General features: G+C 65.1%; 50 protein-coding genes, 2 tRNA genes and 1 pseudogene (1 of these 53 running past the window's edge). 36 read left to right on the plus strand and 17 right to left on the minus strand.

What is annotated here, in order from left to right; translation table 11 throughout:
* Positions 1-279 precede the first annotated feature (279 nt).
* Together DID98_RS27400 and DID98_RS27405 are read left to right on the plus strand one after the other, a co-directional pair.
* Positions 280-1,056 (plus strand): SDR family oxidoreductase, encoded by a 777-nt coding sequence (locus DID98_RS27400; protein WP_044846058.1) that lies wholly within the window; start codon positions 280-282, stop codon positions 1,054-1,056.
* Positions 1,057-1,088: 32 nt separating this feature from the next.
* Positions 1,089-1,520: a thioesterase family protein gene (locus DID98_RS27405; RefSeq protein ID WP_044846057.1), complete on the plus strand. Its 432-nt coding sequence runs from the start codon at positions 1,089-1,091 to the stop codon at positions 1,518-1,520.
* Positions 1,521-1,619: 99 nt separating this feature from the next.
* Here the strand turns inward: DID98_RS27405 and DID98_RS27410 are convergent, their stop codons facing one another.
* Positions 1,620-2,165 (minus strand): LuxR C-terminal-related transcriptional regulator, encoded by a 546-nt coding sequence (locus DID98_RS27410; protein WP_044846056.1) that lies wholly within the window; start codon positions 2,163-2,165, stop codon positions 1,620-1,622.
* Between the two features lie 223 nt (positions 2,166-2,388).
* Here DID98_RS27410 and DID98_RS27415 point away from each other — a divergent pair, with 223 nt between their 5' ends.
* Together DID98_RS27415 and DID98_RS27420 are read left to right on the plus strand one after the other, a co-directional pair.
* Positions 2,389-3,093, plus strand: a complete 705-nt coding sequence (locus tag DID98_RS27415) for a CoA transferase subunit A (RefSeq protein WP_044846055.1) — start codon at positions 2,389-2,391, stop codon at positions 3,091-3,093.
* 1 nt (position 3,094) lies between these two features.
* Positions 3,095-3,736 (plus strand): CoA transferase subunit B, encoded by a 642-nt coding sequence (locus DID98_RS27420; RefSeq protein WP_124488883.1) that lies wholly within the window; start codon positions 3,095-3,097, stop codon positions 3,734-3,736.
* A gap of 96 nt (positions 3,737-3,832) precedes the next feature.
* On the opposite strand, the gene DID98_RS27425 is transcribed toward DID98_RS27420, so the two are convergent.
* From DID98_RS27425 to DID98_RS27435, 3 genes are read right to left on the minus strand one after another with little or no spacing between them, the layout of a single operon-like run.
* Positions 3,833-4,546, minus strand: coding sequence for an SDR family oxidoreductase (locus tag DID98_RS27425; protein WP_124571730.1), 714 nt, complete (start codon positions 4,544-4,546; stop codon positions 3,833-3,835).
* Positions 4,547-4,592: 46 nt separating this feature from the next.
* Positions 4,593-5,606 carry a polysaccharide deacetylase family protein gene (locus DID98_RS27430; protein WP_124522523.1) on the minus strand — a complete coding sequence of 338 codons (1,014 nt, stop codon included), beginning with the start codon at positions 5,604-5,606 and terminating at the stop codon, positions 4,593-4,595.
* Between the two features lie 11 nt (positions 5,607-5,617).
* Positions 5,618-6,172 (minus strand): ester cyclase, encoded by a 555-nt coding sequence (locus DID98_RS27435; RefSeq protein WP_124571731.1) that lies wholly within the window; start codon positions 6,170-6,172, stop codon positions 5,618-5,620.
* Between the two features lie 138 nt (positions 6,173-6,310).
* Here DID98_RS27435 and DID98_RS27440 point away from each other — a divergent pair, with 138 nt between their 5' ends.
* The 13 genes from DID98_RS27440 to DID98_RS27505 all read left to right on the plus strand — a co-directional run bounded on the left by DID98_RS27440 (position 6,311) and on the right by DID98_RS27505 (position 19,282).
* Positions 6,311-7,216, plus strand: coding sequence for a LysR family transcriptional regulator (locus tag DID98_RS27440; protein ID WP_124488887.1), 906 nt, complete (start codon positions 6,311-6,313; stop codon positions 7,214-7,216).
* 132 nt (positions 7,217-7,348) lie between these two features.
* Complete coding sequence (locus DID98_RS27445; RefSeq protein ID WP_124488888.1) at positions 7,349-8,245, plus strand: alpha/beta fold hydrolase; 897 nt, start codon at positions 7,349-7,351, stop codon at positions 8,243-8,245.
* 81 nt (positions 8,246-8,326) lie between these two features.
* Complete coding sequence (locus DID98_RS27450; protein ID WP_006758848.1) at positions 8,327-8,680, plus strand: RidA family protein; 354 nt, start codon at positions 8,327-8,329, stop codon at positions 8,678-8,680.
* 39 nt (positions 8,681-8,719) lie between these two features.
* A complete protein-coding gene (locus tag DID98_RS27455) occupies positions 8,720-10,954 on the plus strand; it encodes a bifunctional (p)ppGpp synthetase/guanosine-3',5'-bis(diphosphate) 3'-pyrophosphohydrolase (protein WP_044846048.1) in 2,235 nt (744 codons plus the stop codon).
* A gap of 96 nt (positions 10,955-11,050) precedes the next feature.
* A tRNA-Val gene (locus DID98_RS27460) sits at positions 11,051-11,127 on the plus strand.
* Positions 11,128-11,399: 272 nt separating this feature from the next.
* Complete coding sequence (gene thrS / locus DID98_RS27470) at positions 11,400-13,307, plus strand: threonine--tRNA ligase (protein ID WP_124522527.1); 1,908 nt, start codon at positions 11,400-11,402, stop codon at positions 13,305-13,307.
* A 49-nt stretch (positions 13,308-13,356) separates the two neighbouring features.
* Positions 13,357-13,881, plus strand: coding sequence for a translation initiation factor IF-3 (infC, locus tag DID98_RS27475; RefSeq protein ID WP_071734130.1), 525 nt, complete (start codon positions 13,357-13,359; stop codon positions 13,879-13,881).
* Between the two features lie 190 nt (positions 13,882-14,071).
* Positions 14,072-14,269: a 50S ribosomal protein L35 gene (gene rpmI, locus DID98_RS27480; protein WP_004191477.1), complete on the plus strand. Its 198-nt coding sequence runs from the start codon at positions 14,072-14,074 to the stop codon at positions 14,267-14,269.
* A 30-nt stretch (positions 14,270-14,299) separates the two neighbouring features.
* Complete coding sequence (rplT, locus tag DID98_RS27485; protein WP_004192938.1) at positions 14,300-14,659, plus strand: 50S ribosomal protein L20; 360 nt, start codon at positions 14,300-14,302, stop codon at positions 14,657-14,659.
* Between the two features lie 149 nt (positions 14,660-14,808).
* On the plus strand, positions 14,809-15,822 hold the full coding sequence (gene pheS, locus DID98_RS27490; RefSeq protein WP_006753318.1) for a phenylalanine--tRNA ligase subunit alpha: 1,014 nt from the start codon (positions 14,809-14,811) through the stop codon (positions 15,820-15,822).
* 96 nt (positions 15,823-15,918) lie between these two features.
* The gene (gene pheT / locus DID98_RS27495) at positions 15,919-18,348 is read left to right on the plus strand and encodes a phenylalanine--tRNA ligase subunit beta (protein WP_124571732.1); all 2,430 of its coding nucleotides are present in this window, start codon (positions 15,919-15,921) and stop codon (positions 18,346-18,348) included.
* Between the two features lie 72 nt (positions 18,349-18,420).
* A complete protein-coding gene (locus DID98_RS27500) occupies positions 18,421-18,807 on the plus strand; it encodes an integration host factor subunit alpha (protein ID WP_006486093.1) in 387 nt (128 codons plus the stop codon).
* A gap of 61 nt (positions 18,808-18,868) precedes the next feature.
* Positions 18,869-19,282, plus strand: a complete 414-nt coding sequence (locus DID98_RS27505; protein WP_124488891.1) for a MerR family transcriptional regulator — start codon at positions 18,869-18,871, stop codon at positions 19,280-19,282.
* An 82-nt stretch (positions 19,283-19,364) separates the two neighbouring features.
* Here DID98_RS27505 and DID98_RS27510 read toward each other — a convergent pair whose 3' ends face one another.
* Entirely contained in the window at positions 19,365-21,575 is a 2,211-nt protein-coding gene (locus DID98_RS27510; protein ID WP_124571733.1) for a hypothetical protein, read from the minus strand.
* Between the two features lie 351 nt (positions 21,576-21,926).
* Entirely contained in the window at positions 21,927-22,787 is an 861-nt protein-coding gene (locus tag DID98_RS27515; protein WP_311767943.1) for a tyrosine-protein phosphatase, read from the minus strand.
* Between the two features lie 347 nt (positions 22,788-23,134).
* Here DID98_RS27515 and DID98_RS27520 point away from each other — a divergent pair, with 347 nt between their 5' ends.
* The 3 genes from DID98_RS27520 (at position 23,135) to bamC (ending at position 25,445) form a co-directional block, all read left to right on the plus strand.
* Positions 23,135-23,848, plus strand: coding sequence for a methyltransferase domain-containing protein (locus tag DID98_RS27520; RefSeq protein WP_124488894.1), 714 nt, complete (start codon positions 23,135-23,137; stop codon positions 23,846-23,848).
* 171 nt (positions 23,849-24,019) lie between these two features.
* Positions 24,020-24,096 (plus strand) — tRNA-Pro (locus DID98_RS27525).
* Between the two features lie 140 nt (positions 24,097-24,236).
* Positions 24,237-25,445, plus strand: coding sequence for an outer membrane protein assembly factor BamC (gene bamC / locus DID98_RS27530; protein ID WP_044846042.1), 1,209 nt, complete (start codon positions 24,237-24,239; stop codon positions 25,443-25,445).
* Positions 25,446-26,156: 711 nt separating this feature from the next.
* On the opposite strand, the gene DID98_RS27535 is transcribed toward bamC, so the two are convergent.
* The 3 genes from DID98_RS27535 to DID98_RS27545 all read right to left on the minus strand — a co-directional run bounded on the left by DID98_RS27535 (position 26,157) and on the right by DID98_RS27545 (position 27,769).
* Positions 26,157-26,414, minus strand: coding sequence for a hypothetical protein (locus DID98_RS27535; RefSeq protein ID WP_006486090.1), 258 nt, complete (start codon positions 26,412-26,414; stop codon positions 26,157-26,159).
* A gap of 136 nt (positions 26,415-26,550) precedes the next feature.
* Complete coding sequence (locus tag DID98_RS27540) at positions 26,551-26,829, minus strand: hypothetical protein (protein ID WP_059608570.1); 279 nt, start codon at positions 26,827-26,829, stop codon at positions 26,551-26,553.
* Between the two features lie 223 nt (positions 26,830-27,052).
* The gene (locus DID98_RS27545; protein WP_124571735.1) at positions 27,053-27,769 is read right to left on the minus strand and encodes a YdcF family protein; all 717 of its coding nucleotides are present in this window, start codon (positions 27,767-27,769) and stop codon (positions 27,053-27,055) included.
* Positions 27,770-27,926: 157 nt separating this feature from the next.
* On the opposite strand from DID98_RS27545, the gene DID98_RS27550 reads away from it, so the two are divergent.
* A complete protein-coding gene (locus DID98_RS27550; RefSeq protein WP_044846039.1) occupies positions 27,927-28,244 on the plus strand; it encodes a hypothetical protein in 318 nt (105 codons plus the stop codon).
* Positions 28,245-28,424: 180 nt separating this feature from the next.
* On the opposite strand, the gene DID98_RS27555 is transcribed toward DID98_RS27550, so the two are convergent.
* Together DID98_RS27555 and DID98_RS27560 are read right to left on the minus strand one after the other, a co-directional pair.
* Positions 28,425-28,676 carry a hypothetical protein gene (locus DID98_RS27555; RefSeq protein WP_124488897.1) on the minus strand — a complete coding sequence of 84 codons (252 nt, stop codon included), beginning with the start codon at positions 28,674-28,676 and terminating at the stop codon, positions 28,425-28,427.
* A gap of 202 nt (positions 28,677-28,878) precedes the next feature.
* Positions 28,879-29,274: pseudogene (locus DID98_RS27560) on the minus strand (transposase); the annotation flags it as partial.
* Positions 29,275-29,704: 430 nt separating this feature from the next.
* On the opposite strand from DID98_RS27560, the gene DID98_RS27565 reads away from it, so the two are divergent.
* The 9 genes from DID98_RS27565 (at position 29,705) to truB (ending at position 41,764) form a co-directional block, all read left to right on the plus strand.
* Positions 29,705-30,607 carry a LysR family transcriptional regulator gene (locus DID98_RS27565; RefSeq protein ID WP_124488898.1) on the plus strand — a complete coding sequence of 301 codons (903 nt, stop codon included), beginning with the start codon at positions 29,705-29,707 and terminating at the stop codon, positions 30,605-30,607.
* Between the two features lie 66 nt (positions 30,608-30,673).
* Positions 30,674-31,876 carry a pyridoxal phosphate-dependent aminotransferase gene (locus DID98_RS27570; protein ID WP_124571736.1) on the plus strand — a complete coding sequence of 401 codons (1,203 nt, stop codon included), beginning with the start codon at positions 30,674-30,676 and terminating at the stop codon, positions 31,874-31,876.
* Positions 31,877-32,148: 272 nt separating this feature from the next.
* Positions 32,149-33,171 (plus strand): SMC-Scp complex subunit ScpB, encoded by a 1,023-nt coding sequence (scpB, locus tag DID98_RS27575; protein WP_124571737.1) that lies wholly within the window; start codon positions 32,149-32,151, stop codon positions 33,169-33,171.
* Positions 33,172-33,231: 60 nt separating this feature from the next.
* Positions 33,232-34,941, plus strand: a complete 1,710-nt coding sequence (rluB, locus tag DID98_RS27580; RefSeq protein ID WP_124522554.1) for a 23S rRNA pseudouridine(2605) synthase RluB — start codon at positions 33,232-33,234, stop codon at positions 34,939-34,941.
* A gap of 418 nt (positions 34,942-35,359) precedes the next feature.
* Positions 35,360-35,818 (plus strand): ribosome maturation factor RimP, encoded by a 459-nt coding sequence (rimP, locus tag DID98_RS27585; RefSeq protein WP_014897219.1) that lies wholly within the window; start codon positions 35,360-35,362, stop codon positions 35,816-35,818.
* The gene (nusA, locus tag DID98_RS27590; RefSeq protein WP_044846033.1) at positions 35,818-37,293 is read left to right on the plus strand and encodes a transcription termination factor NusA; all 1,476 of its coding nucleotides are present in this window, start codon (positions 35,818-35,820) and stop codon (positions 37,291-37,293) included. The genes rimP and nusA overlap by 1 nt, the downstream gene beginning before the upstream one ends.
* A gap of 91 nt (positions 37,294-37,384) precedes the next feature.
* Positions 37,385-40,306: a translation initiation factor IF-2 gene (gene infB / locus DID98_RS27595; RefSeq protein WP_124488901.1), complete on the plus strand. Its 2,922-nt coding sequence runs from the start codon at positions 37,385-37,387 to the stop codon at positions 40,304-40,306.
* A 113-nt stretch (positions 40,307-40,419) separates the two neighbouring features.
* Entirely contained in the window at positions 40,420-40,818 is a 399-nt protein-coding gene (gene rbfA / locus DID98_RS27600; protein WP_006495346.1) for a 30S ribosome-binding factor RbfA, read from the plus strand.
* A 13-nt stretch (positions 40,819-40,831) separates the two neighbouring features.
* Positions 40,832-41,764, plus strand: a complete 933-nt coding sequence (truB, locus tag DID98_RS27605; protein WP_124571738.1) for a tRNA pseudouridine(55) synthase TruB — start codon at positions 40,832-40,834, stop codon at positions 41,762-41,764.
* Positions 41,765-41,856: 92 nt separating this feature from the next.
* On the opposite strand, the gene DID98_RS27610 is transcribed toward truB, so the two are convergent.
* The 4 genes from DID98_RS27610 to DID98_RS27625 form a co-directional block, all read right to left on the minus strand.
* Entirely contained in the window at positions 41,857-43,416 is a 1,560-nt protein-coding gene (locus tag DID98_RS27610; RefSeq protein ID WP_044846030.1) for a DHA2 family efflux MFS transporter permease subunit, read from the minus strand.
* A 27-nt stretch (positions 43,417-43,443) separates the two neighbouring features.
* On the minus strand, positions 43,444-44,661 hold the full coding sequence (locus DID98_RS27615; RefSeq protein ID WP_124571739.1) for an efflux RND transporter periplasmic adaptor subunit: 1,218 nt from the start codon (positions 44,659-44,661) through the stop codon (positions 43,444-43,446).
* 52 nt (positions 44,662-44,713) lie between these two features.
* Positions 44,714-46,210 (minus strand): efflux transporter outer membrane subunit, encoded by a 1,497-nt coding sequence (locus tag DID98_RS27620; protein ID WP_124488904.1) that lies wholly within the window; start codon positions 46,208-46,210, stop codon positions 44,714-44,716.
* An 87-nt stretch (positions 46,211-46,297) separates the two neighbouring features.
* The gene (locus DID98_RS27625) at positions 46,298-46,789 is read right to left on the minus strand and encodes a MarR family winged helix-turn-helix transcriptional regulator (RefSeq protein WP_014897211.1); all 492 of its coding nucleotides are present in this window, start codon (positions 46,787-46,789) and stop codon (positions 46,298-46,300) included.
* Between the two features lie 334 nt (positions 46,790-47,123).
* Between DID98_RS27625 and typA the strand changes: the two genes are divergently transcribed.
* From typA to DID98_RS27655, 6 genes are all read left to right on the plus strand, one after another.
* Entirely contained in the window at positions 47,124-48,950 is a 1,827-nt protein-coding gene (typA, locus tag DID98_RS27630) for a translational GTPase TypA (protein WP_044846027.1), read from the plus strand.
* Between the two features lie 316 nt (positions 48,951-49,266).
* On the plus strand, positions 49,267-52,131 hold the full coding sequence (locus DID98_RS27635; RefSeq protein WP_044846026.1) for a 2-oxoglutarate dehydrogenase E1 component: 2,865 nt from the start codon (positions 49,267-49,269) through the stop codon (positions 52,129-52,131).
* Positions 52,132-52,267: 136 nt separating this feature from the next.
* Positions 52,268-53,545 carry a 2-oxoglutarate dehydrogenase complex dihydrolipoyllysine-residue succinyltransferase gene (odhB, locus tag DID98_RS27640; RefSeq protein ID WP_044846025.1) on the plus strand — a complete coding sequence of 426 codons (1,278 nt, stop codon included), beginning with the start codon at positions 52,268-52,270 and terminating at the stop codon, positions 53,543-53,545.
* 81 nt (positions 53,546-53,626) lie between these two features.
* Positions 53,627-55,057 carry a dihydrolipoyl dehydrogenase gene (lpdA, locus tag DID98_RS27645; RefSeq protein WP_044846024.1) on the plus strand — a complete coding sequence of 477 codons (1,431 nt, stop codon included), beginning with the start codon at positions 53,627-53,629 and terminating at the stop codon, positions 55,055-55,057.
* 98 nt (positions 55,058-55,155) lie between these two features.
* Complete coding sequence (gene zapE / locus DID98_RS27650) at positions 55,156-56,253, plus strand: cell division protein ZapE (protein ID WP_124488906.1); 1,098 nt, start codon at positions 55,156-55,158, stop codon at positions 56,251-56,253.
* A 114-nt stretch (positions 56,254-56,367) separates the two neighbouring features.
* On the plus strand, positions 56,368-56,808 hold the full coding sequence (locus tag DID98_RS27655) for a transposase (protein ID WP_124540745.1): 441 nt from the start codon (positions 56,368-56,370) through the stop codon (positions 56,806-56,808).
* 103 nt (positions 56,809-56,911) lie between these two features.
* Here the strand turns inward: DID98_RS27655 and DID98_RS27660 are convergent, their stop codons facing one another.
* Positions 56,912-57,373: a DUF2147 domain-containing protein gene (locus tag DID98_RS27660; protein WP_124488928.1), complete on the minus strand. Its 462-nt coding sequence runs from the start codon at positions 57,371-57,373 to the stop codon at positions 56,912-56,914.
* 166 nt (positions 57,374-57,539) lie between these two features.
* On the minus strand, positions 57,540-57,671 hold the final stretch of the coding sequence (locus DID98_RS27665) for a ShlB/FhaC/HecB family hemolysin secretion/activation protein (RefSeq protein ID WP_124571740.1). Its footprint extends 1,554 nt past the window's final position; the window shows 132 of its 1,686 coding nt (coding positions 1,555-1,686); its start codon lies off the right edge, out of view; the stop codon is at positions 57,540-57,542.

Genomic DNA, 57,671 nt, shown 5'->3' on the forward strand with positions numbered 1-57,671 from the left:
ATCGCGGCCGACAGCCCGGCCGGGCCGCCGCCGACGATCACGACGTCGTATTCCATCGATTCGCGCGGGCCGTATTGCTCGATGAGGCTTGCGGGGGTCATTGGCGTTCCTCTAACCGTTAGAATGCTTTTATTCGGGAGCGTATTGTCTGCGAAACGAAACGCTTGCCGCAACAGCATGCGGATACATTAGCACGATCGTTCTATTTTATGTGCTAGGGTTATGCTGCGTGGGACAGGGCGCCCGCGGCGGCGAAACGACATCGAAAGGGGATGTGCAATGGGTCGATCGATCAATCTGGAAGGCAAGGTCGCGTTGGTCACGGGCGCATCAAGCGGCCTCGGGCAACGCTTTGCGCAGGTGCTGTCGCAGGCCGGCGCGAAGGTCGTGCTCGCGAGCCGCCGCGTCGAGCGCCTGAAGGAACTGCGCGCGGAGATCGAGGCGGCGGGCGGTGCCGCGCACGTGGTGTCGCTCGACGTCACCGACGTGCAGAGCATCAAGGCGGCCATCGCGCACGCGGAGACGGAAGCCGGCACGATCGACATCCTCGTGAACAATTCGGGCGTCTCGACGATGCAGAAGCTCGTCGACGTCACGCCGTCCGATTTCGAGTTCGTGTTCGACACCAATACGCGCGGCGCGTTTTTCGTCGCGCAGGAAGTCGCGAAGCGGATGATCATGCGCGCGAACGGCAACGGCAAACCGCCTTACCGGATCATCAACATCGCGTCGGTGGCGGGGCTGCGCGTGTTTCCGCAGATCGGGCTGTATGCGATGAGCAAGTCGGCGGTCGTGCAGATGACGCGCGCGATGGCGCTCGAATGGGGCCGCCACGGGATCAACGTCAACGCGATCTGTCCGGGCTATATCGATACCGAAATCAATCATTACCTGTGGGAAACCGAGCAGGGCCAGAAGCTGCAGTCGATGCTGCCGCGCCGGCGCGTCGGCAAGCCGCAGGATCTCGACGGGCTGTTGTTGTTGCTCGCGGCCGACGAGTCGCAGTTCATCAATGGCTCGATTATCTCCGCCGACGATGGCTTCGGCCTCGCCTGAGTGGATGACATTCAGCAACAAAGAAGACTGCAATGAGCGAATATTCCCCCGTATTTGAAATGTCGATGCCGATCCGCTGGGGCGACATGGATGCGTTCGGCCACGTAAACAACACGGTCTATTTCCGCTACATGGAACAGGCGCGGATCTCGTGGTTCGAGGAACTCGGCATCGCGGGCGGCAACGGCGAGGGGCAGGGGCCCGTGATCGTCACGGCGTCGATGGAGTTCCTGAAGCAACTGCACTATCCGGGCGACGTGATCGCGAAGATGTCGGCCGCGAAGCCGGGCCGCAGCAGCTTCGACACCGGTTTCGAGCTGACGCGCGCGGACGATCCGCAGCACGTGTATGCGCGCGGCAACGCGCGCTGCGTGTGGGTCGACTACGCGCTCGGCAAGTCGGTGCCGCTGCCGCAACTGCTGCGCGATACGATCGAGCGCGCGCTCGCGGCGCAGGTCGGCTGAGCGCGGCGGCGCCGAAGCCGGCGCCCGGTGTGTCGCCATTTCCCGATGATCTCCCGAATCGGCCGCTTCACGCGGCCGATTGCCATTCCGGGGCGCGTCTTACTGGCCGAGCAGGCGCTGCAGCAGCTCCGGCGTATTGTTCGTGCCGTACTTGCGCATCAGCCGCGCCCGATAGATGTCGACCGTGCGCGAACTGATGTCGAGCACGCGCCCGATCTGCTTGCTGGTCTTGCCGGTCGCGAGCTGCGCGGCGATCTCGCGTTCGCGCGGCGTCAGCTCGACGGCGACCCGGCGCGTCGCGCTCAGGTCCTCGAAGGTCCAGACGCCCGCCGCGAGCGGCGCGGTGCGGTCGAGCGCGCGGCCCGTCACGTGGCACCAGAACAGCTCGCCGTCGGCCCGTTTCATGATTCTGTCATCGGCGTAGGTGCCGTTCGCGATCATCACGCGCGAGATGCGCTCGCCGATGCGCTGGAATTCGTCCGGCGACGGATACAGCACCTCGTACGACTTGCCGATCAGATCGGCCCGCGCGCAGCGGAAGATCGCCGCGAGCGCGTCGTTGCAGTCCTCGATCACGCGGTCGCGCGACATCACGAGGCCGAGCGGCGCGAGGTGAAAGGCAGTCTGGTAATCGAGAGCGGGCATGGCGCGGGCAAGCGGAGGCAAATGCTTATGTATTTTTGCGTATTGTGCCGTATCGGCGTCACATCGTACCCTTTCAGGCATCTCGCGGCGGTGTGCCGCGATATAAAAACAGCGCGCCTCGACGCAGGTATCGCCGTGCATGCATAGAATGATGCGGCGGGCTTGCGGCCCAGTGGGCGCGTGAACCGGTTTTGCTGGTTTCCATAGAGGAAGGGACATACAGATGAACAAAGTCTATCCAAGCGCGGCCGCCGCGCTGGAAGGGATCGTCCGCGACGGACAGACCTTCGCGGTGGGCGGCTTCGGCCTGTGCGGGATTCCCGAGGCGCTGATCGCGGCGCTGCGCGATTCCGGCGTCAAGGGCATCACCTGCATCAGCAACAACGCAGGCGTCGACGGCTTCGGTCTCGGCCTGTTGCTGGAAACGCGCCAGATCCGGAAGATGATCTCGTCGTACGTCGGCGAGAACAAGGAGTTCGAGCGCCAGTACCTGGCCGGCGAACTCGAGCTCGAATTCACGCCGCAGGGCACGCTCGCCGAGAAGCTGCGCGCGGGCGGCGCCGGCATCCCCGCCTTTTTCACGAACACCGGCTACGGCACCGTGATCGCGGAAGGCAAGGAAACGCGCCAGTTCGGCGATCGCCACTACGTGCTCGAGCCGTCGCTGACGGCCGACGTCGCGCTGGTGAAGGCATGGAAGGCCGACAAGTCCGGCAACCTGATCTATCGCCGCACCGCGCGCAACTTCAACCCGATGTGCGCGATGGCGGGCAAGATCACCGTGGCGGAAGTCGAGGAGATCGTCGAGAACGGCGAACTCGATCCGGACCATGTCCACACGCCGGGGATCTTCGTGCAGCGCATCGTGCTGAACGCGACGCCCGAAAAACGCATCGAACAACGCGTCGTACGCGCGAAAGGAGACTGACATGGCCTGGAATCGTGACCAGATGGCCGCGCGCGCGGCGAAGGAACTGCAGGACGGCTTCTATGTGAACCTCGGCATCGGCCTGCCGACGCTCGTCGCGAACCACGTGCCGGAAGGCGTCGAAGTGTGGCTGCAGTCGGAGAACGGGCTGCTCGGCATCGGCCCGTCGCCGACCGAGGACGAGGTCGACGCCGACCTGATCAACGCCGGCAAGCAGACCGTCACGACGTTGCCGGGCTCGTCGATCTTCTCGTCGGCCGATTCGTTCGCGATGATTCGCGGCGGCCACATCAACCTCGCGATCCTCGGCGCGATGCAGGTCAGCAAGAAGGGCGACCTCGCGAACTGGATGATCCCGGGCAAGATGATCAAGGGGATGGGCGGCGCGATGGACCTCGTCGCGGGCGTGAAGCGCGTCGTCGTGCTGATGGAGCATGTCGCGAAGGGCGACCAGCACAAGATCCTCGACGAATGCAACCTGCCGCTGACGGGTGTCGGCGTGGTCGACCTGATCATCACCGATCTCGGCGTGATCGAAGTGACGCCGGCCGGCCTGAAGGTGCTCGAACTCGCCGACGGCGTAAGCGCGGAAGAGATCCAGGCAAAGACGGGCGCGCCGCTCGACGTGAGCGCGGTCGCGTAAGCGCCGGCCTTTCGTCTCGACGCTCGACGCCCCGCGTTCCCCTGTGGAACGCGGGGCGTTTTGTCATGACCGCATACGTCACCCGAATCACGCTAATCACGCGATCGCGCCGCCGCCGTCGATCAGCACCGTCGAGCCGGTTGCATAAGGTGTTGCCGCCAGATACACGATCGCATTCGCGACGTCCTCCGGCTGGCCCACGCGGCGTGCCGGGAGGCGCTGCGCGGCGCCCGCGTACATCGCGTCGCGCGCATCGGGGGCGAGCTTGTCCCACAGCGGCGTCGCGATCAGGCCCGGTGATACGGTATTCACCCGCACGGGCGACAGCTCGAGCGCAAGGCCGCGGGCGAGCGCCTCGAGTGCCGCGTTGATGGCCCCCTGCAGTACCGACGACGCGTTCGGTCGCACGCTTAGGTAGCCCGACACGAACGTCAGCGAACCGCCGGGTGCGATATCGATCGAGCGTGCGACGCGGTATGCGCCCCAGAACTTGCTGTCCATCGCGGCCTGCGCGTCGGCAAGCGGCAGTGCGCGGACCGGGCCCGTCGCTGTCTTCGCGGCCGAAATCACGACGTGGTCGAACTGGCCGGCACGCGCGCAGAACGCATCGACGGCCGCCGTATCCGTGATGTCGAGCGCTTCGGTGCGTACTTGCGCGCCCGGCGCGGCATCTGCATTGACCCTGGCAGGGTCGCGCGATGCGATCGTCACGACAGCGCCGAGTCGTGCGAATGCGGTCGCGGCGGCGGCACCGATGCCGGAGCTGCCGCCGACGACGAGTACCTTCTTTCCGTGGAGTGAGTCGTTCATGGTGGTCCTTCCGAGGTGAGGGGGTGAGCAGGTGAGCGCAATCCGGTTAGATCGTTTCGGCTTCGCGCAACGTCGACGGGCTGCGCAGCGCAAAGCGGGCGATGTCGTCCTTGCGCATGAAGGCAACGCCCGGATGCGATCGAGCGTAGTGCAGGAACGCGTCCCAGGCGCGGACCATCTGCGGCGTGCCGCTGATCCGGTCGTGCGCGCTGATCGACATCAATCGTCGCCGCTGGCCGGCTTCCGCGTACAACTGGTCGAAATCGAGCTTGATCTGCTCGAGAAACATCGTCGGCGAGTAATTGCGGCCTTCGATCAGCAGGATGTCGTTGTTGCGCAACGTGTATGGAACGACCGCGAAATCGCGGCCGTCGACGGTTTCGATGAAGGGCTCGTCGCGGCTGACGTCGTCGATGTGATACACGTAGCCGAGTTCCTGCAGCAGCGGCAGCGTGTGCGGTCCGCGCCGCAGCCAGTTGCAGTTGTAGCCGATCGGGCGCCGTCCCGTCGCCGCTTCGACCATGTCGCGGGCTTCGGTGAGGAAGCGGCGCTCGTCGTCGCGGCTCATTGCGAATTGCGACCGCCAGGTCGGGCCGTGCGCGGCCGCTTCGTGGCCGCGCGACACGATCTCGCGTGCCAGTTCGGGATGCCGGCGCACGGCTTCCCCGATCATGTGCGACGTGACCTTCACGCCATGCCGGTCCCACAGGTCGAGAAGACGCGGGATCCCTTCACGGTAGCCATATGCGAACCACGTGGCCGACGCGAGGTCGACCGGGACCGACGGTGGAAACTCGACGGACGGGAACGGGCTGTCCGCGCCCTTGGGCGGTTGTCCGCCGGCCTCGAACTGCATCGAGATCGAGATGGCGAGCCGCGTGTTGTCCGGCCAGAACCCGCTGGCGTTCGTCCCGGCAGCATCCGATATTGGCGCGGCAGTTGCCGACCGGGAGGCGCCCGCGGCCATCGCGATGCCGGCGGCCGCCCCGGCGCCTGCTTGTGCAAGAAACTTGCGGCGCGCCGGACGCATCGCCGAAGAATCGTAGTCGCTGTCAGTCATCGTCCCCTCCGTCAGCCGACGAGCCCGAGCTGACGCATCAGCGTCAGGTTGTCCTCGATGTGCCAGTTTTCCGCTATCCGACCTTGGACGATGCGGTAGATGTCGGTCGCGATGAAGTCGATCGCCTGTCCGCTTCCGGTCGTTCCGTTGAACGTGCCGGTGAAATGGCCGCGAAAGTGCAGGTGCACGACGACACGGTCGCCCGCCACGATCATCTGTTCGATGTCGCAATGCAGGTCCGGGATGGCCGTGCGCATCGTCCTGGACGCCGCGAGTGGCCCCGCTACGCCTTGTTGACGGCCGGCCGGCAACGTCCGGTCGACGAAATCGGCCGCGAGTGCAGCGCGGGCGAGGGTCGCATCACCGGTATCCCAGAACGTGCCGTAGCGACGCGCGGCGAGGATCTGCGCGCGCGCCTGCGTAGCCGGCACGTCGGTCGCGACGGTCAGGCCGTGTGGGTCGAGAAGGTCGGCGGCGCGGGCCGCGACAGGCGACAGCGCAGCGACGCAGGCCGCCGCGGCGATGACGCGGGTGAGCGGGCGCACGTTCGAAGGAAGGATCGACATGGTTTCGGATGTCCTGTGAATGGCGTCGCGGGACGACGCGGAACAGGTATGGTAGGTTTCCGTTCTGAACACAAATACGGTCTAAAAGCGAATGGATTATTCGAAAAAAAGAAAGGGCGAGGCGAAGCGGGTGCCGCGATGCTGATCGACGATCTCCCGGCGCTCGATACCTTCGCGAGAATCGTGTCGGCCGGTAGCCTGTCCGCGGCGGCGCGCGAGCTGGACTTGTCGCTGTCCGTCGTCAGCAAGCGGCTCGCGCATCTCGAGTCGCAGCTCGGCGTGCGTCTGCTGCACCGGACGACGCGACAGCAGACGCTGACCGACGACGGTGCGCAGTTCCATGCGCAGGTGCTGCGCATCCTGGCCGAGGTCGATCGCGCCGAAACGCTGATGAGCGATCGTCGCGGCACGGTCAGCGGCGTGCTGCGCCTGACGGCGCCCGGCGAACTCGGCCGGCTGCGGATCGCGCCGCTCGTCGCCGCGTTTCAACGGCAACATCCGGAGTTGACCGTGCACCTGATGCTGACCGACGCGATCGTGGATCTGCTCGCGCAGGACATCGACGTTGCCGTGCGGATCGGCAGCCTCGCCGATTCGACGATGATCGCGCGCGAGCTGGCGCCGAATCATCGCGTGCTGTGCGCGTCGTCGAGCTATCTCGCCGTGCACGGGCTGCCGGCCCATCCCGCCGAGCTTCGCATGCACCGATGCATCGTGATGGGCGACCAGCCGCGTGCGGAGTGGCGGTTCGACGGTGTACAGGGCGCGGTTGCGGTCGAAGTGACGGCCGCGCTGCTGACGAACGACGGCGGTGCGGCTCGTACGTTGGCGCTGGAGGGCGCGGGCATCGCGCTGAAGTCGATCTGGGACGTCGGTGCCGACCTCGACGCGGGCCGGCTCGTCCGCGTGCTGCCGGCATTCGCCGCACCCGCGGCACCGCTTCATGCGGTCTATCCCGGCGGGCGTCACGTGCCGTTGCGCGTACGGGCATTCATCGACTTCCTGCGCGAGCAGTTGCGCGCCTCGTGGCGCCGCGGCGCGTGAGCCGGTGCGAACGATGCGCCGGATGACCGCAGGCGCGTGACGACCCGCCGTTAAGAAGCGGTTTACAATCGTTTGCATCGGGTGGTGCAAGCATTGCCCGCCGCACCGTCCACGTTCGACAGGATGCCAACGATGCCAACAACCTCAGCGAATCCTCCGGTTCCCCGTCAGCGACGGGTGCAGTGTGCGAGCGCCGCAGGCCTTCACCACGTCGCCTATACCGAATGGGGCGACCCCGCCAATCCGCGCGTGCTGCTCTGCGTGCACGGCCTGACCCGTTCGGGGCGCGACTTCGACCGGCTCGCCGCCGCGCTGTCCGATACGTATCGCGTCGTCTGCCCCGACGTCGTCGGGCGCGGGCGCTCCGACTGGCTCGCCGATCCGCGGCTTTATGCGATTCCGCAATACGTGGCCGACATGGTGACGCTGATCGCGCGGCTCGACGTCGAGTCGGTCGACTGGTTCGGCACGTCGATGGGCGGGCTGATCGGCATGGCGCTCGCGGGGCTGCCCGGTTCGCCGCTGCGCCGGATGATCGTCAACGACGTCGGCCCGCGCATCGAGCCCGATTCGCTGACGCGCATCGGCGAATACCTCGGCGTGCAGCCGCGCTTCGCGACGGAGCAGGAGGGCATCGACTATCTGACGTCGCTGTCGCTGCCGTTCGGCGCATTGAGCGGCGACGAGTGGCGCGAGATCAACGGGCCGTTGCTGCGCGAGTTGCCCGACGGCGGCTGGACGATGCGCTACGATCCGCGCATCGCGGAGCCGTTCAAGGCGACGACGCCCGAACTGGCCGCGCTCGGCGAGGCCGCGCTGTGGCGCGCGATCGAGACCACCGATGCGTCGCTGCTGGTCGTGCGCGGCGAGCGTTCCGACCTGCTGTCGCGCGACACGGCGGCCGAGATGGTGCGGCGCGGCCGGCACGTGACGCAAGCCGAGATCCAGGACGCGGGCCATGCGCCGGCGTTCATCAGTGCCGACCAGATTGCGCTCGCCCGCCGGTTTTTCGTCGAAGGCGGCGCATAAACGCGTCATAATATGCGGTTCGGCGGCACGCGGGCCGTGTCGTCGCCGATACTTCACCTACTCACACGACCGGAACATTCCATGGCAGTCATTCGTCACCACGTCGGGGCCCGTCTCTCCGAAACCGCGATCCACAACGGTACCGTGTATCTGGCCGGCCAGATTGCCGAAGACACCACCCAGGACATCAAGGGCCAGACGCGCGAAGTGCTCGGCCACATCGACCGCCTGCTCGCCGAAGCGAACAGCGACAAGGCGCATCTGCTGTCGGTGCAGATCTACATTTCGGATCTCGCGAACTTCGAAGGCATGAATGCGGAGTGGGACGCGTGGGTCGCGCCCGGCAATACGCCGCCGCGCGCGACCGTCGAGGCGAAGCTCGCGGATCCGGCGCTGCTCGTCGAGATCGTCGTCGTCGCCGCGCAGCGGAGCTGAGCGAAGCATCACGATGACCGCAATACGCCAGGCCGTGCAATGACCGAGTCCGTTTCCGCTTCTTCCGTCGCGGCGCCGTCGTTCGACGACGTGCTCGCGTTCGTGCGCGAGCGGGCCGGCGACGCGCGCCTGTCGACGGGCGAGTTGCTCGCCGATCATTCGGCGGGCACGGCGTCGATCATGCGCACGCTGAACGTCGACCCGCACGCGATGCAGGCGGCTGCGCTGTTCGTGCTGACGCCGCACCTGAACGACCCGGAGCGGGAGTTGACCGAACGCTTCGGCGAAGAGGTTGCGCGGCTCGTATCCGACGTGCGCAAGCTGCTGCGGCTCGGCACCGTGAGCCTGCGCGCCGCGCAGAACGCGATGCCCGACGCCGGGCGCGACGCCGCGGAAGAGCGGCGCACGCAGATCGAGGCGCTGCGCAAGATGCTGCTCGCGTTCGCGCAGGACATCCGCGTGGTGCTGATCCGGCTGGCGTCGCGGCTGCAGTCGCTGCGCTACTACGCGGCGGCGAAGATCGACCCGCCCCCCGACGTCGCGCGCGAGACGCTCGAGATCTATGCGCCGCTCGCGAACCGTCTCGGTATCTGGCAACTGAAGTGGGAGCTCGAGGACCTCGCGTTCCGCTTCGAGGATCCGGTCACCTACAAGCGCATCGCCAAGCTGCTCGACGAAAAGCGCATCGAACGCGAGGCGTACGTCGCGCAGGCGATCGAGCGGCTGCAGCACGAACTGGCGGAAGCGCACATCCCGGCCGACGTGAGCGGTCGGCCGAAGCACATCTACAGCATCTGGCGCAAGATGCGCGGCAAGGAGCTCGACTTCTCCGAGCTGTACGACGTGCGTGCATTCCGCGTGATCGTGCCGGACATCAAGGATTGCTACGCGGTGCTCGGCATCGTGCATCACCTGTGGCAGCCGGTGCCGAAGGAATTCGACGATTACATCTCGCGCCCCAAGCCGAACGGCTACAAGTCGCTGCATACGGTCGTGATCGGCGACGACGGTCGCGCGTTCGAAGTACAGATCCGCACGCAGGAAATGCACCGCTTCGCGGAGTACGGCGTCGCCGCGCACTGGCGCTACAAGGAAGCGGGCGCGCGCGGCTATGGCGGCCAGTTCTCGGCGAGCGACAAGTACGACGAGAAGATCGCGTGGCTGCGCCAGCTGCTCGCATGGAAGGACGACGTCGAGGACGGCACCGAAGTCTCGGGCGACAAGGCGTGGGCACAGCTGCGCGAGACGTCGCTCGACGACGACCATATCTACGTGCTGACGCCGCAGGCGCGCGTGATCGCGCTGCCGCAGGGCGCGACGCCGGTCGATTTCGCGTATCACCTGCACAGCGAGCTTGGCCATCGCTGCCGCGGCGCGCGCGTCGACGGCGTGATGGTGCCGCTGAACACGTCGCTCGCCAACGGCCAGACGGTCGAGATCGTCGCGGTGAAGGAGGGCGGGCCGTCGCGCGACTGGCTGAACCTGCAGCTCGGCTACCTGAAGAGCCCGCGCGCGCGACAGAAGGTGCGTGCGTGGTTCAACTCGATCGAGCAGGAAGAGAACATCGCGCATGGTCGCGCGCTCGTCGAAAAGACGCTGCAGCGCGAGGGCAAGACGTCGGTCAACCTCGACAATCTGGCCGCGAAGCTCGGCTTCAAGTCGCCCGATGAGTTGTTCTCGGTCGTCGGCAAGGAGGAATTCAGCCTGCGCAACGTCGAGCACGCGCTGTCCGATGCGCCGCCGCCCGACCATGCGCCCGAGGCGCCCGCCGATTTCGAGAAGCGCAGCAGCGGGGCGAGCGTCGCGCACGGCGCGTCGACCGGCGTGCTGGTGGTCGGTGTCGATGCGTTGCTGACGCAGCTTGCGCGCTGCTGCCGTCCGGCGCCGCCCGACCCGATCAGTGGTTTCGTGACGCGCGGCAAGGGGATGTCGATCCACCGCAGCGACTGCCCGACGTTCCGGCGGATGGCCGAGCGGGCGCCGGAGCGCGTACTGCAGACGACCTGGTCGGCCGACGTGCTGGGCGGCCGTGGCGTGTCCGTCTATCCGGTCGACCTGATGATCGAGGCGAGCGACAGGCAAGGCCTGCTGCGCGATATCTCTGAAGTGTTCGCGCGCGAGAAGATGAACGTGGTGGGCGTGAAGACGCAGAGCCGCCGCAACGCGGCATTCATGCAGTTCACGGTCGAGGTGTCGAATTCCGCGCAGGTGCAGCGGGCGTGCACGCTGCTCGGCGAAGTGCCGGGCGTCGTGCGGGCGGGGCGCAAGGCTTGATGTCCCTGTAATGGGGTTGGAGCCCGATCATTTTGCTGCGGCCGCATAAAAACGCTTGCCAAGTCTGCGTTGGCTCCATATAATCTTAGCTTCTCTAGGCTCGTAGCTCAGCTGGTTAGAGCACCACCTTGACATGGTGGGGGTCGTTGGTTCGAGTCCAATCGAGCCTACCAACGAATTGAGAATGCCCGGTTTTTCGGGTGTTCGATGCAGTAAATAACTCAACGCGAACAAGGCGAATACGGTTATGACACCGCGAACGTTGACCGAAACCTTTTCGGAGCGACGCTAGTCGAGGAACGTTTTCGCCCTTTCAGTTTGAGTGAAGTATCGAATGCGGCCCCTCGAAAGCGGGGCCGCATTTTTTTTGTCGCGAAATTTTCGCGCGTGACTTTGATATCGCGTGCTTGGTTTGCCGCCCACTGTCGGCATCACGGAGATTGCTATGGTTTCGATACGCTTGCCTGACGGCTCAGTTCGACAATACGAGCATCCGGTGACAGTTGCCGAGGTTGCGGCCTCGATCGGTCCCGGCCTTGCGAAGGCTGCGCTTGGTGGCAAGCTCGATGGCGAGCTGGTCGATACGTCCACGGTCATCGATCGCGACGCATCGCTCGCGATCGTCACGGACAAGGATGCCGACGGTCTCGACATCATTCGTCACTCGACCGCGCACTTGCTCGCCTATGCGGTGAAGGATCTGTATCCGGATGCGCAGGTGACGATCGGTCCGGTGATCGACAACGGCTTCTATTACGACTTCTCGTACAACCGCCCGTTTACGCCTGAAGATCTGGAAAAGATCGAAAAGCGCATGCAGGAACTCGCGAAGAAGGACGAGCCGGTGACGCGCCGCGTCGTATCGCGCGACGAGGCGGCCGGCTATTTCCGCAGCCTCGGCGAGAAGTACAAGGCCGAGATCATCGAATCGATTCCGCAAAGTGACGAAATCAAGCTGTACTCGCACGGCGGCTTCACCGACCTCTGCCGCGGCCCGCACGTGCCGTCGACCGGCAAGCTGAAGGTCTTCAAGCTGATGAAGGTCGCGGGCGCGTACTGGCGCGGCGACTCGAAGAACGAGCAGCTGCAGCGCATCTACGGGACGGCCTGGACGAAGAAGGAAGACCAGGATCAATACCTGCACATGCTCGAGGAAGCGGAAAAGCGCGACCACCGCAAGCTCGGCAAGCAACTCGACCTGTTCCACATGCAGGAAGAGTCGCCGGGCATGGTGTTCTGGCATCCGAAGGGCTGGGCGCTGTGGCAGCAGGTCGAGCAGTACATGCGCCGCCGCGTGAACGAAGCCGGCTACCTCGAGATCAAGACGCCGATGATCATGGACCGCTCGCTGTGGGAAGCGTCGGGCCACTGGCAGAACTACCGCGAGAACATGTTCACGACGGAGTCGGAGAAGCGCGACTACGCGATCAAGCCGATGAACTGTCCGGGGCACGTCCAGGTGTTCAAGCACGGCCTGCGCTCGTACCGCGACCTGCCGCTGCGCTACGCGGAATTCGGTTCGTGCCATCGTAACGAGGCGTCGGGCGCGTTGCATGGCCTGATGCGCGTGCGCGGCTTCGTGCAGGACGATGCGCACATCTTCTGTACGGAAGACCAGTTCATCTCGGAATCGATCGCGTTCAACACGCTGGCCATGAGCGTGTACAAGGACTTCGGTTTCGATCACATCGACATCAAGCTGTCGCTGCGTCCCGAGCAGCGTGCGGGCACGGACGAGACGTGGGATCGCGCGGAGCAGGGCCTGCGCGACGCGCTGACGGCCTGCGGCCTCACGTGGGAAGAGTTGCCGGGTGAAGGCGCGTTCTACGGCCCGAAGATCGAGTACCACATCAAGGATGCACTCGGCCGTTCGTGGCAGTGCGGCACGCTGCAGCTCGACATGGTCCTGCCGGAGCGCCTCGGCGCCGAGTACGTCGCGGAAGACAACAGCCGCCGCCGGCCGGTGATGTTGCACCGCGCGATCGTCGGTTCGATGGAGCGTTTCCTCGGCATTTTGATCGAGCACCATGCTGGTGCAATGCCCGTCTGGCTCGCGCCGTTCCAGGCAATTGTGCTCAATATCGCCGAAAGTCAGGCCGAATATGCGCAGTCCCTGGCCCAATCGTTGCAAAAACAAGGGGTTAGAGTGGCGGCCGATTTGCGCAACGAGAAGATTAGCTATAAAATACGCGAGCACACGCTGGAAAAGGTGCCTTATCTCCTCGTCGTGGGCGATAAGGAGCGTGATGCGCAAACGGTAGCCGTGCGTGCCCGTGGCGGCGTCGATCTTGGCGTTATGCCGATCGAAGCCTTCGTTGAGCGTCTGCAGGAAGACCTGCGCTCGTTCAAGTAACCGCCCTGGCAGCGCGGCTCGTTTTTTTAATTTTTAGAGGAAACGTAACATCGCTACTGATAAGTCGTCGCACCGCATCAACGGTGAAATCACTGCGCCGGAAGTGCGTCTGGTCGGGATCGAGAACGAACCGCTCGGTATCGTAAAACTCGCTGATGCTTTCCGTAAATCGGAAGAACTGGATGTTGACCTGGTGGAAATCGCGCCGCAAGCGGTTCCGCCGGTTTGCCGTCTGATGGATTACGGCAAGTTCAAGTACCAGGAATCGAAGAAGCAGCACGAAGCGAAGCTGAAGCAAAAGGTCATCCAGGTGAAGGAAGTCAAATTCCGCCCGGGTACCGATGACGGTGACTACAACGTCAAGCTTCGCAATCTCGTGCGCTTCCTCGAAGAGGGCGACAAGACGAAGATCACGTTGCGTTTCCGCGGCCGCGAAATGGCTCACCAGGAGATCGGCATGCGGATGCTTGAGCGTCTGCGCACGGATCTCGAGGAAGTCGGCCAGGTCGAGCAGATGCCGAAGATGGAAGGGCGCCAGATGATCATGGTGCTCTCGCCGAAGAAAAAGAAGTAACGGGCCCGCGCGCCACGCGCGCAGGTTCGAAAGTGGTTCGGTGCGTGGCCCGGTCAGGGCGGCGCACCAACAATGACGGCGGCTGCGCAAGCGGTTCGCCGTACACAAGTGGACTGGGTTTCGAAGGGCGGGTCAAGGGCGCAAGCCAACCGCACACCCATCGCCATCAAATAAACTGGAGTTGTTCGTCATGCCTAAGATGAAGACCAAGAAGAGTGCTGCAAAGCGCTTCGTGGTGCGTCCGGGCGGTACCGTCAAGCGCGGTCAAGCCTTCAAGCGTCACATCCTGACCAAGAAAACCACGAAGAACAAGCGTCACCTGCGCGGCGCAACGGCAGTTCATGATTCCGATCTGAACTCCGTCCGCGCAATGCTGCCGTTCGCGTAACCCCTCAACTGATACTCCAAGGAGAGAAACATGCCTCGAGTCAAACGTGGGGTAACCGCACGGGCCCGCCACAAGAAGATCATCAACCTGGCCAAGGGTTATCGCGGCCGTCGCAATAACGTCTACCGCATCGCCAAGCAGGCGGTGATGCGCGCTGGTCAGTACGCGTACCGCGATCGCCGCAACAAGAAGCGTGTGTTCCGCGCACTGTGGATCACGCGTATCAACGCGGCAGTTCGCCAGCACGACATGACCTACAGCGTGTTCATCAACGGCCTGAAGAAGGCGTCGATCGAACTCGACCGTAAGGTCCTGGCCGACATGGCGGTGTTCGACAAGGCTGCTTTTGCTGCGATCGTCAAGCAGGTGAAAGCCGCCGTTGCAGCCTAATTGCGAAATTAGCACTGCGTGGTTAGTTGCAGCGACGTTCCGGTAGTCTCGGCCGCTGCAGCGAAAACGGGGCTCTTCCGAGCCCCTTTTTTGTTTGGTGGAGCAGTTTCGCTCGCCAAGACCGAATGACGTTGGAAATGATGGGATCTATGGATCTGGACCAGATTGTCGCCGACGCGCAGCAGTCCTTCGAACAGGCTGCCGACATCACCACGCTCGAAAACGAGAAAGCCCGCTTTCTCGGCAAGTCGGGTGCGCTGACCGAGTTGCTCAAGGGCCTCGGCAAGCTCGATCCCGAAGCACGCAAGACCGAAGGCGCACGCATCAACGTCGCGAAGCAGCAGGTTGAAGCCGCGCTGACCGCACGCCGCCAGGCGCTCGCCGACGCGCTGTTGAACCAGCGCCTCGCCGCCGAGGCGATCGACGTGACGCTGCCGGGCCGCGGCGCCGGCGCAGGCAGCCTGCACCCCGTGATGCGCACGTGGGAGCGCGTCGAACAGATTTTCCGCTCGATCGGCTTCGACGTGGCCGACGGTCCCGAGATCGAGACCGACTGGTACAACTTCACGTCGCTGAACAGCCCGGAGAACCATCCGGCGCGTTCGATGCAGGACACCTTCTACGTCGAAGGCAAGGATGCCGACGGCCGCCAGCTGCTGCTGCGCACGCACACGAGCCCGATGCAGGTGCGTTACGCGCGCATGAACCGCCCGCCGATCAAGGTGATCGCGCCGGGCCGCACGTATCGCGTCGACAGCGATGCGACCCACTCGCCGATGTTCAATCAGGTCGAGGGGCTGTGGATCGACGAGAACATCAGCTTCGCCGACCTCAAGGGCGTCTATACCGACTTCCTGAAGAAATTCTTCGAGCGCGACGACATCCTCGTGCGCTTCCGCCCGTCGTATTTCCCGTTTACGGAACCGTCGGCCGAGATCGACATGATGTTCGAGCACGGCAAGAACGCCGGCAAATGGCTCGAGATCTCGGGCTCGGGGCAGGTGCATCCGACCGTGATCCGCAACATGGGCCTCGATCCCGAGCGCTACATCGGCTTTGCGTTCGGCAGCGGCCTCGAGCGCCTGACGATGCTGCGCTACGGCGTGCAGGATCTCCGGCTGTTCTTCGAGAACGACCTGCGTTTCCTGCGCCAGTTCGCATAACGCACGCGCCGCGCCGACATGTGCCCGCGCATGCCCCGCCGGACGTTTCCGACGGGGGCCGGGCGCCGATCTAACCTGTTTCGAACGTAGACATCCATGCAATTCCCTGAATCCTGGTTGAGAACCTTTGTCGACCCGCAGCTGACGACCGACGAACTGTCGCACGCGCTGACGATGGCGGGGCTCGAAGTCGAATCGCTGAGCAAGGCTGCGCCGCCGACATCGAAGATCGTCGTCGGCCGCGTGCTCGAAGTCGTCAAGCATCCGGATGCGGACAAGCTCAATGTCTGCCAGGTCGACGCCGGCACCGGCGCGACGCTGAATATCGTGTGCGGCGCACCGAACGTGGCGCCCGGCATCAAGGTGCCGGTCGCGCTGGTCGGCGCGGAACTGCCGCCGGCAGAAGAGGGCGGCAAGCCGTTCGCGATCAAGCTGTCGAAGCTGCGCGGCGTGGAGAGCCAGGGGATGCTGTGCTCGGCGCGCGAGCTGAAGCTGTCCGAGGACCACAGCGGCCTGCTGATCCTGCCGGAAGACACGCCGGTCGGCCAGGACATCCGCGATACGCTCAATCTCGACGACACGATCTTCGAAATCAAGCTGACGCCGAACAAGGCCGATTGCCTGTCGGTGTTCGGCATCGCGCGCGAGACGGCCGCGATCACCGGCGCGCCGCTGACGCCGGTCGATATCCGTCCGGTGCGCGTCGAGCTCGACGAAACGCTGCCCGTGCGCATCGCTGCGCCCGATCTGTGCGGCCGCTTCTCGGGTCGCGTGATCCGCGGCGTGAACGCGCATGCGAAGACGCCGCAATGGATGGTCGAGCGCCTCGAGCGTTCGGGCCAGCGCAGCGTGTCGGCGCTCGTCGACATCTCGAACTACGTGATGTTCGAGCTCGGCCGTCCGTCGCACGTGTTCGATCTGGACAAGATCCACGGCGGCATCGAAGTGCGCTGGGGCAAGCGCGGCGAGTCGCTGAAGCTGCTGAACGGCAACACGGTCGAGCTCGACGAAACGGTCGGCGTGATTGCGGACGACCGTCAGGTCGAAAGCCTCGCGGGCATCATGGGCGGAGACAGCACGGCCGTCACGCTCGATACGACCAACATCTACCTGGAAGCCGCGTTCTGGTGGCCGGACAGCATCCGTGGCCGCGCGCGCAAGTACAACTTCTCGACCGATGCGGCCCATCGGTTCGAGCGCGGCGTCGACTACGCGACGACCGTCGAACACGTCGAGCGCATCACGCAGCTGATTCTCGAGATCTGCGGCGGCAAGGCCGGCCCGGTCGACGACCAGGCAGTGAACCTGCCGCAGCGTGCGCCGGTGAAGATGCGCGTATCGCGCGCGAACCGCATCATCGGCGTGAAGATCGACGCCGACGAGATCGCGAACATCTTCACGCGCCTGCGCCTGCCGTTCGAGCGTGACGACGACGCGTTCCTGGTCACGCCGCCGTCGCACCGCTTCGACATCGAGATCGAGGAAGACCTGATCGAGGAAGTGGCGCGCATTTACGGTTTCGAGAAGATTCCCGCGCGTCCGCCGGTCGCGACGAGCGAGATGCGCGCGACCAACGAGACGCGGCGCTCGATCCACGATATCCGTCACGGGCTCGCGGCGCGCGACTATGCGGAAACGGTCAACTTCAGCTTCGTCGATGCGGAGTGGGAGCACGACTTCGCCGGCAACGACAATCCGATCCGCCTGCTGAACCCGATCGCGAGCCAGCTGTCGGTGATGCGCACGACGCTGTTCGGCAGCCTGATCTCCGTGCTGCGCCACAACCTGAACCGTCGCGCGGATCGCGTGCGCGTGTTCGAGACGGGGCGCGTGTTCCTCGCGGATTCGTCGGTGAAGGCCGGCGAGTTGACCGTCGAAGGCTACACTCAACCGAAGCGTGTCGGCGCGCTCGCGTACGGCCCGGCAGTCGACGAGCAGTGGGGCGTCGCGACCCGCGCGGTCGATTTCTTCGACGTGAAGGGTGACCTCGAGGCACTGCTCGCGCCGGCCGCCGCGCGCTTCGTGAAGGCCGAGCATCCGGCCCTCCATCCGGGCCGCAGCGCACGCATCGAAGTGGATGGCCGCGCGGTCGGCTGGATCGGCGAGCTGCATCCGCGCCTGATGCAGAAGTACGAGCTGCCGCACGCGCCGGTGATGTTCGAAATCGACGCGGATGCGCTGATCGCGCGTGCACTGCCGGCGCCGACCGACGTGTCGAAATTCCCGCCGGTACGGCGCGATATCGCCGTTGTCGTCGATCAGGCGGTCGAGGTTCAGGCACTTTTCGATGAAATGAAGAAGGCGCTGGCCGAAGACGCCTGCCGATTCGTTCAGAAGGTTGTACTCTTCGACGAATTTCGTGCAAAATCAAATACTTCCGGTGGTCTTGCCGCGCACGAGAAGAGCCTTGCCTTCCGCGTGACGCTGCAGGATGCGGCTGGCACGCTACAGGACGAGGTCGTCGATCAGGCGATCCAGACGCTGGTCGAGCGGATGGCTCGTGCGGGTGCCCGCCTGCGCGGCTAAGGAGAGGAGCCGCCCGTTCGCGGGTGGCGCTTCCCCATCGTGAGTTTTGGTTTAACGCGCTGTATGGCAGATATGAACGACATGACCTCGAGTGAATTCGAAGCCCTCCTGACGGCGCAACGCAGCGCCATGAACCGCGACGCTTCGGCGCCGGCGTCCACCGAGACGCCGACGCTGACGAAAGCGGAGCTGGCGGAGCTGCTGTTCGACAGCGTCGGGCTGAACAAGCGTGAAGCGAAGGACATGGTCGAGGCGTTTTTCGAAGTGATCCGCGACGCGCTCGAAAACGGCGAAAGCGTCAAGCTGTCGGGGTTCGGCAACTTCCAGCTGCGCGACAAGCCGCAGCGTCCGGGCCGCAACCCGAAGACGGGCGAGGCGATTCCGATCGCGGCCCGCCGGGTGGTAACCTTCCACGCGAGCCAGAAGCTGAAGGCGCTGGTCGAAAACGGCGCGGAGTAACGCCCGCGCGTCGAAGTCTCCGCGCGGCCGCCGCGCATTCTTTACCGACGGTTAACCGACGATGACCACTACGGTTGAGAAAGTCGTCTTGCCTCCGATTCCCGCGAAGCGCTATTTCACGATCGGTGAAGTCAGCGAACTGTGCGGGGTCAAGCCGCACGTGCTGCGTTATTGGGAACAGGAATTCACGCAGTTGCGGCCGGTGAAGCGGCGTGGCAATCGCCGATACTATCAGCACCACGAAGTGCTGCTGATCCGGCGGATTCGCGAGTTGCTGTACGAACAGGGATTCACGATCAACGGGGCGCGCAACCGGCTCGATTCGCCGGGCGGCGAGCGCGCTGCCGCGGCGCCGGCCGAGCCCGATGTGCCGGCCGGCGACGTGCGAGTATCGGGCAAGCCGGGTGCAACGGTCGACGTGATCGCGTTGCGGCAGGCGCTCCTCGATGTGATCGACGGACTCAAACACGACTGAGCGCAACGCTCGAATCAACAGGAAACCCGGTCGGCGATGCGCCGCCGGGTTTTTTCATGCACGCGGGCTCGTGCTCGGCGGGTCAGCGCGATGCGAGCGGGTTCGGCTTGCCCATGTCGACGACCAGCGTGCCGTCCGGCAGCATCCGCACCGAGCCCTGCGCGACCTGGCTGCGGTAGCCGTACAGGTCGAAACGCATCGGGCCGGCCTCGGCCGAGTTCCGGATCAGCGCGCGCACGTTCAGTTCGAGCACGTTGAACATCTTCATGTCGCCGCCTTCCATCCACATGTAGCTCGGCGCGTCGATCTGCGGCCGCTTCGTCGCGGGCGCGTCGGCGGCACGCCGGAACGTGAGGCGCAGCCCATCGCGTTCGACCGTCGCCTGGCCGAGTTTGCCGTTCAGCACCGGCGGCGGAAACACGGTGTACTGGTCGAGCACGAGCGTGTCGCCGCGCAGCTCCGCGCCGCGGCGCTGCAGCGGCGTCAGCGACGCGAGCTCGATGCCGAGCGAGCGCAGCAGCTTCGCCTGCGGGATGCCGAGCACCGATACCTGCGCCGGCTTGAACGCGAGGTGCCGGTCGTCGAGCACCGACAGCGTGCCCTTCATGTCGGTCGGCAGCCACACGCCGGGCACGTGATTCCAGAGCTTGATGCCGCCCTCGACGCGCAATTCCTGGCCATCCGCACTCAACTGCAGGTCGTTCAGCGAGCGCGGCGAGTAGTCGAGCAGGTAGTTGTTGAAGAGCGCCGACATCGCCTTCCACGATTCGACGACCGTCCCGCCGAGAATGCGGATGTCGTACTGGTTCGGATCGTCGAGATCGACCGGTTCGCCCGGGCGTTTCGCGATCAGCTGCACGTCGAGATCCTCGACATGGAAGCCGATGTCGCCGGACAGGTTGAAGTCGACGTTGTGCAGGTGGATCGTCGGGTTGCGGTTCGACACGTGCCGTTCGTTGAACGGGACGGTCGACGAGCGCCGCATCGCGACTTTCTGCATGCCGGGTTGCGGTGCGCTGGCCGCGAGTGCAAACGCTTCCCAGTGCTGGCGCGAGTCGCGCAATGCGTTCTGCTGCGCGGCGAGGAAGCTGTCGTTCAGGCGAGCGGCCGCGTTGCCGAGCGCGGCGCCGCTCGCGGGGCCCGCGTACGACGGCATCCGGATCGCCATCGCGCCGCTTTCGTCGAAATTGAAATAGCCGGCCGAAACCTGGTCGCGATAGTGGTACAGGTCGAACACGAAGTGCTGGTCGCGCTTCGTCGGATCGACCGGGCCGATCAGGATGTCGGCGTTCATCGGCATCGAGCGCATGAATTTCACGTCGCCGCCGCGGATGTACATCGCCTGTTGCGGCGCGTTCGCGGGGAGCGCGAAGCCGGCGTGCGAGCCGTCGTCGAGCGTCAGGTCGAGGCCGGCCGGTGTAACGCGCAGCGCGGTGATCCGGATCTTCAGCCGTGGCGGCGGCATCAGCTTGTCGACCGACATCACGAGGTCGTCGCCGGCGAGCCGCGCGATCGGTGTTTCCACCTTCAGCAGATCGGCCATCTTCACGTTGGCCGCGCGCATGACCGGCTGCGCGTTGATGCCCGACACGCGCACGCCGGTCGGGTGGAATACGAGCTGGCTGCCGTCGCGGATCGCGAGCGTGCCGGTCAGCGAGAACGGCACCCAGCCGTCGCGCTGCATCTCGCCTTGAAGATGGATCACGCCGTCGCCGGCCGATACGGCAAGCTTGCGCAGCGGCGCGTTGCGGTAACCGAAGATGTAAGTGTCGAAGAGCGCGGTCAGCTTTGCGTTGTCGAGCGTGACCGCGCCATCGTGTACGTCGATCTCGAAGCTCGTCGGGTCGTCGAACACGATGGGGGCGCCGGCCTGCGTCGGCACGAGCGTCGCGGACAGTTGATGGATGAAGAAGCCGAGGTTGTTGACGATGCGGAAATCGACGTCGCGCAGGAACGTCATCGCGCCGTTCTGGCCCGAGTCGCGCAGCGTGAACGGGCGCGGCTGCGTGAGGTTGATCGACGCGAGCGACGGCACCGTGCGGGCGATCTGCTGTTCGTGAGCGAGGCGTTCGGCTTTGGCGCGCTCGATCTTCGTCGATGCGACCGACGCGTTGCCGTCGCGCTGCGCGGCCGGTTCCGCGCAGCCGGTGCAGAGCAGCGCGAGCGCAAGCGCACCGCAGCCGAATGCGCGAGCGGTGCCGTGTGAAACCGGGGCGACCGCGCGTCGCAGGCCGGCCATCCAGTCGAAACTTGCCAAGGGCGTGCGATGGCCGCGCCGGACCGAATTCCGCATCGTCTGTCTCCATGTCTTGTCGTGACCGGCGAGGGCGCGCGATCGATGCGCGGCGCAGTCGTCGATGCCGTGCAGTGTGGCATAGCGCGCTAGAGCGGCGTTACCAAACAGCGGGCGTGCGGGCAACACCGGTCGGCGCACGACGGGGCAAAGGATTCGCGGCGTCGGGGCGGCAATATCAAACGGTCGTTTGGTTTTGCGGTCGAGGGGCGGCGCGCATTGCGCCGGATCGGCAAACCCGGCGGCGTGGGTTGACGCCGGGTTTCGTGCCGGATGAAGGCCGTGTCCGGTCCGGGCGCGGCGGCAGCGCGATGACAGCCGCGCTGTCGCCAGCGCCGCCTGCATGGTCGGTCAGACCAGCATGCGCTGCCGGATCGCATTCTGCGTCGACGCGTCGAGCTGCAGGCCGTTCTCGATGTATGACGTCATCGAGCCATACGACGCGACGACCTGATCGAACGCCGCCTGCAGATAGGCGGCTTGCGCGCCTTGCAGCGCGGCCATCATGTCGGCCGCATCCTGCCCGCCGCGCTTTTGCGCCTGCGCGACATAGGCGGCGATTTCCGACGCGCTGTAGACGTTGGTCAGCAGATAGTCGGCGAGAATCGTCTGCGGGCGGACACCGAGGATCGTGTGCAGGATGGCCGTCGCCCAGCCGGTGCGATCCTTGCCGGCCGTGCAGTGGAGGACCAGATTGCCGCCGGACGAGGCGAAGCCGGCAAACAACGCGTGGTAGCTCGTGCGTGCGGTTTCCGACGTCACGAACGCCCGATACATGCTCATCATGAAGGCCGTGGCCGTCGCGCCGCTGGTCGGCAGCGGGCCGAGATTGGCGGCGCCGAGCACGTTGAGGTTCTGCCAAATGGCGCCCGCCAACGGTACATCCGGCTGCGCTTGGATCTCGGAGGTCGTGCGCAGGTCGCACACCTGCGTGATGCCGAGCGTATCGACCGTTGCGACGTCGGCCGCGGACAACGTGAGCGCGGACGACCGGTAGATCACGCCTTTTTTCATCGCTGCGCCGCTCGGGGTGGCATAGCCCGTTCCGTCCGGTCCTGCGGTATCACGAAAGTTCGCTACCGAGGCGAGCCTGGGCGTCGTGACGGGGGCGATCGCGATCGAATCGCCGCCGCACGCGGACAGAAGCGACGCGCTTCCCAGCGCGATGCCGAACGTGCCGGCGCCCAGCCGGAGAAAGTGTCGTCGGGAAATTTCGTTTTTCTGATGCATTCACTGACCTTTGTCGGAGACTGTCACGGGAAGTTGCGACCGCCGTTGCGATCGAAGTCGCTGCCGGCCCGGCGCGCCGCGCGGCAACGCGCAGATCTGCGATCTCGATCGGCCTGCAGTCGGACGATGCGCCGGGCGCGTCGATCTCGCGCCGGGTAAGCGCACGGTAGCGATCCGCGGCGAAACGGCCATCGTCCTTTTCGACTAGGACGCGATGCGGGCGCGGTGCAATTCGCGCAACTTGCGATGCGTGCGACGGCTGCGGCGCGGTAAGATCGGCGTCAGTAGCTTGATGATCGAAGCATGGTGGCCGACACGGGGGAGGCGTCATGGATCTGAAGGAACTCGACGTATTGGGAGCGGACGTCGGCGATCACTGGTACTACGCGTCGAAGGCGAGCGCGATTCGCCGGTTTCTGGGCGCGGCGGATGCGAACCGGATACTCGATGTCGGCGCGGGCTCGGGTTTCTTTTCGAAACATTTGCTCGAGCGCACGCAGGCGACGGAAGCGTGGTGTGTCGACACGAGCTACGCCGACGATACCGACGGCGAGGCGGCAGGCAAGCCCGTCCATTTTCGCCGCGCCGTCAATCGGCTCGATGCCGATCTCGTGTTGCTGATGGACGTGCTCGAGCACGTCGACGACGATGTCGGGCTGCTTGCACAATATGTGGCCGGCGTGCCGAAGGGCAGCCGCTTCCTGATCACCGTTCCCGCGTTTCAGTTCCTCTGGAGCGCGCACGACGACTTTCTCGAACACAAGCGCAGGTATACGCTCGACGGCCTCGAAGACGTCGTGCGCCGTGCGGGGCTCGAGGTCGAGCGCGGCGCTTACTACTTCGGCTTCACGTTTCCGCTCGCGGCGGCATTGCGACTGAGCGAGCGAGCGCGTCGCCAGCCACGCGAACCCGCGTCGCAACTGCGTCGACACAATCCGGTAGTCAATGGTTTGCTCAAGCTGATCTGCCGCGCCGAGTTGCCGATGTTCCGGTTCAACCGGTTGGCGGGGCTCACGGTGATTTGTGTCGCGCGCAGCGCGTGAGCGTCAGGCGGATCGTGTGGACGGACGACGGACCGGCGGGGCGTCATGTGCGTCGCAGTTCGTGTCGAATCGGTCACGCCACGTGCGCACAAAAAATTTCGGCAAGAACATGCACAAAATGCATGCGACCCGTTCTAAACCGGCCAACTCTCTGTTATAATTTTTTTCTTTCGGGGCGTAGCGCAGCCTGGTAGCGTACCTGCATGGGGTGCAGGTGGTCGGAGGTTCAAATCCTCTCGCCCCGACCAGATAAGAACCCGCGTCAGTTCAGGCTGACGCGGGTTTTTTCTTGCCCGTCGCTTTTTTGCACATCCCGGCGCGGCCCCGGTAAAATGCAAGGTTGATCCACGGAAAGCGCCGTGATTTAGCGGAAGAGGATTCCCCGAACATGACTGATCTTCGTCTTACCATGCGGTTCGCTGCAGTGCTCGCCACTGGCGCGCTCGTCGCCGGTTGCGGTACGTCGTCGCCCACGAAAGTGGACTACAAGAGCGATTCGAAATCGAAGGAAGCGTCGCTCGCAGTGCCGCCCAACATGCTCGACGAGACGGCCGATCAGCGTTCGCTGCCGCCGCAGGGCGGCGCGACTTCCCTGTCCGCGCTTCAGCAGGTCCAGCACACGGCGCCCGCGACGGATACCGTCGCGCCCGCCGTGGCCGGCATGCATATCCAGCGCGACGGCACCGAGAGCTGGCTCGTGATCGACGGCAAGAAGCCCGCCGACATCTGGCCGCAAGTGCGCCGCTTCTGGCAGGAGCAGGGCTTCCTGCTCGTCGTCGACCAGCGCGACAAGGGCGTGATGGAAACCGACTGGAACGAGACCCATCCGCAGATCAACGACGGCCTGATCCGCAGTGTGATCTCGAAAGCGATGGGCAATTCGTACGTGACGGCCGAGCGCAACAAGTACCGCACGCGCCTCGATTCGGCGCCGAACGGCGGCACCTATGTGTTCGTCAGCCAGAAGGGCATGCGCGAGGCGATCACCGGCGCGAACAACGATTCGAGCAAGTGGGAAGCGAAGCCGAACGATCCGGCGCTCGAGACGGAATACCTGAAGCGGCTGATGGCGGTGCTCGCGCAGAACGAGCAGCGTGCGAAGAACGGCGAGCCGCCGGTCGCGAACATCAACGACAACACGGTGCCGAAGGACAAGAAGGCCGATACCGACGCATCGAAGGCGGCTGCCGCGGCGATCGCTGCGCAGAACGTCGCGCGTACGTCGTCGCAAGCGAACGACGTCGACACGAGTGCGGTGCCGTCCGAAGTCACGCTCGGCGAGCCGTACGACCGGTCGTGGCTGCACGTCGGCCTCGCACTCGATCGCGCGAACTTCACGGTCGACGATCGCGATCGCACGAAGGGTCTGTATTTCGTGCGTTATGTCGATCCGAAGGATCTGAGCGCGGCCGAGCAGGGCTTCTGGAGCCAACTGTTCCACGGCAAGAAGGAAAAGCAGGCGAAGCAGTATCGCGTCAACGTGAAGGCGTTGACGGCCGACCAGACGCGTGTGGCAGTCGTCGACGATTCGGGTGCGATCGATTCGTCGTCGCCGGCCCGGCAGATCATGGGGCTGCTCGTGAATCAGCTGCGCTGATCGCGACGATCCCGCTCGTCGAACAAGCCCGCCGCCCGGCGGGCTTTTTTTATGGTCGCGCGCCGTGACGTCGGCGTGTGCGGGACCTTCGGCTGCTCCGCCTTGTGACGTTACGTAACATCCGCGCGTTACGGCGGCGGAACGGGTGTTACATCGTCATGGTCCCGAAAAATATCCTTATGGATCAATGATGTGCTTTCGAAAATGCACCTGGCACGCAAACTGCTTTATTAGTTCGAATCGTTAGGACAGGGAGGGTGGTGCCAGAGACCGGGCAGGCGTCGCGAACGCCCGACCAACGGTTTCGACGTCCCCAGATGCCGGCGCTGCGAGCGCGGGCACAACCGATGATGATCCGCGCCGCGCGCGGGTCTCGATGGCCCCGTCGCCTATCCTCGTAGGGCGACGGTTTCGCCCGCGCTTCGTATGAAGCGCGGGCAATTTTTTTGGTGGGGCCGCAATGCGAGGGCGCCGATCCGGCCTGTGCGGGATTCGGTGATTCGCAATCAATTGGAGTGGGGGCGGCGCGGTTCGCATCCGGCGAGCGCCGGTAGGGCGAGGTCGCGTTGGCGGCGTGTGAGCGTTCCGCTCACACGCCGCTCAATCGCGAAACGGACGTGGACCGGCTCGATCGGCCCGGGATTCGCGTGCCGTCGCAGCGCATGCGAGCAGGGCGGTGCGGCCGGACGCGTTGCCGGCCGCCGCGACGCGTCAGTGCGACGCGCTGGGTACGTCAAGGATCAGGATGATCGTCCAGTCGGCATCGCCGTCGTGGTGATACTGGCGTTCGGCGACGATGAACGGTTGCTGCTTGCCTTGCGGCCCGAGGAAAAGCACGTCGCCCTCCATCGGCAGGCACTCGATCGGCGGCAGCGCGAGAAAGGCGTCGTCCGAGCCGCGCGGCATCAGTTGCTTGATCTTGCGAGTGGCTGCTTCGGTCCACTCGATGTCGAGTTGAATGTTGCTCATGCTGTCCTCCGCACCGGGGTGCGCACGGGTGGAAAATTTCGGTGCGCGACTTTAGCACAGCGCGCAGGCGCCGCAACCAAAAAAGCCGAACCCGGTTGCCCGGATTCGGCTTTTCGCTTGTGCGGTGCCGCCGAACTTACTGGCTGGCAGCGTCTGCCGGAGCGGCCTTGGCGGCCTTCTTGCCAGCCTTCTTCGCTGCCTTGTGGTGAGCAGCCTTCTTGCCGTGGTGCTCTTCCTGCGCCGCCGGCTGTGCAGCCTCGGCTGCTTGCTGCTGTTGCAGTGCCTGTGCGCGCTGCTCGATCTCGGCGATCTTCGCCGGGTCGGTGATGGTCTGGATTTGCGTGCTCTCTTGCGCATACGCTGCGCCAGTCAGCGCCGACATCGCGACCAGAATAGCCAGGGACGTCTTCTTCATTGCTTTACCTCCGCTAAGTGGTGATGAACCCGAATGTTGCCGTTTTGTCTGGCGACTGCAATCGAGTGCGTGTCGAGTGTAACAAAAGTGACGGATCAATGTGCACCGGATCGAGGCACAGCGCAAGACCCCGTTGAAGTCGCGCAACACTTCGTGCATTCCGTCATGCGCATGCCATTCCGGGGCGGCACCGTCGCGTTCGCTGCCGGTGCAAGCGTTGCCATCAAAACCAGCCGAGCCATCGGTATACGTGGAACTGCGCGATGCCGATCAGTTCGTGCAATGCCTGATTCGCGTCTTCCAGGTTGTGCCAGCGGGGCAGCCAGCCCGTTTGCGCGCGCCGGCGGTTCGAATAAACGGGTTGCGGATCGATGCCGAAGCGGCGGAAATCGAGCAATGCGCGGCGCATCTGATAGGACGACGTGACGAGAATGCGCGTGTCGTCATGTTGTGAGCGTAGTATAGATGCAGTGAATTTCGCATTTTCGTAGGTGGTACGGCTGTTCGGCTCGCGGATGAGGTCGCTGGAAGCGACACCCGCCGCGACCAGCAGGCGCCCGTAGACGGCCGCCTCGGTTTCGCCGTGACGTTGCGGGTCGCCGCCCGACATCACCACGGTGCAGCGCGTGGCCTGCTGCCGGCACGTGCGGTAGAGCGCCGCGGTCGTGCGGATGCGTGCTTCCCCGTCGGGAGGCGGTCGCAGGCCGGCGTCGCTGCGCCGCGTGCCGGCTCCGATGATGATCAACGTGGTCCGGCCATGCATGTCGGCGCGCTCGACCGGCGTCACGCCTGCCTCGGTCCATGCGATGAGCGGCGCGGCGAGCCAGCCTGTCGCGAGCAGCCAGAATAGCGCGACGCTCGCGATCGCGACGAGTCGCCGCCGCTTGCGGCAGAGCATGAAACCGATGAAGAGAAGTACAAATGAATCGAACAGAATCAATTTGATTGGGGTATGGTGTCTTTTTATGGACGGCTGACGATCCGGCCCTGACGCGACGCCGAACGTCGGCCCCCAGAATCGGTGGCGGTATCGGCGGGCGGAGCTCCCGCCCGGCGCGCCGCTTCGCATTGTCGCTGCACTTTAAGAAAGAATCGAGATGACCACGTATTCCAACGAAGCGGTGCTCGACGCATTGAGACGAGTGCAGTACCGCCAGGTACCGTGGGCGCGCCGCCCGGGCGTGTTCGAGTATCTCCGGTCGCTGGGGCTGATGGACACGGTCAGGCAGAAGACCGTTGCTCCCGCACCGGGTTTCCATGCGCCGGTCGACATCGCGGTGCTGACCGACAACGGTCGTGCCGAATGCGCGCGCCTCGAGCGTGATGAGAAACTGCTTTCCTGGACCGATCGCCGTATGGACGACTACGCATTGAGCGAAGCGAGCGCCGTGGCGATTCTCGAAAGCCGCCTGTAGCGGCGCACTCCCGTTCTCGCGCGCCGGCCACCGGTGACGCAAAAAAAGCCCGTATCGCGAGGATACGGGCGTACCGGATACTTTTGCTGTTGCCACGCTATGCTCATGGCAACGAATGTGACTCGTCGCATGTCGGGCAGTTCCCGAATCCGGTAATTTTCTTTGACGAAATCCTGCGGACTACGGATGACGCGGCAGGTCGGTCGGCTGCGAGCCAGTGCGCGCGCGCGCGTTGCTGGCGATGTCGCCGCGCAAATCGCCGCGCGGCACGGTCTGCCGATTGGGCGGCGCGGCGGGCGGTTGCTGGCGAAGGGTGTTCCGATGATCCTGCTGGTGGTGAGGCGGCTTCGCGCGATCGTCCGCGCGAGCGGGGGCGGTCAGCGCCAGCGAAATGACAATGCCGCATGCGACGAGCAGTGACATTGGTTTCATGGCGGGGCTCCCTTCAAGCCACCGGCGCGGCCTGTTGATATTTCGCTAAGGTAAGCGTGGGAGTGCAGGCTTGCTGTAAATAATCGTAAATAGATGTATCGCCGCACGACAGGCGTAATCGACGGCGACGCGAGCGCCGCGCAAAAGCGCGTGGCACTGAAAGAAACCGGGCGGCCGAAGCCGCCCGATCGAGCATGCGTTACGCCATCTTCACGGGGGCGCGCCAGGATTCCGGGTTGGTCCAGAAGGCGCCGCGCAGCCGGTCGCGGCTCGGCGGTGCAGGCGGCTTCGTCGCGCTCGCCCCGATGCGCCCGCGCAGCGAGATCTGGCGGCCGCTCGTGCCGAGTCGCTTGACGATTTCGGCGAGCGTGCCGTCTGCCTGCCATTCGTCGAAGCGACGGCGGCAGGTCGGCGGCGACGGATAGCGGCCCGGCAGCTTCGACCAGCCTTCACCCGTCGACAGTACCCACAGCACGGCGTTTACCACCGAACGGGCCTCCACGCGGGGACGGCCGCGCCGTTCACTGCGTGCGGGTTCCGAGCAAAACAGACCTTCGACCAGCGCCCACTCGTTATCTCTCAAATCGTCGAACAGCATCATGTCCTCACCTCAGCGAAGCTAACTCCGGTGCGCTGCCCTGCGCCGCGCACTCTTCAAGCACTCGATCGTCGAGTGCCGGGTGGGGGCTTCCGGTTGGCCGGCAGCGGCGTTTCTGCCCTCTGTCCGACTCGACCTGCGCCCTGTACGTCAGATAAAGCACGATGTGTGCCATGTCTGAGGCGATTCCCGCGAGAGCCGCTTGGCAGCGGGCTGACGGCTAAGTCAGCTAGGGGCGTATAAGACGCCAAAATAACCCGCCAGCAAATCAGGACAATCACCAATCTTGTGCAAGTCGCCCGTGCTACGTGCGTTTGCGTCGATATTGCACCGCAGCGAAACATGTGCTGCCGGTGCCGGATTCGCACATCGAAGACGATGGCGCGCATTAAAATCGCGCATCGGTATCGACGATTGATGAGGAGAGGGGATGAACGTTACGCTGCGCCAGCTTCGCGTATTCATCGAGGTTGCGCGGCTCCGGAGCTTCAGTCGCGCGGGCGACGAGATCGGGCTCACGCAGTCCGCGGTCAGCCGTTGCGTACGCGAACTCGAGACCGAGCTCGGACTGAAGCTGATCGACCGGACGACGCGCGACGTGCAGTTGACCGACGTCGGGACGAACCTGATCGCGAGCGTGTCCCGCCTGATCGCCGATCTCGACGACACGCTGCGCGAGATTCGCGAGATCGGCGAGCAGCGGCGGGGGCGCGTGATCGTCGCTGCGAGCCCGACGATTGCGTGCCGGCTGATGCCGCGCGTCGTCGCGTCGTGCGAACGCCAGTTCCCGTTCGTCACGCTCGGCCTGCGTGACGACGTGCAGAGCGACGTCCTGCGCAAGGTGAAGTCGAGCGAAGTCGATTTCGGCGTCGTCATCGGGCCGCTCGCCGTTGCCGATCTCGTATGCGAACCGTTGATGACCGACTCGTTCTGCCTGGTCGCGCGCGCCGATCATCCGCTCGCGGCGCGGGCCGAGGTGCCGTGGACGGCGCTCGACGGCGAGCGTCTCGTGCTGCTCGACCATGCGTCCGGAAGCCGGCCGCTGATCGACGCCGCGCTGGCCGCCCATCGGGTCAATGCGACGGTCATGCAGGAGCTCGGGCATTCGGCGACGGTGTTCGGGCTCGTCGAGGCCGGCGTCGGGGTGAGCGTGCAGCCGTGGCTGTCGCTGCCGCTGCCGGCCGGATCGACACTGGTCGCGCGGCCGCTGACGCCGCGTACCGAGCGCACCGTCGAGCTGGTGCGCCGCCGCGACCGCTCGCTGTCGCCGGCCGCGCAGGCGATCTGGGAACTCGTGCGCCAGATGCCGGCGCGGGCGGAGGATCTCGACTGAAAGGGTGCGGATCGGGCGCGCACGCCGGTACACTACGCGGATCGTGTTCCTCGGTGGCGGTTCTCGATGACGCATTCCGCAGATGTCGGCCCGGCGACGGGCGAGCCGGCGGCGCGCAGCGCAGTTCAGGCGCTGCGTCCGTCGCTGATCCGGGAAGTGGCGAACGCCGGCTTCGGCGTACCCGACGTGCTGCCGTTCTGGTTCGGCGAATCCGATCGCGTGACGCCCGAATTCATTCGCGACGCGGCTGCCGCGGCACTGCGCGACGGTGCGACCTTCTACACGCACAACCTCGGCACCGTGCCGCTGCGCAACGCGATTGCGACCTATGTCGGTGCGCGTCACGGTGCGACGGCGGCCGATACGATCGCCGTGACGAGTTCGGGCGTGAGCGCGCTGATGCTGGCCGCGCAATTGCTGGTCGGCCCGGGCGACCGCGTCGTCGCCGTCACGCCGCTCTGGCCGAACCTCGTCGAGATCCCGAAGATCCTCGGTGCACAGGTCGAGTGCGTGTCGCTCCGCCATGGCGATGCGGGCTGGCGGCTCGACGTCGACCGGCTGATCGCGGCGCTGACGCCCGGCACGCGGATGCTGTTCGTCAACTCCCCGAACAATCCGACCGGCTGGGTGATGTCCCGCGACGACCAGCAGGTCGTGCTCGCGCATTGCCGGCGCCACGGCATCTGGGTGGTCGCCGACGAGGTATACGAGCGGCTCGTGTTCGGCACGGACGGCGCGCCGTCGTTCCTGGACATCGCATCGCGCGACGAGCGGGTAATCGTCGTGAATTCGTTCTCGAAGGCCTGGGCGATGACGGGCTGGCGGCTCGGATGGCTGGTCGCGCCGGCGTCGGTGATGGGCGATCTGTCGAAGCTGGTCGAGTACAACACATCGTGCGCGCCGGGTTTCATCCAGGCCGCGGGAGAAGTCGCGCTGCGTGACGGCGAGCCGTTCGTGCAGTCGTTCGTCGCGGCGCTGCGCGGTGCGCGTGACCACCTGGTCGCCGCGCTGCGCACGTTGCCGGGCGTCGACGTGCCGCCTCCGCCGGGTGCGATGTACCTGTTCCTGCGGTTGCCGGGCGCGGACGACAGTCTTGCGTTCTGCAAGTCGCTGGTGCGCGAGGCGGGGCTCGGGCTGGCGCCCGGCCGCGCGTTCGGCCCGGAGGGGGAAGGGTTCGTGCGCTGGTGCTACGCGTGCGATCCGGTGCGGCTCGAGGCAGGCGTCGAGCGCTTGCGGGCGTTCCTCGCGCGCGGCGCAGGCCTGCGTTGAAGCGGGGGCGGAGCGGGTGCGGCATGCGGGCGGCGGGCCTTTCGGCTCATCTTTACGCACCGGGCAATTTTGCGTAAGATGGCGCTCAGTCACGCGGTTCCGTCGTTGAACCGTGCTGTTCCGTCCGGTTTGGGCCTGGCTTGAAGTTGGTTCGCCGCCCCCGGTTCGTGCTCCCATCAATATGACCGATCAGAATCGGGCGAGCGCGTCTTCCGTTCCTTTCGTCTGTTTGTTGATCCGGTTCGTTTGACCACAGGGTCTGGCCTAGCTGCATGAATACCCAAGAGGCGAAGATCGTCCTCGAGACTGCTTTGATCTGCGCGCAGGAACCGCTGAAGCTCGGCGATTTGCGCAAGCTCTTTGCCGACGGCGTGTCGGCTGACACGGTCCGCACGTTGCTCGAAGATCTGAAACAGGATTGGTCCGGCCGCGGTGTCGAACTGGTGGCGCTGGCAACCGGATGGCGCTTCCAGAGCAAGCCGGCGATGCGCCATTACCTGGACCGACTGCATCCCGAGAAGCCGCCGAAATATTCGCGTGCGGTGCTCGAGACGCTCGCGATCATTGCGTATCGGCAACCCGTCACGCGTGGCGACATCGAAGAGATTCGCGGCGTCACGGTCAATACGCAGGTGGTCAAGCAGCTCGAGGATCGCGGCTGGATCGAGGTGATCGGGCATCGCGACGTGCCGGGCCGCCCGGCGCTGTACGCGACGACCAAGCAGTTCCTCGACGATCTCGGCCTGAAGGCGCTCGACGACCTGCCGGCGCTCGAGGAGCCGGCGGCGAACATCGAAGCCGCGCTGCTCGCGCAGCAGGCGATGGACTTCGACGGCGATGCGCCGGCGGCGGACGCGGTGCCGGAAGCCGGCGAGGCGGCGGCGGACGAGTCGTACGTTCGGTCGGACGAATTGCCGGGCGACGCCGCAACGGAAGGCGCGCCGACGCAGGAAATGCCGAACCGCGATACGCTGGAAGCGGATCGCGTTCAGAGCGAACAGGGCGGCGCCGAAGCAGCGCCGGCCGGCGAGCAGCCCGAGCCGCTGCACGCGGTGTGGAACGAGGAAGATCGCAAGCCGGCTGCCGACGCGGTTGCCGGAGACGGAGCGGAAGCGGCCGGCGACATGCCGGGCGAGGCTGGCCAGGCCGACGCCTCACGCTCCCGTCCTGCGGACGGCGAGTTGCTGGACGATACGTCCGACAGCCTCGCCGACGCCGTACGCAGTGCCAGCGCGCCCATCGGCGCCGACGCGCTGCCGGACGACGAAGCAGAACCCGAACAGCGCCGCGCCTGATCGCGGCCGACTTCTTGCCGCGCCCGAGTCGGGCGCGAGACCTGACATTTTGAGGTTGTTTTGACTGATATCCACGATATTGAATCGTCCGCGCCTGCCGTGCAGGCCGCGCGTGCCGACGATGCGCCGGAGCAGGACGCTCCGGCCGCGGGTGGTGACGAGCGTCCCCGCCGCGGCCTGCGGCGCGGCCCGCGCAGCCTGATCGCGCGTCGCCGCGCGGCAGCCAAGTCGAAGGGCGATGGCGAGTCGCAGGGCGGCGAGGGCGCGGAAGCGCAGCCGGCCGACGCGGCGGAAGCGCAGCCCGCACGCGCGCCGCGCAAGGAAGGTGCGGCCAAGGGTGGCCGCAAGCCGGCCGGCAAGCGCGAAGGCGCAGCCAAGGGTGCCCAGGGCGGGCAAGGCGGCCAGGGGCGACGCGGCGGTTCGGCGAAGGCCGAGGGCGGCGCGGCGAAGGCCGAAGGCGACGCAGCGTCGCAGGACGATCTGTTCGCCTATGTGACGTCGCCGGCATTCGACGCGGACAATTCGGCGGGCGGCAGCGGCGTACGTGCGCCGATGCTGCGTCGCGGCCGCAGCCAGCCGGCGAACAAGCGCGTGCTGTCGCCGGACGACGACGCGCCGAAGCTCCACAAGGTGCTCGCGGAAGCCGGCATGGGTTCGCGCCGCGAAATGGAAGAGCTGATCGTCGCCGGCCGCGTGTCGGTGAACGGTGAGCCCGCGCATATCGGCCAGCGCATCATGCCGACCGATCAGGTTCGCATCAACGGCAAGCCGGTCAAGCGCAAGCTGCCGAACAAGCCGCCGCGCGTGCTGCTGTACCACAAGCCGACCGGCGAGATCGTCAGCCACGCGGACCCGGAAGGTCGTCCGTCGGTGTTCGACCGCCTGCCGCCGATGAAGACGGCGAAATGGCTCGCGGTGGGCCGTCTCGACTTCAACACCGAAGGCCTGCTGATGCTGACGACGTCGGGCGATCTCGCGAACCGCTTCATGCATCCGCGCTACAGCGTCGAACGCGAGTACGCGGTGCGCGTCGTCGGCGAACTGTCCGAAGGGATGCGGCAGAAACTGCTGCATGGCGTCGAGCTCGATGACGGCCCGGCGAACTTCCTGCGCATCCGCGACGGCGGCGGCGAAGGCACGAACCACTGGTATCACGTTGCGCTGGCCGAAGGCCGCAACCGCGAAGTGCGCCGGATGTTCGAGGCGGCCGGCCTGATGGTGAGCCGCCTGATCCGTACGCGCCACGGTCCGATCCCGCTGCCGCGCGGCCTGAAGCGCGGCCGCTGGGAAGAGCTCGACGAGGCGCAGGTGCGCAAGCTGATGGCGACCGTCGGCCTGAAGGCGCCGTCCGAGGAAAAGGGCAAGCGCGGTGGTGCAGGGCAGGCCGAGCGCCGCCAGCCGGATCCGATGCAGACGTCGATGGGCTTCATCGGCCGCGAGCCGGTGCTGACGACGCATGGTCAGCTCGACCAGCCGCGTCGCGGTGGCGGCCGGCGCGGCGCCCCGGGCCTGCCCGGCCTGAGCGGTTACGGCAGCTTGCCGGTTTCGCCGTCGGGTTATGGCAACCGCTCGGGCGGCGGTCGCGATGTCGACGGCAATCGTGCGTCGTATGGCGCGGGCCCCAAGCGTGAAGGCGCTGGCGGCAAGCGCGGCGGCGGCAAGGGCGGCAACCGCAATCCCAACGGCAATCGCGCCGAAGGCGCCGGCAACGGCGGTGGCGGTGCGCGCGGCGGTCAGCGTCCGCAGCGCAATCGCTCGCGGGGTCGCTGAGCGTTTGCGGCGTCCGGCGGCGTGAAGCCGCCGGTGTGCCGGCGAAATCGGCACGAGTCCGGTTGGGTCGGCACCTCGCCCTGCGTGGTTTGCTTTTGACTGTATATATATCGCGCTGCCGGATTATGCCGCCTGGTCGGACAGTCCGGTTTCGCATTTTTGGTCGGTAAAGGCGGGCTGGACGCTGCTTTTACCGGCTGGCTTGGCGTTTGCGCCAAAAATCGCTATAATCGCGGAGTCGCTGGGCGTACGGATTCAATGTGCGGCTCAGGTGCGACCACCAGTAAGAAGATGGGCGTTCCGCCCATTTTTTTTTGCTGAAACGGTTAGGCATCTCGGGTAGCGCTTCCTGCGCCGGCTAAGGCGCGCGCCCGCGGGTGAATCGCGAGCGGCGGGCGCGAACACCTGAGAGGACACTGTGCAACTGACGGAACTGATAGAAACCACGGTCACCGGGCTCGGCTACGAGCTGGTGGATCTCGAGCGCACCGGGCGCGGCATGCTTTGCATCTACATCGATCAGCCTGCCGGCATCTCGCTCGAAGATTGCGAAAAGGTCACGCGTCAGCTCCAGCACGTCTTGACGGTCGAAAACATCGATTACGAACGGCTCGAAGTCTCGTCCCCGGGGCTCGACCGCCCGTTGAAGAAGCTGGCCGACTTCGAGCGCTTCGCCGGCAGCGAAGTTTCCGTGACCTTGAAAAAGCCGCTGGACGGGCGCAAGACGTACCGGGGCATTCTGCACGCGCCGAATGGCGAAACGATCGGTTTGGAATTTGAGAGGAAGAAGGGCGAGGCAGCCATGCTGGATTTCACGCTGGCCGATATCGACAAAGCCCGCCTGATTCCGCAAGTTGACTTTAGGAGCCGCAAATAATGAGTCGCGAAGTGTTGATGCTGGTGGATGCGCTGGCGCGCGAGAAAAACGTCGACAAGGATGTGGTGCTGGGCGCCCTCGAGGCCGCGCTCGCTTCCGCTTCCAAGAAGCTGTTCGACGAAGGCGCCGAAATCCGCGTCCATATCGATCGCGAAAGCGGCGAGCACGAAACCTTCCGTCGCTGGCTCGTCGTGCCCGACGAGGCAGGCTTGCAGGAGCCGGATCGCGAGATCCTGCTGTTCGAAGCACGTGAGCAGAAGCCCGACGTCGAAGTCGGCGAATTCATCGAGGAGCCGGTGCCGTCGATCGAGTTCGGCCGTATCGGCGCGCAGGCCGCGAAGCAGGTGATCCTGCAGAAGGTGCGCGATGCCGAACGCGAGCAGATCCTGAACGACTACCTCGAGCGCGGCGAAAAGATCATGACCGGCACGGTGAAGCGCCTCGACAAGGGCAACTTCATCGTCGAATCGGGCCGTGTCGAAGCGCTGCTGCGCCGCGACCAGCTGATCCCGAAGGAAAACCTGCGCGTGGGCGACCGCGTGCGTGCCTACATCGCGAAGGTCGACCGCACCGCGCGCGGCCCGCAGATCGAACTCTCGCGCACGGCGCCCGAGTTCCTGATGAAGCTGTTCGAGATGGAAGTGCCGGAAATCGAGCAGGGCCTGCTCGAGATCAAGGCAGCCGCTCGCGATCCGGGCGTGCGCGCGAAGATCGGCGTGATCGCCTACGACAAGCGGATCGATCCGATCGGCACCTGCGTCGGCATCCGCGGTTCCCGCGTGCAGGCCGTGCGCAACGAGCTCGGTGGCGAAAACATCGACATCGTGCTATGGTCCGAGGATCCCGCCCAGTTCGTGATCGGCGCGCTCGCGCCGGCAGCCGTCCAGTCGATCGTCGTCGATGAAGAAAAGCACTCGATGGACGTCGTCGTCGACGAAAACGAGCTGGCTGTCGCGATCGGCCGCAGCGGTCAGAACGTTCGCCTTGCCAGCGAACTGACCGGCTGGCAGATCAACATCATGACGCCGGACGAATCCGCCCTGAAGCAGGGTGAAGAGCGCGACCGACTGCGTTCGCTGTTCATGGCGCGTCTCGACGTCGACGAAGAAGTTGCCGACATCCTGATCGACGAAGGCTTCACGAGCCTCGAAGAGATCGCGTACGTGCCGCTCAACGAAATGCTCGAAATCGAGGCGTTCGACGAGGACACCGTGCACGAACTGCGCAACCGCGCACGCGACGCACTGTTGACGATGGCGATCGCGAACGAAGAAAAGGTTGAAAATGCAGCGCTGGATTTGAAGGGCCTCGACGGCATCACGCCGGAGTTGCTCGCGAAGCTGGCCGAACACGGCATGCAGACGCGCGACGATGTCGCCGAGCTGGCCGTGGATGAACTGGTCGATATGACCGGGATGGAAGAGGATGCCGCTAAGGCGTTGATCATGAAAGCACGTGAACACTGGTTCCAGTGAGAAATGACCATGGCGCACTGATTTGATGGCGGCCGTATGGCCTGACCCGATGCTAACCGCAAGGAATCGGTCCTTGCACTAAGAGGAATGAATGGCGAGTAACAACGTAGCCCAATTTGCCGCGGAACTGAAAATGCCTGCTGGTGTGCTGCTCGAACAGCTGCAGGCAGCGGGCGTCCAGAAAGCGAGTGAAGACGATGCGCTGTCCGAAGCGGACAAGGCGCGTCTGCTCGATCATTTGCGCAAGTCACACGGCGCAACCGACGGCGACAAGCGCAAGATCACGCTGACCCGCAAGCATACGTCGGAGATCAAGCAATCTGACGCGACGGGCAAGGCTCGCACCATTCAGGTCGAGGTCCGCAAGAAGCGTACGTTCGTCAAGCGCGACGACGTGGCCGAGGGTGCGGAACAGGGTCAGGCGCAGGTCGCCGAAGCGGACGACGATGCGGAACTGAAGCGTCGCGAGGAAGAAGCGCGCCGCGAGGCCGAGCTGCTCGAGAAGCAGGCGCAGGAACTGCGCGAGCGCCAGGAGCGCCTCGAGCGCGAGGAAGCCGAGCGCCGTGCCCGTGAGGAAGCGGCCGAAGCCGAGCGCCGCCGTGCCGAGGAAGAAGCGGCGGCGAAGCGTGCCGCGGCCGAAGCCGCAGCGGCACAGCAGGCGGCTGCCCAGCAGGCCGCCGAGGCTCAGCAGGAAGCAGCCGGTGCGCAGTCCGCGCAGGATGAAGCACGCGCGGCCGCCGAACGTGCGGCCCAGCGCGAAGCGGCGAAGAAGGCCGAGGATGCTGCCCGCGAGGCTGCGGACAAGGCGCGCGCCGAGCAGGAAGAGATCAGCAAGCGTCGCGCGGCGGCAGAAGCCGAAGCACGCGCGATCCGCGAAATGATGAACACGCCGCGCAAGGCCGTGGTCAAGGCAGTCGAGCCGCCGAAGCCGGTGGAACCGCCGAAGCCGGCCGAAGCGAAGGGCACGCTGCACAAGCCGGCAAAGCCGGCGGGCGCAGGCGCGCAGGCACGTCCGGCCGTGAAGAAGCCGGCCGGTGCAGCGCCGGCGGCCACGACGGCACCGGCAGGCGCGGGCGACCGCAACAAGAAGCCGGGCGGCGGCAAGGGCGGCTGGCAGGACGACGCAGCGAAGCGCCGCGGCATCAAGACGCGCGGCGATTCGAGCGGCGGCGTCGACCGCGGCTGGCGCGGCGGCCCGAAGGGTCGCGGCCGTCACCAGGACAGCGCATCGACGTTCCAGGCACCGACCGAGCCGATCGTGCGTGAAGTGCACGTGCCGGAAACCATCTCGGTTGCCGATCTCGCGCACAAGATGTCGATCAAGGCCTCCGAAGTCATCAAGGTGATGATGAAGATGGGCCAGATGGTCACGATCAACCAGGTGCTGGACCAGGAAACGGCGATGATCGTCGTCGAGGAACTGGGCCACCGCGCGGTTGCCGCGAAGCTGGACGATCCGGAAGCACTGCTGGTCGAAGGCGAGACCGGTACCGATGCGGAACAGCTGCCGCGCCCGCCGGTCGTCACCGTGATGGGTCACGTCGACCACGGCAAGACCTCGCTGCTCGACCACATCCGCCGCGCGAAGGTTGCAGCGGGCGAAGCGGGCGGCATTACGCAGCACATCGGCGCATACCACGTCGAAACGCCGCGCGGCGTCATCACGTTCCTCGATACGCCGGGTCACGAAGCGTTCACGGCAATGCGTGCACGCGGCGCGAAGGCGACCGACATCGTGGTGCTGGTGGTGGCTGCCGACGACGGCGTGATGCCGCAGACGAAGGAAGCCATCGCGCACGCGAAGGCGGGTGGCGTGCCGATCGTCGTGGCGATCAACAAGATCGACAAGCCGGAAGCGAACCCGGACCGCGTCAAGCAGGAACTGGTCGCGGAAGGCGTCGTGCCGGAAGAATACGGTGGCGATTCGCCGTTCGTGCCGGTGTCGGCCAAGACGGGCGCCGGTATCGACGACCTGCTCGAGAACGTGCTGCTGCAGGCGGAAGTGCTGGAACTGAAGGCACCGGTCGAGGCGCCGGCGAAGGGCATCGTGATCGAAGCGAAGCTGGACAAGGGCAAGGGCCCGGTCGCGACGATCCTGGTGCAGTCGGGTACGCTGAATCGCGGCGACATCGTGCTCGCAGGCACGGCTTACGGCCGCGTGCGTGCGATGCTCGACGAGAACGGCAAGCCGACGAAGGAAGCCGGCCCGTCGATCCCGGTCGAAATCCAGGGTCTGTCGGAAGTGCCGGGTGCAGGCGAGGAAGTGATCGTGCTGCCGGACGAGCGCAAGGCGCGCGAAATCGCGCTGTTCCGTCAGGGCAAGTTCCGCGACGTCAAGCTGGCGAAGCAGCAGGCCGCGAAGCTGGAAAGCATGCTCGAGCAGATGGGCGAAGGCGAAGTGCAGAACCTGCCGCTCATCATCAAGGCAGACGTGCAGGGCTCGCAGGAAGCGCTCGTGCAGTCGCTGCTCAAGCTGTCGACCGACGAAGTGCGCGTGCAGATCGTGCACAGCGCGGTGGGCGGCATCAGCGAGAACGACGTCAACCTGGCAACGGCATCGAAGGCGGTCATCATCGGCTTCAACACGCGTGCGGATGCACAGGCGCGCAAGCTGGCCGAAGCGAACGGTATCGACATCCGCTACTACAACATCATCTACGACGCAGTGGATGAGGTGAAGGCCGCGATGTCGGGCATGCTGGCGCCGGAGAAGCGCGAAGTCGTGACCGGCATGGTCGAGGTGCGCCAGGTGTTCAAGGTGCCGAAGGTCGGTACGGTTGCCGGCTGTATGGTCACCGACGGTATCGTCAAGCGCTCGTCGTCGGTTCGCGTGCTGCGCAACAACGTCGTGATCTTCACGGGCGAACTCGAATCGCTGAAGCGCTTCAAGGACGACGTGAAGGAAGTCAAGCAAGGCTTCGAGTGCGGTATGTCGGTGAAGAACTTCAACGACATCATCGAAGGCGACCAGTTCGAAGTCTTCGAAGTGACCGAAGTCGCACGGACGCTGTAATCGTCGCGTATCGGCTCATGGGGCGGGGCAGGCTTGGGCCTGTCCCGCCCATTTTCATGGTGGCGTGCCAACGGCGCGTCGCTTTATCCTGATAAACGGATCACGGATCGATCATGTCCAGGAAACGTACTTCCCCCAATCGCAACGTTCAGATCGCCGACCAGATTCAGCGCGATCTGTCCGAACTCATCATGCGCGAGGTCAAAGACCCGCGCATCGGTATCGTGACCATCCAGAGCGTCGAGCTCACGCCGGACTACGCGCACGCGAAGGTCTATTTCACGGCGCTGACCGGCGATCCGGACAAGACGCAGGAAGCGCTGAACCACGCGTCGGGCCACCTGCACAACCTGCTGTTCAAGCGCCTGCACATTCATACGGTGCCGACGCTGCACTTCCATTACGACCAGACGATCGAGAAGGCGGTGGAAATGTCGCGCCTGATCAAGGAAGCCAACTCGACGCGCGCGAAGGACGACGACGAAGCCGACGCGCCCGCGAAGGACGATTGAGCGCGCACGCCCCATGACGACTGCAGCTCCCCAGCGTCCACGCGTGCCGCGGCGCGCGCTGGACGGCGTCCTTCTGCTCGACAAGCCGGTCGGCCTGTCGAGCAACGACGCCCTGATTCGCGCGAAGCGCCTGCTTCTCGCGAAGAAAGCCGGCCATACCGGCACGCTCGATCCGCTGGCCTCGGGCCTGTTGCCGCTGTGCTTCGGCGAAGCGACGAAGTTCTCGCAGGACTTGCTGGAAGCGGACAAGACCTACGAAGCGACGATGCGTCTTGGCGTGCGCACGACCACCGGCGACGCGGAAGGCGACGTGCTCGACACGCGCGCCGTCGAATGCGACCGTGCGGCGGTCGAAGCGGCGCTCGCGCGCTTTACCGGCGAGATCGTGCAGGTGCCGCCGATGTATTCGGCGCTCAAGCGCGATGGCAAGCCGCTGTACGAATACGCGCGTGCGGGCCAGACCGTCGAGCGGGAAGGCCGCAACGTGACGATCCACGCGCTCGATCTGCTGGCCTGTGAATTGCCGGACGTGACGTTCCGCGTGACCTGCAGCAAGGGCACGTATGTGCGCACGCTGGCCGAAGACATCGGCGAAGCGCTCGGCTGCGGTGCGCATCTGACGATGCTGCGTCGCACGGGTGTCGGCGCGCTGACGCTCGAACACGCGGTGACGCTCGACGCGCTGTCCGATGCCGCCGAAGGCGCGCGCGACGCGTGGCTGCAGCCGGTCGACGCGTTGCTGTCGACGTTTCCGCTGGTGCGCCTCGACGAAACGAGTGCGAAGCGATTCCTGCACGGCCAGCGCTTGCCGCTGTCGGCGCTCGATTCGATCGATGCGGCCGAGGGCGAGCGTGTGCGCGTGTACGACGCGCAGCGACTGCTCGGCGTGGCGCGCAAGGCCAACGGCGTGCTCGCGCCCGAACGCCTCGTCGTGACGGCTGCATGATGCGCGGCGCGCAAGCGCCGTCGTCGGAACGAAAAAAACCCGGTCGAAATCGACCGGGTTTTTTGTTGGGCGCGCTGGTTCGAGCGCGGTGCTCAGTGTGCAGCCGACGCCGCCGCACCCGCATCGCCGCCGCCCGCGCGCTCCGGCTTCGTGATCCAGATCAGTCCGATCAGCAGCACGAAGATCGCCGCCGAGATGTAGAACAGGTCGTTCACGCCGAGTTGCGCAGCCTGCTGCGTGGCCATGTTGTTGATGAGGCCGTGCGCCTGGTCCTGCGTCAGCCCGAGGCTGCGCATCTGTGTGACGGCCTGGTTGAACGTCGGGTTGTACGGGTTCGCCTGCTCGACCAGTTGCGCGTGATGGAAGTTGTTGCGGTGGTCCCACGCGGTCTGGAAGATCGATGTGCCGATGCCGCCGCACATGATCCGCACGAAGTTCGACAGGCCGGACGCCGCGGGAATGCGGTTGCCGGGCAGGCCGGACAGCGTGATCGACACGAGCGGGATGAAGAAGCCCGCCATCGCGATACCCTGCACGAGCGTCGGCAGCGTCAGCGACCATTCGTCGACGCCCGTCGTGTATCGCGAACGCATCCAGAAGCACAGCGCAAACGTCAGGAACGACGCCGTCGAGATGAAGCGCGGATCGGTACGCGGCAGATACTTCCCGGTGAGTGGCGACAACAGGATCGCGAACAACCCGACCGGCGCCATCACGAGGCCGGCGTCGGTCGCGGTGTAGCCGATTTGCGTCTGCAGCCACAGCGGCAACAGCACGAGATTGCCGAAGTACAGGCCGTACCCGATCGACAGTGCGACTGTGCCGCCGGTGAAGTTCCGCATGCGGAACAGCGACAGGTCGACGACCGGGTGCTCGGCGGTCAGCTCCCAGATCACGAAGAACGCGAACGCAATGACAGCGGTCAGCGCGAGCACGATGATGGTCGTCGACGCGAACCAGTCGAGATCCTTGCCCTTGTCGAGCATGATCTGCAGCGAGCCGACCCAGATGACCAGCAGCGCGAGGCCCACGCCGTCGATCGGCGCGCGGCGCACGGCCGACTCCCGATTGCGATAGATCGCCCACGTCGCGGCGGCGGCGGCGATGCCGACCGGGATGTTGACGTAGAAGATCCACGGCCACGAATAGTTGTCCGAGATCCAGCCGCCGAGAATCGGGCCCGCGACGGGCGCGATCAGCGTCGTCATCGCCCATAGTGCGAGCGCCATCGGTGCCTTCGCGCGCGGATAGCTCGACAGCAGGAGCGCTTGCGACAGCGGAATCATCGGGCCCGCGACCGCGCCCTGCAGCACGCGCGAGCCGAGCAGGAACGGCAGGTTCGGCGACAGCCCGCACATCCACGACGAGATGACGAACAGGATGATCGACGCGAGGAACAGGCGGACCTGACCGAAGCGGTCGGTCAGCCAGCCCGTCAGCGGCACGGAGATCGCGTTCGCGACGGCGAACGACGTGATGACCCACGTACCCTGGTCGGACGACACGCCGAGGTCGCCCGAGATGGTCGGGATCGCGACGTTCGCGATGGACGTGTCGAGCACGTTCATGAACACCGCGAGCGATACCGCGATCGTCCCGAGCACGAGTTGCCCGCCCTGCAGCGGCGGGTGGGAGACAGGAGCCTGTGCCATGTCGATAGTTTTCCGGAGTCGGAACCGTCACATCATCTTGGCGGCGGCGTTCGACTTCGCCGCGGCCGGTGCGGGCGCGTTGCCGCCGGCGTTCTCGGCGATGATGCGCGCGATCTCGGCGTCGGCTTCGTCGCCGTACTTCGCGAACACGTTCGTTTCGTAGACCGTGTTCTGCGCGTTGGCGAGCTGGTCGCCGTGCTCGTCCTTGATGTCGACGTCGACCTGCATCGACAGGCCGATGCGCAGCGGATGCTTCTCGAGTTCCTTCGGATCGATCTCGATACGCACCGGCAGGCGCTGCACGACCTTGATCCAGTTGCCCGTCGCGTTCTGCGCCGGCAGCAGCGAGAACGCCGAACCCGTGCCGGCCGAGAAGCCGACGACCTTGCCGTGGTAGACGGCCGACGAGCCGTAGATGTCGGCGGTCAATTCGACCGGCTGGCCGATGCGCATGTGCTTGAGCTGGACTTCCTTGAAGTTCGCGTCGACCCACACCGCGTTCAGCGGCACGACCGACATCAGCGGGTTGCCCGGCGACACGCGCTGGCCGACCTGAACCGAGCGCTTCGCGACATAGCCGGTGACCGGTGCGGGCAACACGTTGCGCGCGTTCGCGAGGTACGCGTCGCGAACCTTCGCTGCCGCGGCCATCACGTTCGGGTGCGACGCGATCGTCGTGTTCGCGGTCAGTGCGCGGTTCGATGCGAGCTGCTGTTGCGCGGCGTCGACCGACGCCTGCGCGGCGCGCACCGCGTCGCGTGCATGGGAGATTTCTTCCTGCGACACGGCGCCCGTCTGTGCGACGGCCATCCGGCGGCGCAGGTCGTCCTGCGCCTTCGACAGGTCGGACTGGCGCAGCGCGACTTGCGCGCGGTACTGGTCGTCGTTGACGAACAGGCCGCGCACCTGGCGCACCGTCTGCGCTAGGTTGGCCTCGGCCTGCTGCAGCGCGACCTGCGAGTCGGCCGGGTCGAGCACGACCAGCGGATCGCCGGCCTTGACCGTCTGCGTATCGTCGGCCTTCACGGCGATCACGGTACCCGTGACCTGCGGCGTGATCTGCACGACGTTGCCGTTCACGTATGCGTCGTCCGTCTCTTCATGGAAGCGCGCGACGAGGAAGTAGTACAGACCGTACGCGATGGCCGCGATCACGATGACCGCGATCAGCAGCGTCATCATCCGTTTGCGCTTCCCGTTGTTCTGCGGCTGTGCGCTGGCGGCGTTTTGTTGAGGGTCGCTCATGGCGATTTTCTCCGTCCGTTATTTCGAGTGTCTGCGTAGTGGTGGCGCCGGATCAGTTGGCGGCCTGTCTTGTCTGCTTGTCGGCGTCGGGCGCGGCGAGCCGCGTGCCGGTCGCGTCGAACCCGCCGCCGAGCGCCTTGATCAACGCGAGCTGCATGTCGCGCCGGCGCATCTTCAGGTTGGTCACCGTCTGTTCCGATGCGAGGCGGTTGGTGTCCGCGGTCAGCACCTGGAGCTGCGGCGACAGGCCCGCCTTGTAGCGGATCACGGCGAGGTCGTACGCCCGCGTCGACGCATCGAGCGCACGCTGCGCGTCATCCATCTGGCGATCGACCGCACGGATCGACGCGACCTGCGTCGCGACGTCGTTCAGCGCGCTGATCAGCGTCTGGTTGTAGTTCGCGACCGACAGGTCGAAGTCCGCGTAGCGGCCCTTGAGCTGCGCGCGCAACGCACCGGCATCGAAGATCGGCAGGTGGATGGCCGGCCCGAACTGCGCCTGGCGGCTCGCGAAATTCAGGAATTTGCCCCAGCCGAACGCATCGAAGCCGAAGCCGGCCGCGAGGTTCACGTCGGGGAAGAATTCGGCCTTTGCTTCCTTCACGTCGTGCATCGCGGCCTCGACCTGCCAGCGCGCGGCGACGATGTCGGGACGGCGCGACACGAGGTCGGCCGGCAGGTTGCCGGGCAGTGCGACTTCGCCGGTCGGGTTCATCACCGGCGCGGCGATCTGCAGCCCGCGATCCGGCCCCTTGCCGAGCAGTGCGGCGAGCTGGTAGCGCACGGTCGTGATCTGGCCGTCGAGGTCGGACAGCGATGCCTGGGTCGTCGCGATGTTGCCGCGCGCAGTCTGGCGTTCCACGTTGGTGTCGAGACCGGCCGACACGCGGCCGTCGGTGATCCTGCCGACCGTCTGGCGGTTGGCGATCTCGCGCTGCGCGATGTCGCGCAGCGCATACAGCTGGGCGAGCGAGTTGTAGGTGCGGGCCACCGACGACGCGAGCGTGATGCGCGCCTGTTGCATGTCGGCCTCGGCGGCCTTTTCCTGCGACACGGCGGTGTGCAGGCGCTCGCGGTTCTTGCCCCACAGGTCGAGATCCCACGACGCGCTCGCGAGCGCGTTGTTCTCGCTGTACCACTGGCCGCCGTACGGGGGCGGGAACAGCGCGTTCGACGAATACAGCTCGCGTGTCCACGAGTAGCTGGCTTCGGCTTTCGGCATCAGGTTCGAGCGCGACGACTCGATGTACGACGACGCCTTCGCGATGCGCGCCTGTGCCTGCGCGATCGACGGGTTGCCCTGGAGCGCCTCGTCGATCAGCTTCGGCAACTGCGGATCGCCGAACTGGTTGGCCCAGTCGAGCGCCGGCCACTGGCCGCCCTGGGCCGGCAGGCTCTGGGCGGTTTCGAATTGCGATGCGGGTGCGATCTGCTTGTCGCTCTTGATGCCGATGTAGTTTGCGCAGCCCGCCAGCGCCAGCGCGGCAACCGCGGCGGCGACGGCGGCGCGGCACGACCCGGCGCGCACGGACAACGGGGAGGATTTCATCGCGCTGTTCCCTGACTCGGAATGAATGATGGACACTGCAAGGATTTCCTTACATTGATCTGTCAAAAGTAATTGTTATGGCAACTATTACGTGATGCTGCCGCCCGCGGTTTCGCAGTAGTTGCTGAGAATGCGGCGCAGCATGCTCTTCAGGAACCCGACTTCTTCCGGCGTAAATCCGTCCAGCAGCTCGTCGAGCACGCTGCGGAACACCGGCGGCAAACGCTCGGCAAGCGCGCGGCCTTCATCGGTCAGCTCGAGGCGTACGACCCGCCGATCCTCGATGCTGCGCACGCGGGACAGCAGGCCGCGTTTCTCGACGCGATCGAGCAGGCGCGTGACCGCGCTCGCGTCGATCCCGTATTCCCGAGCGAGTTCGGCGGCCGTCGAGCACTTTCCGACGGCGATCATGAACAGCATGCTCGCCTGCGTGCCCGTAATGCCGAGCTCTTCCTGCGTACGCTGCGTGACGAGGTTGGTCATCACCGACTTCACACGCGACATCAGATAACCGACGCTGTCGTTCATCTGATACGAGGACAGCGGTGAAACGGGCGGTTGGGAAGGAGAATCCGACATAAAACCCTGAAGCTGCAATAGTTGACTAGGCAGCAGTATAGGCGCTATTTGCTTGCCGCGGCAAATATTAATCGAACGGGCGGGCGGGCGCTGCGCGGCCCGAAATTCCCTTGCGGACGTCAGGGTCTTCGTTCGTGGGCGGTGTGTCGGCAGGCGAAATCGCCCTCTGCGAGGCGAGGGCGGGGCGCATCATCTTTCGCGTTGCAACACACGGTCCGGCTCTCGACATTCTCACGTGCTATAATTTGAGGCTTTCCAAGCTGCAACGCGCGCGCACGTGTCCCGGTGACTGACGAGCGTGCGCGTTTGCGCGTTCAACGATTTCCAGGTTTCTATGACCCGCGCCCTTCGCAATATCGCCATCATCGCTCACGTCGACCACGGCAAGACCACGCTCGTCGACCAACTGCTCCGCCAGTCCGGCACCTTCCGCGAGAACCAGCAGATTGCCGAGCGAGTGATGGACTCGAACGACATCGAAAAAGAGCGCGGGATCACGATTCTCGCGAAGAACTGCGCGGTCGAATACGAAGGCACGCACATCAACATCGTCGACACGCCGGGGCACGCGGACTTCGGTGGCGAGGTGGAGCGTGTGCTGTCGATGGTCGACTCGGTGCTGCTGCTCGTCGACGCGGTCGAGGGCCCGATGCCGCAAACGCGCTTCGTCACGAAGAAGGCGCTGGCGCTCGGCCTGAAGCCGATCGTGGTCGTCAACAAGATCGACCGTCCGGGCGCGCGGATCGACTGGGTCATCAACCAGACCTTCGACCTGTTCGACAAGCTCGGCGCGACCGAAGAGCAGCTCGACTTCCCGATCGTCTACGCATCGGGCCTGAACGGCTATGCGTCGCTCGATCCGGCGACCCGCGAAGGCGACATGCGCCCGCTGTTCGAGGCGATCCTCGCGCACGTGCCGGTTCGCCCGGCCGATCCGGAAGCGCCGCTGCAGCTCCAGATCACGTCGCTCGACTACTCGACGTACGTCGGCCGGATCGGCGTCGGCCGCATCACGCGCGGCCGCATCAAGCCGGGCCAGCCGGTCGTGATGCGCTTCGGTCCGGAAGGCGACGTGCTGAACCGCAAGATCAACCAGGTGCTGTCGTTCAAGGGCCTCGAGCGCGTGCAGGTCGAGTCGGCTGAAGCCGGCGACATCGTGCTGATCAACGGTATTGAAGACGTCGGCATCGGCGCGACGATCTGCGCGGTCGACACGCCGGAAGCGCTGCCGATGATCACGGTCGACGAACCGACGCTGACGATGAACTTCCTCGTCAACTCGTCGCCGCTGGCAGGCCGCGAAGGCAAGTTCGTGACGAGCCGCCAGATCCGCGACCGCCTGATGAAGGAACTGAACCACAACGTCGCGCTGCGCGTGAAGGACACGGGCGACGAAACGGTGTTCGAAGTGTCGGGCCGCGGCGAACTGCACCTGACGATTCTCGTCGAGAACATGCGCCGTGAAGGGTATGAGCTGGCCGTGTCGCGTCCGCGCGTCGTGATGCAGGAAATCGACGGTGTGCGCCACGAGCCGTACGAGCTGCTGACGGTCGACGTCGAAGACGAGCACCAGGGCGGCGTGATGGAAGAGCTCGGTCGCCGCAAGGGCGAAATGCTCGACATGGCATCGGACGGCCGCGGCCGCACGCGCCTGGAATACAAGATCTCGGCACGTGGCCTGATCGGCTTCCAGAGCGAATTCCTGACGCTCACGCGCGGCACGGGCCTGATGAGCCACATCTTCGACTCGTACGCACCGGTCAAGGACGGCTCGGTCTTCGAGCGCCGCAACGGCGTGCTGATCTCGCAGGATGACGGCGCCGCGGTCGCCTACGCACTGTGGAAGCTGCAGGATCGCGGCCGCATGTTCGTGAAGCCGGGCGATGCGCTGTATGAGGGCATGATCATCGGCATCCACAGCCGCGACAACGACCTCGTCGTGAACCCGATCAAGGGCAAGCAACTGACCAACGTGCGCGCGTCGGGCACCGACGAAGCCGTGCGCCTCGTGCCGCCGGTCCAGATGTCGCTCGAATACGCGGTCGAATTCATCGACGACGACGAACTCGTGGAAGTGACGCCGCAGTCGATCCGCCTGCGCAAGCGCTTCCTGAAGGAGCACGAGCGTCGCCGCGCGAGCCGCGAAGGCGCGGTCGACTAAGTTCGATCGTTCCCTTGCATGATGAAAAAGGCTGCCTTCGGGCGGCCTTTTTTGCATCTGCGCGATGCGCAATCGGGCGGGCTGCAAAACACTGTTCCCGCGGGTCGTGGCAATCCGGCAAAACCCCGTCACGCGGTGCTTTCGGGCACATTTCGTCGTGAACTTCGGTAACGGTTCTGTGATATGCTGCGCGCACGCAAGTTTTAGGTCCTTCCAAGCAAGACTTGATTCGCAATCCGCTAAACGGTCAGGCCGTGTCGCGGAAGGTTGAGTAACCCGCTATTTCTCGAGAAGCTCGAAGAAAGGTGAGCGTAAAATGTCAGATGTAATGAAGCAGTTTCAGCTGAACTCCTATCTGTTCGGCGGCAATGCTTCGTACGTTGAAGAACTGTACGATGCATACCTCAACAATCCGGCATCGGTGCCGGAGAACTGGCGAGAGTATTTCGACGCGCTGCAGAACGTGCCTGCAACCGACGGCTCGAATGCCAATGACGTCGCTCATTTTCCGATCGTCGAATCGTTCGCCGAGCGCGCGAAGGCCAATGCCTTCATCCCGCGCGAAAGCACCAGCAATCTGGCGACCGCGCGCAAGCAGGTCCACGTCCAGTCCCTCATCAGCGCATATCGCTTCCTCGGCTCGCAATGGGCCAATCTGGATCCGCTGAAGCGTCGCGAACGTCCCGCCATTCCCGAACTCGAACCCGCGTTCTACGACTTCTCCGAAGGCGACCTCGACCAGACGTACAGCGCAAGCAACCTGTATTTCGGCTTCGACCAGGCTTCGCTGCGCGACATCGTCAAGGGCCTGCGTGACACGTATTGCGGCACGATCGGCGCCGAATACATGTACATCAGCGATCCGGAGCAGAAGCGCTGGTGGCAGGAGCGCCTGGAATCGACCCGCGCGACGCCGTCCTTCTCGATCGACAAGAAGAAGCACATCCTGAATCGCCTGACGGCAGCGGAAGGCCTCGAGCGCTATCTGCACACCAAGTACGTCGGCCAGAAGCGCTTCTCGCTCGAAGGCGGCGAAAGCTTCATCGCGGCGATGGACGAAGTCGTCCAGCACGCGGGCAAGCGCGGCGTGCAGGAAATCATCATCGGCATGGCCCACCGCGGCCGTCTGAACGTGCTGGTCAACACGCTGGGCAAGATGCCGGCCGACCTGTTCGCCGAATTCGAAGGCAAGCACGTCGACGACCTGCCGGCCGGTGACGTGAAGTACCACAAGGGCTTCTCGTCGGACGTGTCGACCGAAGGCGGTCCGGTCCACCTGTCGCTCGCGTTCAACCCGTCGCACCTCGAAATCGTGAACCCGGTGGTCGAAGGTTCCGCGAAGGCGCGGATGGACCGTCGCGGCGACGAAGACGGCCTGCAAGTGCTGCCGGTGCAGATCCACGGCGACGCGGCCTTCGCCGGCCAGGGCGTCGTGATGGAAACGCTGAACCTCGCGCAGACGCGCGGTTACGGCACGCACGGCACGCTGCACATCGTCATCAACAACCAGATCGGCTTCACGACGTCGGACCCGCGCGATGCGCGCTCGACGCTGTACTGTACCGACGTGGTCAAGATGATCGAAGCGCCGGTGCTGCACGTGAACGGTGACGATCCGGAAGCCGTCGTGCTCGCGATCCAGATCGCGATCGACTACCGGATGCAGTTCCACAAGGATGTCGTGATCGACATCGTCTGCTTCCGCAAGCTGGGTCACAACGAGCAGGACACGCCGGCGGTCACGCAGCCGCTGATGTACAAGAAGATCGCGCAGCACCCGGGCACCCGTGCGCTGTATGCCGAGAAGCTCGTGCAGCAGGGCGTGATCACCGCGGAAGACGCCGACAACTACGTGAAGGCGTACCGCAAGGCGATGGACGACGGCCACCACACCGTCGATCCGGTCCTGTCGAACTACAAGAGCAAGTACGCGGTCGACTGGGTTCCGTTCCTGAACCGCAAGTGGACGGACGCAGCCGACACGGCCGTGCCGCTCGCCGAACTGAAGCGCCTGGGCGAACGCATCACGACGGTCCCGGAAAACTTCAAGGTTCACCCGCTCGTCGAGCGCGTGATCAACGACCGCCGCAACATGGCGCGCGGCGACCAGCCGCTCGACTGGGGCATGGGCGAACACCTCGCGTTCGCGTCGCTCGTCGCATCGGGCTACTCGGTGCGCCTGACGGGCCAGGACTCGGGCCGCGGCACGTTCACGCACCGTCACGCGGTGCTGCACGACCAGAACCGCGAGCGCTGGAACGACGGCACGTACGTGCCGCTGCAGAACATCGCCGACGGTCAGGCGAAGTTCACGGTGATCGACTCGGTGCTGTCCGAAGAAGCTGTGCTGGGCTTCGAATACGGTTACTCGACCGCCGAGCCGAACACGCTCGTGCTGTGGGAAGCGCAGTTCGGCGACTTCGTCAACGGCGCGCAGGTCGTGATCGACCAGTTCATCTCGTCGGGCGAAGTGAAGTGGGGCCGCGTGTCGGGTCTCACGATGCTGCTGCCGCACGGCTACGAAGGCCAGGGTCCGGAACACTCGTCGACGCGTATCGAGCGTTTCCTGCAACTGTGTGCCGATCACAACATGCAGGTCGTCCAGCCGACGACGCCGGCGCAGATCTTCCACCTGCTGCGTCGCCAGATGATCCGCCTGTTCCGCAAGCCGCTGATCGTCGCCACGCCGAAGTCGCTGCTGCGCCACAAGGAAGCGGTGTCGGACCTGTCGGAACTCGCGAAGGGTTCGTTCCAGCCGGTGCTGGGCGAAACCGACGGCGGCATCGACGCGAAGAAGGTCAAGCGCGTGCTGGCTTGCTCGGGCCGCGTGTACTACGACCTCGTCGCGCATCGCCGCGAAGCGAAGGCGAACGACGTCGCGATCATCCGTATCGAGCAGCTGTATCCGTTCGCGCACAAGCAGTTCGAAGCCGAAATGAAGAAGTACGAGAACGCGACTGAAGTGGTCTGGGTGCAGGACGAGCCGCAGAACCAGGGTCCCTGGTTCTACGTCGAGCACCACCTGAAGGAAGGCATGAAGGAAGGGCAGAAGCTGGCATACAGCGGCCGTCCGGCTTCGGCCTCGCCGGCGGTTGGCTACTACGCGAAGCACTACGAGCAGCAGAAGGCCCTCATCGAAGGTGCATTCGGCCGCCTGAAGAGCGCATCGATCGCGAAATAACCGACGTCAAGCGAAACGGGAAGGCGCACTGCGCTTTCCCGTCTCTTTTGGCCTGCCGGGCGCGTCGCGCGCCGCACCGGCCGAAGGAATCGCATGAACCTCGTCATACCCCAGATTAAGCATCCAGGAAAATCACATGGCTATCGTAGAAGTCAAAGTCCCCCAGCTTTCGGAGTCGGTTTCGGAAGCCACCATGCTGCAGTGGAAGAAGAAGCCGGGCGAAGCAGTCGCGCAGGACGAAATCCTGATCGAACTCGAGACCGACAAGGTCGTGCTCGAAGTGCCGGCACCGGCCGCGGGCGTGCTCGCGCAAGTGCTGCAGAACGACGGTGACACCGTGGTCGCCGACCAGATCATCGCGACGATCGACACCGAAGCGAAGGCAGGTGCTGCCGAAGCAGCGGCAGGCGCCGCCGAAGTGAAGCCGGCGGCAGCCCCTGCTGCAGCCGCACCGGCAGCACAGCCGGCCGTCGCGACCGCGTCGAGCTCGGCCGCCGCATCGCCGGCCGCAGCGAAGCTGCTGGCCGAGAAGGGCCTGTCGGCAGGCGACGTCGCAGGTTCGGGCCGTGACGGCCGTGTCACGAAGGGCGACGCGCTGGCCGCAGGCAGCGCACCGAAGGCTGCTCCGGCCGCCGCACCGGCGAAGGCCGCTGCTGCGAAGCCGGCGCTGCCGGAAGTGAAGGTGCCGGCATCGGCAGCGACGTGGCTGAACGATCGTCCGGAACAGCGCGTGCCGATGTCGCGCCTGCGTGCGCGTATCGCCGAGCGTCTGCTCGAGTCGCAGCAGACCAACGCGATCCTGACGACGTTCAACGAAGTGAACATGGCTCCGGTCATGGAACTGCGCAACAAGTACAAGGACAAGTTCGAGAAGGAACATGGCGTGAAGCTCGGCTTCATGTCGTTCTTCGTGAAGGCGGCCGTGCACGCGCTGAAGAAGTTCCCGCTGGTGAACGCGTCGATCGACGGTAACGACATCGTCTACCACGGCTACTTCGACATCGGTATCGCGGTCGGTTCGCCGCGCGGCCTGGTCGTGCCGATCCTGCGCAACGCCGATCAGCTGAGCCTCGCCGAGATCGAGAAGAAGATCGCCGAATTCGGCCAGAAGGCGAAGGACGGCAAGTTGTCGATCGAGGAAATGACGGGCGGTACGTTCTCGATCTCGAACGGCGGCGTGTTTGGGTCGATGCTGTCGACCCCGATCATCAACCCGCCGCAATCGGCCATCCTCGGCGTGCACGCGACGAAGGAACGCCCGGTTGTCGAAAACGGCCAGATCGTGATCCGTCCGATCAACTACCTGGCCCTGTCGTACGACCACCGCATCATCGACGGCCGCGAAGCAGTCCTGTCGCTCGTCGCGATGAAGGATGCGCTGGAAGATCCGGCACGCCTGCTGCTCGACCTGTAAGCCGAGTCTCACTGCATTGACCCGCCCCGCACGCTCGCGCACTTGCGCGAGCGTGCGGGCGTACAAGTAGAAAGGATTGTCATGTCCAAGGAATTTGACGTCGTCGTGATCGGCGCCGGCCCCGGCGGCTACATCGCCGCGATTCGCGCCGCGCAGCTCGGCAAGACCGTTGCCTGTATCGAGAAGTGGAAGAACCCGGCCGGCGCGCTGAAGCTCGGCGGTACCTGCCTGAACGTCGGCTGCATCCCGTCGAAGGCGCTGCTCGCCTCGTCGGAAGAGTTCGAGAACACGTCGCATCACCTGGCCGACCACGGCATCACGGTCGACGGCGTGAAGATCGACGTCGCGAAGATGCTCGGCCGCAAGGATGCGATCGTCGAGAAAATGACGAGCGGGATCGAGTTCCTGTTCAAGAAGAACAAGATCACCTGGCTGAAGGGCCATGGCAAGTTCACCGGCAAGACCGATGCCGGCGTGCAGATCGAAGTGAGCGGCGAGGGTGAAACCGAAGTCGTCACCGCGAAGAACGTGATCATCGCGACGGGCTCGAAGGCGCGTCACCTGCCGGGTATCCCGGTCGACAACAAGATCGTGTCGGACAACGAAGGTGCGCTGACGTTCGACTCGGTGCCGAAGAAGCTCGCCGTGATCGGCGCAGGCGTGATCGGCCTCGAGCTCGGCTCGGTGTGGCGTCGCCTGGGTGCCGAAGTGACGGTGCTCGAAGCGCTGCCGGCATTCCTCGGTGCAGCCGACGAAGCGCTCGCGAAGGAAGCGGCCAAGCTGTTCAAGAAGCAGGGCCTCGACATCCATCTCGGCGTGAAGATCGGCGAAGTGAAGACGACCGCCGACGGCGTGTCGATCGCTTACACGGACAAGGACGGCAACGCGCAGACGCTCGACGCCGACCGCCTGATCGTGTCGGTCGGCCGCGTGCCGAACACCGACAACCTCGGCCTCGAGGCAATCGGCCTGAAGGCGAACGAGCGTGGCTTCATCGACGTGGACGACCACTGCCGTACCGCGGTGCCGAACGTCTACGCGATCGGCGACGTGGTGCGCGGCCCGATGCTCGCGCACAAGGCGGAAGACGAAGGCGTGCTGGTCGCGGAAGTGATCGACGGCCAGAAGCCGCACATCGACTACAACTGCATTCCGTGGGTGATCTACACGTACCCGGAAATCGCATGGGTCGGCAAGACGGAACAGCAGCTGAAGGCCGAAGGCCGCGAGATCAAGTCGGGCAAGTTCCCGTTCTCGATCAACGGCCGCGCGCTCGGCATGAACGCGCCGGACGGTTTCGTGAAGATGATCGCGGACGCGAAGACCGACGAACTGCTCGGCGTGCACGTGATCGCCGCGAACGCGTCGGACCTGATCGCGGAAGCCGTGGTGGCGATGGAGTTCAAGGCGGCGTCGGAAGACATCGCCCGCATCTGCCATCCGCACCCGTCGATGTCGGAAGTGATGCGCGAAGCGGCGCTCGCCGTCGACAAGCGCTCGCTGAACAGCTGAGCGCGGTATAGCGCCGGCCGGCCATTGGCCGGTGCAGCCGTCTCATGACGAAGGCGGGCGGGGTTTCCCGCTCGCCTTCGTTCTTTCCGGTTTGCCCGATGAACGTCACCGAATACTACACGCGCGAACTGACCACGCGCGGCTATCAGTCCGATCCCGCCCAGCGCGCGGCCGTCGATCGCCTGCAGCGCTGTTTCGACGAGTGGGTCGAGTACAAGGCGCGTCGCTCGAACGCGTTCAAGAAGCTCATCAATCATCCGGACCTCCCGCGCGGCGTCTACATGTGGGGCGGCGTCGGCCGCGGCAAGAGCTTCCTGATGGACAGCTTCTATGCGGTGGTGCCCGTGCAGCGCAAGACGCGCCTGCATTTCCACGAATTCATGCGTGAAGTCCACCGCGAACTCGAGGAGCTGAAAGGGCAGGCCGATCCGCTCGACGAACTCGCGCGGCGCATCGCGAAGCGCTACCGGCTGATCTGTTTCGACGAATTCCACGTGTCGGACATCGCGGACGCGATGATCCTGTACCGGCTGCTCGATCGCCTCTTCAACAACGGCGTGCAGTTCGTGATGACGTCCAACTACGATCCCGACGATCTGTATCCCGATGGCCTGCATCGCGACCGCATGCTGCCGGCGATCGCGCTGATCAAGCAAAAGCTCGACGTGTTGAACGTCGACGCGGGCGTCGACTATCGTCAGCGCACGCTGGCGCAGGTGCAGATGTACCACACGCCGCTCGGCGCGGACGCCGATCGCGAACTGCGTCATGCGTTCGCGAAGCTCGCCGCGGTGCCGGACGAAAGCCCGCTCCTGCATATCGAGAAGCGCGAGTTGAAGGCGCTGCGCAAGGCCGACGGGGTCGTCTGGTTCGACTTCGCGACGCTGTGCGGCGGCCCGCGTTCACAGAACGACTATCTCGAGCTTGCCAGCCGCTTCCATGCGATCGTGCTGTCGGAAGTGCCGCAGATGTCGCCGCGGATGGCGTCCGAGGCGCGACGCTTCACCTGGCTCATCGACGTGCTGTACGACCACAAGGTCAAGCTGCTGATGTCCGCGGCGGTGCCGGCGGAGCAGTTGTACGTCGAAGGGCCGATGGCGAACGAGTTCACGCGCACGGTGTCGCGGATCGTCGAGATGCAGTCGAAGGAATACCTCGAAACGCCGCGTCGTATCGTCGATACTTCGCTGACCTGATCGCGGTTGCCGGCGAGCGGCGGGCTTCAAAGGTCAATTCCGGTCAAATTCCCGCAATCTCCGGGTATTTTCGGACTTGTCTTATGTTCACGGTCGAGGTCAGCCGATATCGTTGTGTCATGGTTCCCAAGGCTGGAGATATCCATGACACCGTACCGCGATCTGACCGACCATGAGTGGCGCTGCGTCGCGCCGTTTTTTCCCGAAATGCAGCCGCGCACCGAGTTGCGCGGCCGACCATTGGCCAACACACGCGCCGTCCTGAACGGCGTGCTGTGGGTCATTTATAGCGGCGCGACCTGGTCCGCGATGCCGCGTCGTTACCCCTCGTACCAAACCTGCCACCGCCGTTTCAAGGTCTGGCACGAGACCGGCACGCTGCGGCAGGTGATGCACGCGTTGTATGGCGACGCAGGCGCGAATCTGTGCGACCAGCTGGCCACGCGGATGCGCAAGCACACGCAATCGAAGGCGGCAGCTGTGCGCAGTGCCGTGGCGCCGGTCTATCGCGCACCGCGCAGCTACACGGCGGATGCGCTGAAGCGCGCAGCGTGATGTCGATCGGTTTCATGCACGTCGGCGTCAAAACAAAATCGGCCTGACGACGTCGTCGCAGGCCGATTTTTTTATCGCGTCGAGCGTGTCGACGCGCGTTGCGTCATTGTGCGCGAACCCAGGTCTGTGACCGGCCGAGCAGCGATACGCCGATATAGCCGCGCACGACGAGCTTCTGGCCGCCGTCTTCGAGCGACATCTTGCACTTGTAGACCTTGCCGTTCTCCGGGTCGAGAATGTTGCCGCCGTCCCAGTGATCGCCGTCCTTCTTCATCGCCTTGATGATCGTCATGCCCTTGATGAGCTGATCTTTGCGCTCGTCCGTGCATGCGGTGCAGCGGCGATCGGGCGTGTCATTGGCGCCGAGGCCCTTGACGACTTTGCCCGACAGCGAGCCTTCGCCGTCGTCGGCGATCTGTACGAGCGCCTTCGGCTGATGCGTGTTGTCGTCGATCGTTTGCCACATGCCGACGGGGCTGTCGGCCTGGGCGAAGGTTGGGGCGGCGCAAGCGAGCAGGGCGCTTGCGACGGCCAGCGCGCGCAACGGGCGGGTCAGTTGAATCATCGTCTTCCTCCTTGTTTCATGTCGTGTTCGATGTGCCCGCACGACCGTCTGCATGGGGCGGTGGCATGTTGCGAGCTTTGCCAGAATACGTGAAACCGCACGCTGCGTTTGATAGAGGGGGTTCTAATCCAAACGGCCCGCGAGACGCAGGCTGTTTGGTGACCGATCAGTTGAGCTGATACGAGAACGCGGCATTCACGCGCGGGCTGCGCGATGCGCTTTCAACCGGTGCATCGCCGACCGGCTTCGCGATGTTCAGGTCGAGACTGTAGTAGCGGCTGTCGGTAAACCGCACGCC

Origin of the sequence: Burkholderia sp. Bp8984 (assembly GCF_003853755.1) — a bacterium.
Classification (GTDB): Bacteria; Pseudomonadota; Gammaproteobacteria; order Burkholderiales; family Burkholderiaceae; genus Burkholderia.

Bases quoted from the DNA above. Each gene is read 5' to 3' on its own strand.
- truB (WP_124571738.1), top strand. From the start codon at position 40,832: ATGACGACTGCAGCTCCCCAGCGTCCACGCGTGCCGCGGCGCGCGCTG.
- DID98_RS27425 (WP_124571730.1), bottom strand. From the start codon at position 4,546: ATGAACGACTCACTCCACGGAAAGAAGGTACTCGTCGTCGGCGGCAGC.
- DID98_RS27620 (WP_124488904.1), bottom strand. From the start codon at position 46,210: ATGAAATCCTCCCCGTTGTCCGTGCGCGCCGGGTCGTGCCGCGCCGCC.
- DID98_RS27535 (WP_006486090.1), bottom strand. From the start codon at position 26,414: ATGAGCAACATTCAACTCGACATCGAGTGGACCGAAGCAGCCACTCGC.
- DID98_RS27420 (WP_124488883.1), top strand. From the start codon at position 3,095: ATGGCCTGGAATCGTGACCAGATGGCCGCGCGCGCGGCGAAGGAACTG.
- DID98_RS27415 (WP_044846055.1), top strand. From the start codon at position 2,389: ATGAACAAAGTCTATCCAAGCGCGGCCGCCGCGCTGGAAGGGATCGTC.
- DID98_RS27660 (WP_124488928.1), bottom strand. From the start codon at position 57,373: ATGATTCAACTGACCCGCCCGTTGCGCGCGCTGGCCGTCGCAAGCGCC.
- DID98_RS27550 (WP_044846039.1), top strand. From the start codon at position 27,927: ATGACCACGTATTCCAACGAAGCGGTGCTCGACGCATTGAGACGAGTG.
- DID98_RS27455 (WP_044846048.1), top strand. From the start codon at position 8,720: ATGACCGAGTCCGTTTCCGCTTCTTCCGTCGCGGCGCCGTCGTTCGAC.
- DID98_RS27635 (WP_044846026.1), top strand. From the start codon at position 49,267: ATGTCAGATGTAATGAAGCAGTTTCAGCTGAACTCCTATCTGTTCGGC.
- DID98_RS27500 (WP_006486093.1), top strand. From the start codon at position 18,421: ATGAACGACATGACCTCGAGTGAATTCGAAGCCCTCCTGACGGCGCAA.
- zapE (WP_124488906.1), top strand. From the start codon at position 55,156: ATGAACGTCACCGAATACTACACGCGCGAACTGACCACGCGCGGCTAT.
- DID98_RS27540 (WP_059608570.1), bottom strand. From the start codon at position 26,829: ATGAAGAAGACGTCCCTGGCTATTCTGGTCGCGATGTCGGCGCTGACT.
- rpmI (WP_004191477.1), top strand. From the start codon at position 14,072: ATGCCTAAGATGAAGACCAAGAAGAGTGCTGCAAAGCGCTTCGTGGTG.
- DID98_RS27625 (WP_014897211.1), bottom strand. From the start codon at position 46,789: ATGTCGGATTCTCCTTCCCAACCGCCCGTTTCACCGCTGTCCTCGTAT.
- DID98_RS27450 (WP_006758848.1), top strand. From the start codon at position 8,327: ATGGCAGTCATTCGTCACCACGTCGGGGCCCGTCTCTCCGAAACCGCG.
- scpB (WP_124571737.1), top strand. From the start codon at position 32,149: ATGAATACCCAAGAGGCGAAGATCGTCCTCGAGACTGCTTTGATCTGC.
- infB (WP_124488901.1), top strand. From the start codon at position 37,385: ATGGCGAGTAACAACGTAGCCCAATTTGCCGCGGAACTGAAAATGCCT.
- DID98_RS27405 (WP_044846057.1), top strand. From the start codon at position 1,089: ATGAGCGAATATTCCCCCGTATTTGAAATGTCGATGCCGATCCGCTGG.
- DID98_RS27400 (WP_044846058.1), top strand. From the start codon at position 280: ATGGGTCGATCGATCAATCTGGAAGGCAAGGTCGCGTTGGTCACGGGC.
- DID98_RS27555 (WP_124488897.1), bottom strand. From the start codon at position 28,676: ATGAAACCAATGTCACTGCTCGTCGCATGCGGCATTGTCATTTCGCTG.
- DID98_RS27435 (WP_124571731.1), bottom strand. From the start codon at position 6,172: ATGTCGATCCTTCCTTCGAACGTGCGCCCGCTCACCCGCGTCATCGCC.
- odhB (WP_044846025.1), top strand. From the start codon at position 52,268: ATGGCTATCGTAGAAGTCAAAGTCCCCCAGCTTTCGGAGTCGGTTTCG.
- DID98_RS27410 (WP_044846056.1), bottom strand. From the start codon at position 2,165: ATGCCCGCTCTCGATTACCAGACTGCCTTTCACCTCGCGCCGCTCGGC.
- pheT (WP_124571732.1), top strand. From the start codon at position 15,919: ATGCAATTCCCTGAATCCTGGTTGAGAACCTTTGTCGACCCGCAGCTG.
- DID98_RS27610 (WP_044846030.1), bottom strand. From the start codon at position 43,416: ATGGCACAGGCTCCTGTCTCCCACCCGCCGCTGCAGGGCGGGCAACTC.
- DID98_RS27565 (WP_124488898.1), top strand. From the start codon at position 29,705: ATGAACGTTACGCTGCGCCAGCTTCGCGTATTCATCGAGGTTGCGCGG.
- thrS (WP_124522527.1), top strand. From the start codon at position 11,400: ATGGTTTCGATACGCTTGCCTGACGGCTCAGTTCGACAATACGAGCAT.
- DID98_RS27440 (WP_124488887.1), top strand. From the start codon at position 6,311: ATGCTGATCGACGATCTCCCGGCGCTCGATACCTTCGCGAGAATCGTG.
- DID98_RS27570 (WP_124571736.1), top strand. From the start codon at position 30,674: ATGACGCATTCCGCAGATGTCGGCCCGGCGACGGGCGAGCCGGCGGCG.
- pheS (WP_006753318.1), top strand. From the start codon at position 14,809: ATGGATCTGGACCAGATTGTCGCCGACGCGCAGCAGTCCTTCGAACAG.
- DID98_RS27505 (WP_124488891.1), top strand. From the start codon at position 18,869: ATGACCACTACGGTTGAGAAAGTCGTCTTGCCTCCGATTCCCGCGAAG.
- DID98_RS27520 (WP_124488894.1), top strand. From the start codon at position 23,135: ATGGATCTGAAGGAACTCGACGTATTGGGAGCGGACGTCGGCGATCAC.
- DID98_RS27615 (WP_124571739.1), bottom strand. From the start codon at position 44,661: ATGAGCGACCCTCAACAAAACGCCGCCAGCGCACAGCCGCAGAACAAC.
- DID98_RS27430 (WP_124522523.1), bottom strand. From the start codon at position 5,606: ATGACTGACAGCGACTACGATTCTTCGGCGATGCGTCCGGCGCGCCGC.
- DID98_RS27510 (WP_124571733.1), bottom strand. From the start codon at position 21,575: ATGCGGAATTCGGTCCGGCGCGGCCATCGCACGCCCTTGGCAAGTTTC.
- typA (WP_044846027.1), top strand. From the start codon at position 47,124: ATGACCCGCGCCCTTCGCAATATCGCCATCATCGCTCACGTCGACCAC.
- rbfA (WP_006495346.1), top strand. From the start codon at position 40,420: ATGTCCAGGAAACGTACTTCCCCCAATCGCAACGTTCAGATCGCCGAC.
- nusA (WP_044846033.1), top strand. From the start codon at position 35,818: ATGAGTCGCGAAGTGTTGATGCTGGTGGATGCGCTGGCGCGCGAGAAA.
- DID98_RS27445 (WP_124488888.1), top strand. From the start codon at position 7,349: ATGCCAACAACCTCAGCGAATCCTCCGGTTCCCCGTCAGCGACGGGTG.
- bamC (WP_044846042.1), top strand. From the start codon at position 24,237: ATGACTGATCTTCGTCTTACCATGCGGTTCGCTGCAGTGCTCGCCACT.
- rplT (WP_004192938.1), top strand. From the start codon at position 14,300: ATGCCTCGAGTCAAACGTGGGGTAACCGCACGGGCCCGCCACAAGAAG.
- lpdA (WP_044846024.1), top strand. From the start codon at position 53,627: ATGTCCAAGGAATTTGACGTCGTCGTGATCGGCGCCGGCCCCGGCGGC.